Source organism: Neopararhizobium haloflavum (assembly GCF_002750855.1).
Classification (GTDB): domain Bacteria; phylum Pseudomonadota; class Alphaproteobacteria; order Rhizobiales; family Rhizobiaceae; genus Georhizobium; species Georhizobium haloflavum.
Genome location: NZ_NWUC01000005.1, coordinates 114733 through 171009, shown reverse-complemented (window position 1 = coordinate 171009; position 56277 = coordinate 114733). Strand labels below are relative to the sequence as shown.

Sequence of the window (56277 nt, the reverse complement as noted above, 5' to 3'; positions counted from 1 at the left end):
TCTCCTGCGTGGTCCGGTCGAGACGTTCGTTGAAGCCGGTCGAGGCGTCGCGCAGGCTTGCGTCGATACGCTCCGCACCGCCGCCGATGATCGATTCCAGCTCACCGGCGCGCTCGCCGAGTGCGCCGGTGATCTCCAGCGTGGTCTTGTCGAGGCGCTCGTTAAAGCCCGTCGTTGCATCGCGCAGGCTCACATCGATACGCTCCGCACCGCCGCCGATGATCGCTTCCAGTTCGCCGGCGCGGTTGCCGAACGCGCTGTCGAAGCGACCGACGCCGCCACTCAGCGCTTCGTCTATGGCCGAGGTTCCGCGATGCAGGGTCTGGGCGAGGTGGCTCGTCGTTTCGTCGAGCCGGTCGCCGACGCCATCGCTCGCGGTGCGGATGGTCATCTCGATGCGGTCGGCACCGGATGTCATCATCGCTTCGAACTCCCCGGCGCGATTGCCGAAGGCGTTCTCAATCCGCTCGGCACCACCGGAGATCGCGTTCTCGATCGATGCAACGCGTCCCTCGACCGATTCCCCGATCAGGCGGTCGGTCTCTTCCAGCCGGCCGGTGAGGCGGGTCTCCGCCGCGTGAAGGCGGGCGTCGATGCGTTCGGCACTGCCGTCAACCAGGGAGCCGAGCGTATTGGCGCGCTGATCGATCGTCTCTTCGAAGCGGCGCGTGCTGTCGTCGAGCGAGCGGGTCACGCCGTTGGCGCCATCCTGAAGGGCGATCTCTATGCGCATCGCGCCGACAGAAAGGGCGCCTGCCAGGTTGTCAGCCTTTTCCGACAATGCCCGTTCCATGGCGCCGTGGCGCTCGGAGAGGGTATTGCCGATGACCGCGCCTTGCGTCGCCAGGGTCGTTGCGATCCGCGAATGGGCGTCTTCCAGCTTGCCGGCCAGTTCGTCACCACGAATGGAGAGCGTGGCTTCGAGCGCGGTGCTGCTGTCGAACAGCTTTTCGCCGAGTTTCTCGTTGGCGGCTTCGATGCGACCGGCGAGGGCGTCGCCCCGATCGGCCAGCGTCGATTCCAGGCGGCCGCCGCGCTCGTCCAGCGTCACGGAGAGGCGCTCGTGCGCTGCATCAATGCGGCCGGCGAAGGCGTCGCCGCGCTCGCTGAGCGTGCGTTCGATCGCGCCGCTCTTGTCTTCCAACGTGCCGGCAAGGCGTTCATGGGCCAGATCGAGACGGCCGGAAATGCTTTCCTCACGCTCGGCAAGCGCGCGTTCGATCGAAGCGCCACGCTCATCGATGGTGAAGGCGAGGCGTTCATGCGCACCCTCGATGCGGCCCGCGAACGCATCGCCACGCTCGGTGAGGGTCTTGTCGATGGCGCTGCTCTTGTCCTCGATGGTGGCGGACAGGCGTTCGTGAACGGCCTCGATGCGGCCGGCGAATGCATCGCCGCGCTCGGTCAGCGTGCGCTCGATGGCACCGCTCTTCTCGCCGAGCGTTTCGGCGATGCGGGCATGGCCATGTTCGAGATTGGTGGCCAGCGTCTCGTTCTGTTCGCTCAAGGCACCGGCAATCGCCGCGCTTTGGGCCGCCAGCGTGCCGCTCATGCGCTGATGGGCATTGTCGAGCATGCCGGACATGGCCTCGGACCGTTCCCCGAGTGCAGCCGTGATGCGGTCAAGGCTCGACGACAGGATGCCGTCCATGGCTTCGGTGCTGCCGGCGAGGGTCTGGTTGATGCGTGCCAGGCTGTCGGATAGCTTTCCGTCGAGCTGACCGGAGCGGGCATCGAAGGCGGTGGTGAATTCGGCGACACGGTCGTCGAAGGCCGTATTGAGAAAGCCGACGGTTGCCTGCAGCTTCTCCTCGAAGAAGCCGGAACGCAGATCGAGATCGACGATCGCGTCGTCGACGCTGGATTTCAGCGTCTGACGGAAGGTGGCGCCTTTTTCGTCGAGCGAGGCATTGAGCGATCCGATGACGTCGTCGAGACCGCGGGCGATGGCTTCCTCGCCGACCTTGAGGCTCTCGGAGATTTCGCGGGTGCGGGCGATCAGCGTGTCGTTGAGCTGGCGGGCGCGCTCGTTGAGTGCCTCGTTCAGCCGCTCGGTGTTGTTGTCGAGCGTCGAGGCGCGTGTCTCGAACTGGGCGAGCAACGCTTCGCCGCGCATGACGAGCTGATGGTCCAATGCGTCCATTCGCCCGTCGAACTCCTTCGACAGCGTTTCGCTCGAACCGGTCAAGGTCGTCAGCATCGCCTCGGTGCGCGACGTCAGCATCTCGTCGAGCGAGCGGGTGGCGGCGTCGGCATTGGTCGTCAGCGTCGAGACGCGCGTTTCCAGAAGGCGCGCAACGGCATCGCCGGACGTTGCGATGCGGGTGGAGATTTCATCGCCAGCCGACGACAACTCGTCCTTGAGCTGTTCGTGCGCGCCGGAAATGGAAGCGCGGACACGCTCTGCGTGGCTGACGATGGCGTCGCGCTCGGTGCCAAGCTCATGCACGAGCGAGCGGATGCGCATCTCGTTGTCGGAATAGGAACGCTCGAGCGCGTTGACCTCGGAATGGACCAGCGTTTCGAGCTCGGATGCCCGCGCGATGGTGCGCTCGATCCCCTCGTTCATCGCCGAGACTTCGCGGCGCACAGCCTGGCCGACACTGGTGATGCGCTCGGACGCGATGTTCTCGGGTTCGGAGAGGCGCATGGCGATCTCGGCCATGGAACGGGCCGCAGAGCGCATCTCCTGCGCACGCGACATCATCACGCCGAAACCGAAGAACATCATGATCGGGACGATGGTGGCAATCAGGAGCACCACGGCCGACGGCATGGCCATCAGGTCGCCGAGGGAGCGAATCTGCCAGATCGCGGGCGAATAGAGAAGATGCGCGACGGCGAACGCGCCGACGACCCAGCCCGCGGCCATCAGCATGGCCGTGCGCATGTGGCCGCGCGGCCGCGGTGCCTCGAAGCTTTTCAAGACGAACGCGGTCGGACGCCTTGCGTCGTCGTTGGCGGGAGCAAAGGGCGTTGCGGCGGGCGCATGCGCACGCTGCTCGGCTGGCCTGGCTTCGGCTGTCTGTTCGGTCCGCGCGTTCATGCGCTCACCGCGCTCGGCCGGCGAGGCGGCCGGGTTCCTGAAAGCGGCGCCGATTGCTGCGGCGCGCGAGCGTGCCGGTGGTGCCAATGGGGCGCTCTGGCCGACGGCAATGCGGCTTTGCTGGGCCTCGCGATCGGCCTCGGCAAGCTCACGCGCGGCATGCGAGACCTGGGTCTCAAGTTCCTCGAAAGACATTTCATCAAGGATTGCACGCTCGTCCTCGCTGTCGAAATCGATCTTCAGGGCATCCTCCAGGGCCTGGAATGCCTGATCATCGATGGACTCACTGGCCGCCGTTTTCTTCGCCATAATCTTCCAACGCCTCGTTACTCAGCACTTCAAACGATCATCGTCTGCAGCGAACGCATCGTGCATCCTTCAATCCCCGATCCGATCCAACGGTCCCCAGCCCTTCAAAAAACCGGTGGTCGAACAAGGAGGTACACGGGCAGTAAACCCGTATCGTAGTGGCACAAACGCGGCACTGAGACAATTCGTGTCGCATTTCCGTCCACACTGACGTCACGAAGTAAGACGTGGAATTTTAACATTTCGGACGGATAATGCCGCAAATTTTTCTTATTTACCCGGCGTTAACCATGCCGCGAAGTTTTCGTGCAATTGCCACGCCAGCGTTAAAATGCTGGCTGGTTTGCGCGGTGTAACCTGCCCATAACGAAACAGATCAAGATTGAACACGCTCATGCAAGCCTTGCCCATCGCCTTCAACCGGCCCGAATGCCGCCAGCGCGTCGCCGATTGCCGGCGTCCCATTGACCTCGAACATTTCTCGCGCCAGACGATGGGCAACAAGGAACTGGAAGCCGAAGTGCTGCAGCTCTTCATCCGGCAGGTGCGCGAATGCACGCGGGCGATCGAGCGCAGCGGCAGCGACAGGGCGGGGCTTGCTCATATGCTGAAGGGCTCGGCGCGCGGCGTCGGCGCCTTCACGCTCGCCGACCGGGCAGCCGCGCTCGAATCCGAACCGGAGAGCGAAGCGCATGTCGAGGCGCTCGCCCGCGCGGTGGTCGAGGTCGAGAATTTCCTGCTGCGCCTTTCACGCTGATCGGCCTGCCGGCGCCGGCTCCTCGGCCGCTGCTGCTTGACATTCGCGCCTCACTCTTTAACTCGACGCCAGAATGAGAGCCGCGCCGGGCCGAACCCGCGCGGACCGCTACCGGGCGCGGAGTGTTGCTGAATGACCAAGATCACCATCGTCGCAAATGATGGTACCCGCTACGAGCTTGAGGCCGAAAACGGCTCGACGGTGATGGAAAACGCCGTGCGCAATGCCGTTCCGGGTATCGAGGCGGAATGCGGGGGCGCTTGCGCCTGCGCGACCTGCCACGTCTATGTCCACGAAGCGTGGAAGGAAGCCGTTGGCGAGCCGGAGGCGATGGAAGAGGACATGCTCGACTTCGCCTACGACGTGCGCCCGACCTCGCGGCTGTCCTGCCAGATCCGTGTCAGCGACGCGCTGGACGGGCTGATCGTATCCGTGCCCGAGCGGCAGGCCTGAGCGGCGCTTCGCCGTCAAACGGCCGTCGTTCCGGCGGATGGATTTTCTCCCTCCGGCGGGAAGACGGGAATGGTTGACCTTTGATGCCGCCGGCCGCGCGGAGTAAAAGCCGGCACGCACGCACAACATTGCGAGACGGCGCGTCGCCGCGCCTTGAACGCCGGAAGGTTCAGGAATGCGAAATGTGATTGAAACGGATGTCGTCATCATCGGGGCAGGGCCGGTGGGCCTCTTCGCGGTGTTCGAACTCGGGCTCTACGATCTGAGGTGCCATCTGATCGACATTCTCGACCGGCCCGGCGGCCAATGCGCCGAGCTCTATCCCGAAAAGCCCATCTATGACATTCCGGCATGGCCGGAGATCTCCGGCGCCGGGCTGACCGAGCGCCTGATGGAGCAGATCAAGCCGTTTCACCCCGAGTTCCATTTCAATCGCATGGTCCAGAGCCTCAAGAAGCTCGAGGATGGGCGCTTCGAGGTGGAGACGGACGAGAACGAGGTCTTCCACGCCAAGATCGTCGTCATCGCGGCCGGTGGCGGCTCGTTCCAGCCCAAGCGTCCGCCGATTCCCGGGATCGAGGCCTATGAGGACAAAAGCGTCTTTTATTCCGTGCGCCGCATGGAGGAATTCCGTGACCATGACGTCCTGATCGTCGGTGGTGGGGATTCGGCGCTCGACTGGACGCTCAACCTCCAGCCGCTGGCACGCTCGCTGACGCTCGTCCACCGCAGGCCGGAGTTCCGCGCCGCGCCAGACAGCGTCAACAAGATGTTCGCGATGCAGGAAAAGGGCGACCTGAATTTCGAGATCGGCCAGGTGACCGGGCTGTCCGGTGCGGATGGGCAGATCGAGGCCGCGACGGTGAAGGGGCCGGACGGTGAAGTCGAGGTCAAGGCAACGCGCCTGCTGCCGTTCTTCGGACTGACGATGAAACTCGGGCCGATCGCCGACTGGGGCCTCAATCTTCATGAGAACCTGATCACCGTCGATACGGAGAAGTTCCAGACCAGCGTGCCGGGCATCTTCGCCATCGGCGACATCAACTGGTATCCGGGCAAGCTCAAGCTGATCCTGTCGGGCTTCCACGAGGCGGCGCTGATGGCGCATGCCGCCAAGAAGATCGCGCATCCCGAAGCGAAGGTCGTGTTTCAGTACACGACGTCCTCGACCAGCCTGCAGAAGAAGCTCGGCGTCAAATAGACTCTGCCCCGCTCACAAAAAAAGCCCCCGCTGCCTTGCATGTGCGTGCCGCAGCGGGGTGCAGGTGTGCGCATCGAAAACCGGGTGGAAGGAACGCCCCGTCAAACCGAATGCGCCAGGGAGGCCACAGAGAGTCAATCTACGCTCACGCTACCGATTCCATGACTGAAATGGTAAGCGATGACGCGCCGATGCGCCACTCCAAGAAGTCACAGATTGTTTTATCGGGTTTCAGTCTGGGGAAAACCCTGGGCGAGCTGTGCCAGCTCGCGGCTTTTTCTGGAATCGATTGAAGCGCTTCTGTGTGTTTCTTGAAGCAATCTAACAATCGCATCTTACCGTGATTTGAGCTGCTGAAGGCGATATTCGAGAAGGCGGACCATGCGCTTTTCGAAGTTGATCGATTCGACCCGGTCGAATCGCGCCTGATCTTCGTCGTGCTCGATGAGGATTTCATCCGTCACACGGGCGACTTCCGCTTCCATCAGCGCGCAATCGCGCTCCGGCCGCAACTCCTCGATCGTCCGTTCGAGCTGGCGGGCATACTGGCGTGCGATCTCGGCGTGGCGTTCCTCATGCCGCTTGATGTCGCCGGCCAGCGTGTCCCAGATCAGCGCAAGGTCGAAGTCGGCGCGGCGACGCTGGGTCCAGCGCGGCAGGATGATCTTGGTGTCGAGCGTGATGCGCGCGGAGTCGATGCCGCAACGATTGTCGTGCTCGGCATAGGTGACGGAACCGCCGAACTTCATCTCGGTGGCGCCGGGATGGCGCGCGCCGGTGCCCTTGACCATCGGTCCGGCGCTCAGCAGCGCCTCATCGAGATCGGCAGCCGTATCGCCCTTGACCGGGAAGTAGGCAAAGGATTTGGTGATGATGGTTTCAGCCGAGGCCATGCCAGCGGGCGCGGCAAACATCATAGCGAGGCCGACCAGCGCGGTCTTTGCGAAAAACGACATATCAGCCCGCCTCGGTTGCACTGTCGCAGAGCTTGCGCCATAGGCTTGCCCGATGCAACAGCGCCAAAGTCACACTCGCTTGAAAATGCCACGTGCGACCTCACAACGTTGAAACGCGGGCATCGCAAAGCGCCGGGAGTTCGAACAATGCCATCATCCGCACCCGAAGACGTCATGCAATCTGCGGTTGCTTTTCCCGCCGCGCGGGTGTGGATGGTCGGCCATGGCCGGCATCTTGATCTCGGTGCACGCGGTCACCTGATGGGCATCGTCAATGTCACGCCGGATTCCTTCTCCGACGGCGGGCGATTCGATGGGGCCGGCGATGCCGTCGACGCAGCGCTTGCGATGGCGGATGATGGTGCGTCGATCGTCGACATCGGTGGCGAGTCCACGCGCCCCGGCGCGGCGCCTGTGGATGCGGCATGCGAACAGGCGCGCGTGCTGCCTGTCATCGAGGCGCTCGCCGCGCGCAGCGACGTTCTCATCTCCGTCGACACCTACCGGGCCGACACGGCGCGCCTGGCGGTGGAGCGCGGCGCGCACATCATCAACGATGTCTGGGGGCTGACGAGGGACGGCGCCATGGCGTCGCTTGCCGCGCAAACAGGGGCCGGACTGTGCATCATGCATACCGGCCGGGAACGGGAACGGCTGGCCGACGTCATCGCCGACCAGCGGGCGTTCCTCACGCAGTCGCTGGCAATCGCGCGCCGGGCCGGCATCGATCCGGCGCAGATCGTGCTCGATCCGGGGTTCGGGTTCGCCAAGGACCCGGACGAGAACTTCGCGTTGATGGCGCGGCTCGGCGAATTGCACGCACTTGGCCATCCGCTGCTTGTCGGCGCCTCGCGCAAACGCTTCATCGGCCATGCGACGGGGCGTGAGGCAGAGGAGCGGGATGTTGCCACGGCCGCAACGACGGCTTTGATGAGGGCGGCGGGTGCGGCCGTTTTCCGTGTCCACGATGTCGCAAAGAGCCGGGACGCGCTGGCGATCGCCGATGCTATGCTCGCCGCGACTCCCGTTCAGCAGCGGACCTGAGCCATGCCCTATCGCATCCTGCTCAAGAACTGCGCGTTCTTCGCCCGCCATGGCGTGCATGACGAGGAGGAATTCCTCGGCCAGCGCTTTTTCGTCGATGCGGAACTGACGGTCGATCCGGGCGATGCGCTGGCGCTCGATTCGATCGACAAGACGGTGGATTACGGCGTCGCGTTCCAGGAGATCGAGCGTATTGTGACCGGCAAGCGGCGGTTCCTCATCGAGGCGCTGGCGCGGGAAGTGGCGCTGGCGCTGAGCGCCAAGTTCCCGCAGATCGCCCATGCCCGGATCACGATCCGCAAACCGAATGCGCCGGTTCCCGGCGTGCTCGATTACGTCGAGGTGACGGTGGACCATGACGCGCGCGGATAGCGGCCCGCACCGGGTCGCTATCGGGCTTGGCGGCAATATCGGCGACGTGTCCGCGACGATGCGGTCGGCCCTGACGCAGCTTGAAGCGGCCGACGGCATCGCCGTCGTCCGCGTATCGGGTCTTTATCGCACACCGCCGTGGGGAAAGACGGACCAGGCCTTTTTCTACAATGCCTGTGCCATGATCGAGACGAGCGTTGCGCCCGAAGACCTTCTCGGGCTGCTCCTCGACACCGAGCGCGCATTGAAGCGCGACAGACGCAGCGGCGAGCGCTGGGGGCCGCGCACGATCGATCTGGATCTGTTGTGGTACGACGGGGTGACGCTTGCGAGCGAGGACCTCATCCTGCCCCATCCAAGAATTGCCGAGCGGGCCTTCGTCCTCGTGCCGCTCGCCGAGATCGCGCCGGATCTTCAGATTGACGGGCGGGCGGTCGCGGACCTCGCGCGACACGCCGATGACGAGGGGATCGAGCGCATTCAGGATGGCGACTGGTGGCGCGCCTGAGCTTCGCGCTTTCTAGCGGATCGAGCCGACGGCGATCGAATCCAGGTCGCGCTGCAGCGACATGCCGATGACCGGCACCATGGTTTCGCCGACCTTGACTGAGACCGTGACGTTCATTGCGTGATCGTCGGTCAGCCGGGCCACCATGGCGCCTTCGAGTGCCTTTCGCGTGATGCCCATGATGACGCGATCGGGCTCCACACGCCCGGACACGACGTCGAGCCCTTCGCCCGCGGCGCCATCGAGGAAACGTCCCTCGTAGCCGCTTGCGCTCTGACGGATCACGGCGGTCATGGGCTGACTGAAAACGCCGACACGACAGGAGCCATCCAGCGTGACGCCGGCCGAAGCGGCCTGAAGAGGGTTGCCCGTCAGCTGGCAGTTGAACTTGGTGCCCTTGTATTTGCCGGCCACGATCTCGCCAGGTCCGGTCCACACGCCGGCAACGCTCTGGAAGAACGCCCGGTCGTCGGCCAGCGCGTTCGGGGCATTCATGCCCAACATCACCGATGCACTGAGGACGGCGAGGAATATGCGGTGCTTCATGCCCATTGAGCGGTCCTGACTGCGAACTAGGAAGACGCGTCGAGGATCGGCGAGAATGGTTAACAGACGGTTTCAGCCGTACTGCGTCAGCGACGATTTCGCCCGGAATTCTTCTCTTCGTTCGGTGTGTTGTCACCGATGCGCGAAAGTTCACCCAGGAAGTCACCGATGCCGGGCCGCCGGACGGCGTGGAAGGCGAGCGGGCGACACAGATCCATTGCGGCGATGCCGATGCGGGCGGTCATCAGTCCGTTTATGACGCCCTCGCCAAGCCGGGAGGACAGACGCGAAGCGACGCCGTGGCCGACGACCTGCTGAATGAGGCTGTCGCCGACGGCAATGGAACTGGTGACGGCGAGATGGGCGATCACATCGCGGAAAAGCCGGATGAGGCCGACCGCGCCCGGCCGGCCGCCGTAGAGTGTGGCCATGGCGCGGACGAGGCGGACGCTCTCGTAAAGGACGTAGGCAAGGTCCACGACCGCACGAGGCGAGACCGCCGTGACGATGGAAACGCGCTTGGAGGCGTTGAGAATGAGCCGGCGGGCGCGCTGGTCGAGCGGGGCCAGCAGTTCTCGCTCGGCAAAGGAAATGAGATGCGGTGCATCGACGATTTCCTCATCCATGTCGGCGATCGCGGCGCGGCCGCGCGCGGTTTCCGGCGCATCGCGGGTGAGGGTGACAAGCTGCTTGACGACACGGCGGGCTCGCGCCGGCCTTCGGTCCATCCGGGCTGTCTCTGCCTCGTCCTTGAGCTTCTGGACGGCGGAAAGCCGCATCAACGCGATCACCTCGCGCAGGACCGCAACGAGCAGGGACAGCAGGAAGATCGTGACCGTGCCGATCGCCAGATATCCGAGCCAATCGTTGCGGGCGAAGAGATCGCGGATCAACTGATCGGTCCACAGGCCGATGGCGAGCGACAGGAGGACGGAGAATGCGCCGAGTGCAAGCTTGGCGAAGGGAAAGCCCCGCGGCCGCGGCACCGCAGGCGGCGGCGTTAGCGCATCGATATCGCCATCGCCTTCGTGCGCAGGCGGGGGCGGCGCGAACGGGTCGGTCTCATCCAGCGTGATGGTCTCGGCAGGCAGCGCGGCCGGTCGGCGCGCGGTGGCGGGCTGGGCGGGCTCGCTTTGTGAAGACTGCCGATCATCCTCCATGTGGAAGACCGCCGGCCGACGCGGATTGTCACCATTGTGGCGCCGATCATTCATGCCAGATCGTCCCCGAAGAGAAACTGCAGCGCCCGGTCGAGGCGGATGTGAGGCAGCGAGAGCGTCATGCCTTCGGCCGTTCGCTCGATGCGTGGCGGACGGAACCGGACGAAGTTGATGTCGGTCAAAGGCCGGTGTGCAGACCGCGATTCAAGGTCTTTAAAGATCGAATCCGGATCGTCCGGCAAGTCACCGGGAAATATGGCTGTTTTGGTTTCGCCGTCGAAGGTCTGGCCGTCGATCCTCTCGCCTCTGATGGGCGTGCCGACGATGACGGGCAGGGCTTCTCCAGAGCGCTCGACAGTGGCCTCGCGCGTGGCGCGGACGGCGGCCAGCGCCATGACCTCCAGGCCGGCGCCGGAATACTGGATCCGGCCCGCGGCGCGGTCGACGAGCCGTGCGACCATCGCCTCCAGCCTGTCGTGGCTTTCATGGTGAAGGTGGTCTGCCTTCGTGGCGCCGATCAGAACCCGGCCGATGCGCCGGGTGAAGAGCGCGGTCAAAAGCGAGTTTCGCCCTGTTCGAAAGCAGGACAGGATATCGGCGAGCGCCCGTTCGAGATCCTGAACCGCGTCTGGGCCGGCATTCATCGCCTGAAGCACGTCGACCAGCACGATCTGCTTGTCGAGCCTCGCGAAATGCTCGCGGAAGAACGGCTTGACGACGATCTGCTTGTAGCTTTCGAAGCGCCTTTCCATCATCGCCCAGAGCGAGCCCTTCGGGGCAGCGCCTGTCGCCGGCAGATCGGGAAGCGGAGAAAAGGTGAGCGCCGGCGAGCCTTCCAGATCGCCGGGCATGATGAACCGGCCCGGCGGCAGAGTGGATAGCGCCCGCTCGTCGGCCTTGCAGGCCTTGAGATAGGCGGCAAACAGGGCAGCCAGTTCGCGCGCATCGGTTTCGTCGGCCTTCGCGCCCGGATCGATGGCCTGCGCGCGCTCCATCCAGGCGGCTGACAGGTCGGCACGCGCCGACGATCGTGCCAGTTCCACGGCGCGGGCGCTGAACTCGCGAAAATCCTGACCGAGCAATGGCAGGTCGAGCAGCCATTCGCCCGGATAATCGACGATATCGATCGACAGCTTTCCGGCCGACAGCATGCGGTTCCAGCCGCTGGCGGTTTCGAACTCGACCGTCAGACGAAGCTGCGAAATGGCGCGGGTGGAATCAGGCCAGAGGCGTTCCTCGACCAATGCCTTGACGTGGTCCTCGTACTGGAAGCGGGGCACCTCGTCGTCAGGCTGGGGCTCCAGATAGCTGCGCGCGATTCGCCCGCTGTGGTGCGCGTCGAACAGCGGAAGGCGGCCGCCATGCAGGAGATTGTGGACAAGCGCGGTGATGAAGACCGTCTTGCCGGCGCGCGACAGGCCGGTAACGCCAAAGCGGACCGAGGGATGGATCAGCCCGGAGGCGCGATCGGCGATGTTGTCGAGCGCGATGCGCGCTTCGTCGGTCAGGCTGGTCAGCGAACGCGCCAATGATGGGCCTTTCGGACAGGGACGGTCGATGCTCGATATAGGCCGCGCCGGGCGTTGAAAAAACCCCCACGTCGCAGGATCGGATCAAACGTCATCGGGCGTGAGGAAGGCGGCGAGCCGGCATGGCCCCGCGGCGGCCCTTGCGAACGGCCCGTCGATGTCGATGACCGCGAGCGCGGCCGTCGGAAAGCCAGCGCGAAGCGGGCGCATCTGCGCGGCCGGGCCGCGTGCCAGCAGATCCTGCGCCGTCTCTTCCATCATGGGATTGTGGCCGACGATGAGGATCGGCCCCGGATCGCTCTGCTCGGCCAGGATATCGACGTAGGATGCCCCGTCCTCGCCATAGAGCCCGTCGACATATTCAGTTCGCTCGGCTGCGACCTTGAGACGGACGATTTCCCATGTCTGCGTGCAGCGGCGCGCCGGTGAGCAAAGGACGAGGGAGGGTGCAAATCCATTGAGCGCCATGGCGATGGCGATGCGCTCGGCCTCGCGGCGCCCCGTCTCATCGAGCACACGATCGAAATCGCGCATGCCCGGCGCGGCCCAGCCGGATCGCGCGTGGCGCAGCAGAAAGATGCGGGAAATGTTCGCGGTGTCCATGGCGCAAGCGATAGGTCGTCCTGGGTCGGCCCGCAATCGGACATTCGATCACACCGGACGATCGGTCCGGGGCAATCGGGCCTGGTGAGGCATGAAATTTCGCGCTCTGGCTGAAATTTGCGCTGGTGTACGGGGCGGAAAGCGCGCCAAACGCGACGGGTCAGCCGCGCGCATGGCAGTCGTGCAGATGCATGCCTTCATGAGAACATTCGAAAATATATGTCATGTTTTGAGCGGCTTATGCGCATTGGTTCGCACAGCAATGTGAAACCCGTCACAACCAATATCTCTTGCCCGCGCATTGGTCAGTGGATATACACCGCTCGACCGTGCTGTTTCGGGAGATTCGCGGTGGGCGAGAAGATCGATCTATCATCCTACGTCCCCTCCGAGGACGAGGAATTCATGAACGTCAAGCAGCGGGCCTATTTCCGCGCAAAGCTCAATGCCTGGCGCAACGACATCTTGCGCGAGGCGCGCGAGACGCTGGACAATCTGGCAGAAGAAAATGCCAACCACGCCGATATCGCCGACCGAGCGTCGTCGGAAACGGACCGGGCAATCGAACTTCGCGCCAGGGACCGTCAACGCAAGCTGATCTCCAAGATCGACGCCGCCTTGCAGCGCATCGACGAGGGAACCTACGGCTATTGCGAGGAGACGGGCGAGCCGATCAGCCTGAAACGCCTCGACGCGCGGCCGATCGCGACCTTGTCGATCGAGGCGCAGGAACGGCACGAGCGGCGCGAGAAAGTCTACCGCGACGAGTAGGGCGGGCTGCGGGAACGGCCGCCGGGCTCAGGTCAGCGGCGCGTTGCCGTCATGTCGCCGAGCAGCTTGGCCATCTCTTCTTCGAGAGACCCTTCCTTGTCGGACGAAGGTGCGGCTGATTCTGCCGATGGCGCTTCGACGCGCGGCGCGGCGGCTGCCGGCTTCGGCTTCGCACTGACGGCTGCGCCCTGCTGCGGGGTGAGGGCCGGACGGTCAAGCGTGCGCGCCATCTCCGCGTCCAGCACGGCGTCGAAATCCGCCTGATCGAATGGATTGCCGGCTTGGACCCCCGAGGCCTCGGCGCGCTGTGCCGGCTGAAAGCGCTCGGCCGGGAACTGCGCAGGCTCCGGTTCCCCAAGGACGCGGCCACGCGCACCTTCGAGGATGTCGGCGGGATCGGCGATGGCCGGGCCAGCAGCCGCTGTTGGCATAGCCGGCTGCGCAGGCGGCGGAGCGGCAGGCCGGGCGGGCGGCGCATGGCGAACCGTGGCCGTCTCATCGTCATCCGGCTCGGCTGGTCGTACCGGCATCGTATCGTTGGGGCGCACGACCGGCGGCGCGGCCCTTGCGCCCTGGCCGATCCGGCTTTCCACGACGACATCGCTCGGGCCGCCGATCAACAGAAGATGTTCGACATCATCGCGCTTTATAAGGACGAGACGCCGTCTTGCGTCGACGGCAACGGTGTCGAGAACGGCAAGCCGAGGATCCCGCCGGCCTCGCCCGAGGGTGCCGGCGCCGACGCTGCCACGGCGCGCCTTGATGAACCAGAAGACCACGACGAGCCCCAAAAGGGCGATCGCCACGACCAGAATCGCCGTCACCATGGCGCTGCCTCGTTCATCCAGCATGCCGGCAAAAAATCCATCCATCGTTTCATGTCCATTCGCTCGGTATCGATCTAACCAGCCGGAAAACGCCGCGGTAAGCCTCGAACATGGATATTTTGCGGTAATCCAAGAGAATCGTTCTCCGACTGTGAACCGACGGGCCAGGAATGGCTTTGGGGCTTTCCATGGCCGGGTGAATATGGTCCAAACCAAGCGATTGCCGCGATCGCGACGGGGCGGGCGAGCGCAGGCGCATGAGGATTGAGATGGCAGCAGACATCAAGGGGCAGGCCTATCCGACGCCGATCGTCGACCGATCGGCGCAACCGCGACGCGTGGTGAGGCTGATCGTGCTGGCCGCCGTACTGATCGGATGCGCAGCCGCCTTCGTCAGTTTCGGCGATCGGATGAGTCCGGGTTTCGTGCTTGGCCTGCTTGGCGTCCTGGCGCTCATCGGCATCTTCTTCATCGTATCGGCCGTCATCGGCTTCGTTCAGGTGATGCCGTACCAGCAGGCCGACCCGATCAGCCGGAGCGTCATCGACAGCCAGAGCGAAGGCATGCTGATCACCGACCGCAAGGGGCGGGTGGTCTACGCCAACCGTGCCTATGGCCGGCTGACCGGCGCGGAAAAGGCAACGGATGTGCAATCCGTCGAGGCGCTGCTGTCGCGCAACAAGGAGGCGGCAGAGGCGGTCTATCGATTGACCAATCTTCTGCGCGACGGCCAGTCAGGGCAGGAAGAGTTTCGCCTGACGCGGGCCCTCAATCCGCATGCGAACGGCGCGGCCGGGGGGCGTTGGTATCGGCTCGCCGGACGCCCGCTGGCATTCCTGCCTGGCGAGCGGGAAGCGCTGCTGGCCTGGCAGATCACCGATGTGACCCGCGAGCGTGAGGAGCAGGAGCGGTTCTTCAAGGAGCTCCAGCACGCGATCGACTATCTCGACCACGCGCCAGCCGGCTTCTTCTCCGCGGGCAAGACCGGGGAGATCGTCTATATCAACGCGACGCTGGCCGACTGGCTGGCGATCGACCTGACCAAGTTTCGCCCGGGCTCGATGACGACGGCCGATCTGATCGCCGGCGAAGGCATGGCCCTTATCGATTCGGTTCAGGCCGAACCCGGACGCAACCGGACCGCCACGCTCGACCTCGATCTGCGGAAGACGAACGGGCAGAGCGTGCCGGTACGCCTGGTCCATCGGGTGTCGATGACGCGCGACGGGGCACCGGGCGAAAGCCGGACGATCGTCCTGGCACGCGGCGGCTCGGACGGCGGCGACTATTCGGCCGCCGCGGCGGAGATGCGCTTCACCCGCTTTTTCGACAACACGCCGATGGCGATCGCCTCCGTCGATGGCGACGGCAGGATCCTGCGGACCAATGCGCCGTTCCTCAAGGTCTTCTCCGGACTTCTGACCCGCGACGACCTCGACCGCGGCGCGCGCTTCGACGCTGTGCTGCACGAGGGCGACCATGCCGGCTTCGCGCTCGCACTGGCCGACGCGCGCGACGGGCAAGGCGATATCCCGCCTGTCGACACACGCCATCCCTCCGATCCGGAGCGTTATTTCCGGCTTTACGTCAATGCCGTGATCGACCACGGCAAGGATCGTGAGGAAGAGGCGATCATCTACGTCGTCGAGACGACAGAGCAGAAGGCGCTCGAGGCGCAGATGGCCCAGACCCAGAAGATGAATGCCGTGGGGACCCTGGCCGGGGGCATCGCGCACGACTTCAACAACGTTCTGACCGCGATCCTGCTTTCGTCGGACCATCTGCTTTTGTCACTGCGCCCGTCTGATGCGAGTTTCGCCGACCTGATGGAAATCAAGCGCAACGCTAACCGCGCGGCGGTGCTGGTTCGCCAACTGCTGGCCTTCTCGCGCAAGCAGACGATGCGGCCGAGCGTTCTCAACATGACGGATGTGATCGGCGACCTGCGCATGCTGATCGACCGTCTGACGGGAACGCATGTGAAGCTGGATATCGAATACGGGCGCGATCTGTGGCCGGTGATGACCGATCTCGGTCAGTTCGAACAGGTGCTCATCAATCTTGCCGTCAATGCCCGCGATGCGATGCCCGATGGCGGCACGATCACCATCCGCACACGCAACATGGAAAAGGACGCAGTCGCGGCGCTGAACTATCGCGGCCTCGAAGCAGCCGACCATGTGATGATCGAAGTCGCCGACGAGGGAACGGGGATCGCCCCCGACATCCTCGACAAGATCTTCGAGCCCTTCTTCACGACCAAGGATGTCGGCAAGGGCACGGGGCTCGGCCTTTCCATGGTCTATGGAATCATCAAGCAGTCGGGCGGGTACATCTACCCGATTTCCGAAGTGGGTCAGGGAACGACGTTCCGGATCTTCCTTCCGCGTCATGTCGAGACCGAGCAACCGGATGCAGGAACCGACGCCGTCGCCCTGACGGAAGTCAAGGCAAAGCCTGCCGAAACGTCCAAAGCGGCGACGGAGCCGGTGGACCTGACCGGCAGCGCCGTCGTGCTTCTGGTCGAAGACGAGGAAGCCGTGCGGCGCGGGGGCAAGCGCATGCTGGAGACGCGCGGCTATACCGTGCACGAAGCGGCATCCGGCGTGGAAGCGTTGGAGGTGATGGAGGAACTGGAAGGGGCCGTCGACATCGTGGTCTCCGACGTGGTGATGCCGGAGATGGATGGACCGACGCTCTTGCGCGAGTTGCGCAAGGACTATCCCGACCTGAAGTTCGTTTTCGTCTCGGGCTATGCGGAAGAAGCGTTCGCGCGCAATCTGCCGGCCGATGCGACCTTCGGGTTCCTGCCCAAGCCCTTCTCGCTCAAGCAGCTTGCGACGACAGTGCGTGACACGCTCAACGGATGAGGGGCGGGGATCGGGGTCCGCCCGGTTTCGCCACAAAATTGCCGCGAAAGACCCGGTTGACGCCAGCGCAGCGGCCAGTCCAATAGGCCCATCATTCGGAGAGGAATCACCATGACGATATTTTCAGCAAAGCCGCAGCTCGCGGCGATCCTGATGGCAAGCGCCGTGCTCGCCGGTTGCACGACGGACCCCTATACGGGCCAGCGCCAGCTTTCCAACACGGCCGGCGGCGCAGCGCTCGGTGCGGCGGCCGGCGCGGGCCTCGGCCTGCTTGCCGGCGGCGACGATCGCCGCAATGCGCTGATCGGGGCCGGGGTCGGCGCGCTGGCCGGCGGCGCCATCGGTGGCTACATGGACAATCAGGAAGCCAAGCTGCGGGCGCAGCTTCAGGGCACCGGCGTCTCGGTGACCCGCAATGGCGACAACATCATCCTGAACATGCCGTCCAACGTGACCTTCGACACGGACCAAGCCGATGTGCGGGCCAATTTCTACCCGACGCTCAATTCGGTGGTTCTGGTGCTGCGCGAGTTCGACCAGACGCTGGTCGACGTTTATGGCCACACCGACAGCGACGGCTCGGACAGCTACAACCTCGATCTGTCGCAGCGGCGGGCCCGATCGGTTCTGTCGTACCTGACCGGGCAGGGTCTCGACCCGCGCCGCTTCTATGCCCAGGGCTATGGCGAGAGCCAGCCGATCGCCGACAACGCCACCGAGCAGGGTCGCGCGGCAAACCGCCGGGTGGAAATCCGCATCGTCCCGATCCAGCAGAGCTGACGGGCAGCGTGACGCTCCGGCCGGCGCGGCTTCACGCGCCGGCCGATCGATCCTTCGGGCCGACGGCCACGGCGATGCGCGCAGCGAGACGTGCATTGTGCCTGACGAGGGCGACATTGGTGGAAAGGCTCGCGCCACCGGTGATCTCGAAAATCGCCCCAAGCAGGAACGGTGTCACGGCCTTGCCGGCGACGCCCTTCTCTTCGGCGCGGCGCAGCGCTTCGGCGATATGCCGCTCCATCTCTTCACGCGCGATCTCGTTTGCCTCGGGCACCGGATTGGCAACGAGCACGCCGCCCGACAGCCCGAGCTTTGTCCGCGTGCTGCAAAAACGCGCGATGGCATCCGGAGTGTCGAGGCGAAGCGGGCTGCCGAGCCCGCTGTCGCGCGACCAGAAGGCGGGAAAGCGATCGGCGCCGAAGGTGACGACCGGGACGCCGCGCGTTTCCAGCACCTCCAGCGTCTTGGGAATGTCGAGGATCGCCTTGGCACCGGCGCAGACGACCAGGACGGGCGTGCGGGCCAGTTCCTCCAGATCGGCCGATATGTCGAAGCTCGATTCGGCGCCGCGATGCACGCCGCCGATCCCGCCCGTTGCGAAGATGGAGATATCGGCAAGCGCGGCAACGATCATCGTCGCGGCGACGGTGGTCGCGCCGTTGCGGCCCTCGGCGACGGCAAACGCCAGATCGGCGCGAGAGACCTTCAGCACATCCTCGGCGCGTGCGAGAGCCGCGAGTTGGTCGTCGGTGAGGCCGACATGGACGGTCCCGTCCAAAATCGCGATCGTCGCCGGCTCCGCGCCCTCTTCGCGCACGATATCCTCCACGCCGCGCGCCATCGCGAGATTGTCCGGAAACGGCATGCCGTGGGTGATGATGGTGGATTCCAGCGCAACGATGGGCCGGCCCTCGCGCCGGGCGGCCTCAACAGCAGGTGAAAATTGCAAAGGCAGACTGCCGCGCGGTTTTTCATGCATGATCAATGGTCCTCAACAAGGGGGCTCCGTCCAGCGCTACGGCTGGCGGCACTTCAGACAGGAGAGCATCCAGCCGCTCGAGTGATAGATCGGACGGGGCGCAGGTGTCGGCGCCGACGACATGGCTGGCGGCCGCGCATCCGCGGCGCAGAGCCTGCGGCAGCGCCATGCCTGCAATGAGGCCGACGAGGGTGGCAGCCGCAAGCGCGTCTCCCGCACCCGTCACATCGACGACGTGCTGCCGCAAGGGCGGTTCCACCATCCAGGCTTGGTGGCCATCAAAGGCAATGGCGGGCATGGCACCGCGCGTCACGATGCCGGCGCGAAGGCCGCACTGACGGAGGATTGCCGGCCAATCTTGAGGCCTTGCTGCGGCGCGGTCGGCGAGCGCCGCCGCTTCGCGCTCATTCAAGAACAGCACGGACAGCGACGGCAGGACGCCCTCAAGGCGCATGACCTTGGCGGGCGAAATGGCAATGGCGGCGAGCGGGCGACCGAATTCGCCGCATCGGGCGGCAAGGCGCTCGATCGTGCGCGCAGGAAGGTTCGCATCGACCAGCACGTGATCGGCGGAGACGATCGCCTCGCGCATGGAGCGCCGATCGAACTGGCGCGGGCCGAACAGGTCATAGAGCGCCATGTCCGCGAGCGCGACGACGAGGTCGCCGTGCTCGTCAAGGATCGCGGTATAGGTCGGGGTCGCACGATCGAGAAAGGTGATCGGCCGATCGTCGATGCCTGCCGCGGCGGCGGCATCGGAGACCGCTACGCCATGGATATCGCCGCCGCGCGGAGCGACGAGGCAAACGTCCGCGCCGAGACGGGAAAGAGCCCTTGTGGCATTGAACGCGCCGCCGCCGGTTTCTTCACGCCAGGTGCCCGGATTGCTCGCGTGCATTTCGGTCGGGCCGGACAGCGTGGCGCGCCGGTCGACATGCGCGCCGCCGATGACGAGGATCCGCGTCATGGCCGCACATGCAGGGTCGGCTGGAGCGGGAAAGGCGTGACCTCGCGGCAGCCAGATGCGGAACAAAAATCAAACATTCCTACAAAAACCATGATAAAACAGCGTCTTCAACGCAGCTTGCGCCATGAGAACAAATAGAGTACAAAAGGTCCACAGGGCGGGTTTGCCTGTCCGTCGCGGATAACCTAAAGGTGGATCATATGGCACAGAACGCGCTCAGGCTTGTAGAGGACAATTCGGTGGACAAAAGCAAGGCTCTCGACGCCGCGCTCTCGCAGATCGAGCGGGCGTTCGGCAAGGGCTCGATCATGAAGCTCGGTTCCAACGAGCAGGTTGTGGAGATCGAGACCGTGCCGACCGGTTCGCTCGGCCTCGACATCGCGCTTGGGGTTGGCGGCCTGCCCAAGGGCCGGATCATCGAGGTCTACGGACCGGAAAGCTCGGGCAAGACGACACTCGCACTGCATGTGGTGGCCGAGGCGCAGAAGCGCGGCGGCATCGCCGGTTTCATCGACGCCGAACACGCGCTCGACCCGGTTTATGCGCGCAAGCTCGGTGTCGATCTGGAAAACCTTCTGATCTCCCAGCCCGACAACGGCGAACAGGCGCTCGAGATCACCGACACGCTGGTGCGTTCCGGTGCGATCGATGTTCTGGTGGTCGATTCGGTCGCCGCGCTGACACCGCGCGCGGAGATCGAGGGCGAAATGGGCGATTCGCTCCCCGGCCTGCAGGCTCGCCTGATGAGCCAGGCGCTCAGGAAGCTGACCGCCTCGATCTCGCGGTCGAACTGCATGGTGATCTTCATCAACCAGATCCGCATGAAGATCGGTGTGATGTTCGGCTCGCCGGAAACGACGACCGGCGGCAATGCGCTGAAATTCTATTCCTCCGTGCGGCTCGACATCCGCCGCATCGGTTCGGTCAAGGATCGCGACGAGACGATCGGCAACCAGACCCGCGTCAAGGTGGTCAAGAACAAGATGGCGCCGCCGCTCAAGGTGGTCGAGTTCGACATCATGTATGGCGAGGGGGTCTCCAAGACCGGCGAACTGATCGACCTCGGCGTCAAGGCCGGGATCGTCGAGAAGTCCGGTTCCTGGTTCTCCTACAACAGCCAGCGTCTCGGCCAGGGCCGCGAGAACGCGCGGACCTTCCTCAAGGAAAATCCCGAGGTGGGACGCGAGATCGAGACGGCAATCCGCCAGAACGCCGGCCTGATCTCGGATAATTTCTTCGAGGACGATTTTTCCGGAGAATCCGACGACGGCGATGCCGCGAACGGCTGAGCCGCTCGGTTCAGCAAAGGGTTGGCAAGGCATGAAGCGGTGGGCTGGCGCCCGCCGCTTTTTCGTTTCGGGAAGGACGGATCGGGCAACGTGCGGGCCGCGACGTGCACGCATGCTGGACAGCGCGCGGCGCGCCGGATAAAAGCCGGAAAAGACGGGGTTCCAGGCTGCCGGCCACGGCAATGTCGATCCCGACATTCAACTGCTACCGCCGCGCTTTTTGAACGATGGCCGGTTGTCCGCCGGCTTGATCCGGCACCGACGGGCGTGATCGCAACGAAGGCGCGGTGCGGGAAAAAAGGGCGTGCCATGAGCGGCGTAAACGAGATCCGCACGACATTTCTGGACTATTTCGGCAAGAACGGCCACGAGATCGTGCCGTCCAGTCCGCTGGTCCCGCGCAACGATCCGACATTGATGTTCACCAATGCCGGCATGGTGCAGTTCAAGAACGTGTTCACGGGGCTTGAATCGCGCCCCTATTCGACCGCCGTCAGCTCGCAGAAATGCGTGCGCGCCGGCGGCAAGCACAACGACCTGGACAATGTCGGCTACACCGCGCGACACCACACCTTCTTCGAGATGCTCGGGAATTTCTCCTTCGGAGACTATTTCAAGGAGCGGGCGATCGAGCTGGCCTGGAACCTGATCACCAAGGAGTTCGGGATCGACGGCCGCCGGCTGCTGGTGACGGTCTACCATACCGACGACGACGCATTCGACCTTTGGAAGAAGATTGCGGGCCTGCCCGACGAACGCATCATCCGCATCGCGACCAGCGACAATTTCTGGGCGATGGGGGATACCGGACCGTGTGGGCCTTGTTCGGAAATCTTCTACGATCACGGCGAGGACATCTGGGGTGGCCCACCCGGCTCTGCCGAGGAAGACGGCGATCGGTTCATCGAGATCTGGAACCTGGTGTTCATGCAGTTCGAGCAGCTCAGCGCCGAAGAGCGTGTGGAGTTGCCGCGCCCGTCGATCGACACGGGCATGGGCCTGGAGCGCATCGCCGCCGTGCTTCAGGGGGTGCATGACAATTACGACATCGATCTTTTCCGCGCGCTGATTGCAGCCTCCGTCGAAGCGACGGGCGTTGCGGCCGAAGGTGGGCGGCGGGCCAGCCATCGGGTGATCGCCGACCATCTGCGATCCTCTGCCTTCCTGATCGCCGACGGGGTCCTGCCATCCAATGAGGGCAGGGGCTATGTCCTTCGCCGGATCATGCGGCGCGCGATGCGCCATGCGCGGCTCTTGGGCGCCGACGAACCGCTTATGTGGAAGCTGCTGCCAACGCTCGTCTCGCAGATGGGCCGGGCCTATCCGGAGCTTCAGCGCGCCGAAGCGCTGATATCGGAGACGCTCAAGCTTGAGGAAAGCCGCTTCCGCAAGACGCTGGACCGCGGGCTGACGCTGCTCGACGACGCCTCCTCCAGCCTTGGCGAAGGGGACCGGCTGGATGGAGAGACGGCCTTCAAACTCTATGACACCTACGGCTTTCCACTCGACCTGACGGAGGATGCATTGCGCCTTCGCGGTGTCGGCGTCGACACGGACGGCTTCAACGCCGCGATGGCGCGACAGAAGGCCGAGGCGCGCGCCAACTGGTCGGGGTCGGGCGAGGCGGCGACCGAGAAGGTCTGGTTCGAGCTGCGCGATCGCATCGAGGCCACCGATTTCCTCGGCTACGACACCGAGCAGGCCGAGGGCGTCGTGCGCGCGCTGGTCGTCGACGGCGCCTCGGTGGAGGCCGCCGAGAAGGGGAGCCGCGTCGAACTCGTTTCCAACCAGACGCCGTTCTACGGCGAATCGGGCGGGCAGATGGGTGATACCGGCCGGATCACCGGCGAGGGGTTCGCCCTTTCAATCACCGATACCCAGAAGAAGGGCGACGGATTGTTCGTCCACATCGCCGCGGTGGATGAAGGAACCGTCCGCGTCGGTGACGAGATCGTCCTCGACGTCGACCACGCGCGCCGGTCGGGCCTGCGCCAGAACCATTCGGCCACCCATCTCCTGCACGAGGCGCTGCGCGAGGTGCTGGGAACGCATGTGGCGCAGAAGGGATCGCTGGTCGCGCCGGATCGCCTGCGGTTCGACATTTCCCATCCCAAAGCGGTCGAACCGGAAGAGATGGCACGCGTGGAGGAGATGGCCAACGCGATCGTCATACAGAACGCGCCGGTCGTCACGCGTCTGATGGCGGTGGACGACGCGATCGCCGAGGGCGCGATGGCACTTTTCGGCGAGAAGTATGGTGATGAGGTGCGCGTTGTATCGATGGGCACCGGGATCGAGGGCGATAAGCATGGCCGGACCTATTCGATCGAGCTTTGCGGCGGCACGCACGTTTCGGCCACGGGCGATATCGGCCTGATCCGGATTGTCGGCGAATCCGGTGTCAGTGCCGGCGTGCGTCGGCTCGAGGCGCTGACAGGCGCGGCGGCGCGCGCCTATCTGACGGAGCAGGACGAGCGCGTGCGCCAGCTGGCCGGCACCTTGAAGGTGCAGCCGGGCGAGGTCCTGTCGCGCGTCGAAGGTCTGATCGAGGAGCGGCGCCGGCTCGAGCGGGAACTGGCCGATGCCAAACGCAAGCTCGCCTTTGGCGGCGGCGGCGCGTCGGGCGATGGCGACACGCGCGATATCGACGGCGTCAAATATCTCGGCAAGGTGGTGACCGGGGTCGAGGCGAAGGCGCTGAAGGGTCTTGCCGACGACGGCAAGAAGGCGCTCGGGTCGGGCGTGGTCTGCTTCGTCGGCGTCGCCGAGGACGGCAAGGCGAGCGTCGTGGTCGCCGTGACCGACGACCTCAAGGACCGCAAGAGCGCCGTGGACCTGGTGCGCGTGGCATCCCAATCGCTCGGCGGGAAGGGCGGCGGCGGCCGGCCGGATATGGCGCAGGCCGGTGGCCCCGACGGTTCGAAGGCGAAAGACGCGATCGAGGCGGTGGCGCAGGCGCTGGCTGCCTGACATCAGCCGTGCGGCAACACGCCTGCCTGCTCGCCCGGCACGTCCGGGCGGGCGCCGGCGGCTGGCTCTGATCGCTCCAGATAGTCCTTGATGTATAGCTCGCGCGTCAGCGTCATGGCGAGAGCGGTGAGCGGCATGGCAAGGGCAAGCCCCATGAGCCCGAACATGACGCCGAACAGCAGTTGCACGGAAATGACGAGCGCCGGCGGCAGGTGCACCTTTTCCTGCTGGATGAGCGGCGTGATGACGTAGCTTTCCAGGGCCTGGACCGAGAGATAGATCGCCAGAACCCAGAGCATCATCGCGCCGCCTTCGGCCATAGCCAGAAGCAGCGCTGGCAAGAGCGCGAGAACCGGACCGATGTTGGGAATGAATGCCAGCAGGCCGGCGATCAGGCCGAGGATGATGGCAAGCGGCATGCCGATCGCCCACAGGCCAAGGCCCGTAAGGACGCCGACGATGGTCATGGCCATGAACTGGGCGACCAGCCAGTTCTTCAGGGTGTGGGCGCATCGGGTCATGATGTCGGCCGCGCGGGGGCGAATGGAGGGCGCGAAAAGCCTTATGGCGCCTCGACGATAGACATCCGGATCAAGCGCCAGATAGACGCCGACAAAGACGATGATGACCAAATTGCCGAGCGCGCCGAATGTGGTGGAGACGGCGGTGGTCGCCGCAGCGCGTCCCTCACCGGACAACAGACCGGAGGGATTGGCACGCTCGATCAGGTCGTTTGCCCACTCGTAGTGCTCGATCCGCGCGCGCAGCGTCTCGAACGCGGCCGGAATCTCGGCCACGAGGTCATCGACCTGATCGGCAATCGCGCTGGCTGTCGACGTTCCGACCGCTGCAAAGGCGGCAATGACCAGGAGAACGAGGATGGCGATGCCGTAGCCGGTCGCCAGATGCAGAGGGCGGGCGATGAAGTTGCCGCCGCCGTGCAGCAGCGCGCCGACGAGAACGCCGGCGAAGATCACCAGGACCACACTCGGCATCAGCACGAACAGTGCGACCACGAGGATGATCGCGACCGCGATCGAGACCTTCCAGGATGCCATTCTTACCCCAGCGTACCCGTCCAACGCACGGGTAACTGGAGAGCGTTGCTTTCGTTCCCGCGAGATGGCTTGGAACCGACTGTCCTGCCGGGCATTTGCATGTGAGCTAATTCAATAATCCGGGGGCCGTCGCATACCATGACATTGTTGATCATCTACGTGGCGCTGGCGATCGGACTTTCCTTTGTCTGTTCCATTCTGGAAGCGGTGCTGCTTTCGATCACGCCATCCTACGTGGCCTCCCTGGAGCCGACGAAGCCGGAGCTCGCCAAGAAGCTCAAGGCGCTGAAGGACGATGTCGACCGACCGCTCGCCGCCATCTTGAGCCTAAACACGATCGCGCACACCGCCGGCGCGGCGGGAGCGGGGGCTCAGGCGGCGAACGTCTTCGGCGATGCCTCGCTCGGTGTCTTCTCCGCGGTCCTGACGCTGCTCATCCTGGTGCTGTCGGAGATCATACCGAAGACCCTCGGCGCCACCTACTGGCAGGGCCTGGCCCCGATGGCGGCCCGGATCCTGCCGATGCTCATATGGTCCATGTGGCCCCTCGTGAAGATGTCGCAGGGCCTGACGAAGCTACTGGCGCGAGGCGGCGGGCAGTACGAGGTCAGCCGCGACGAGATCGTCGCGATGGCCGACATCGGCCATCGCGAAGGCATCATCGACAAGAGTCATTCACGGATTGTCGCCAATCTCTTCCGCTTCGACCGCCTCACGGTCGAGGACATCATGACGCCGCGCACCGTCGTCTTTTCCCTCGATCAGACGATGCGTGTCGGCGATTTCATCGCAAAGCTGGACGAGGTGCCGTTTTCGCGCATCCCGATCTTCGTCGAATCGATCGACAGCGTCACCGGCTTCGTCCTCAAGAACGACGTCCTGGTCGAAGGGGTAAAGGACCGGGATGATGTGACGCTTGCCGACCTCAGGCGCGACCTTGTGCGCGTACAGGAAGAAACCTCGCTCGACGAACTCTTCGAAACCCTGCTGACGCACGACCGGCACATTGCGCTGGTTGCGGACAAATTCGGCGGCACGGCCGGTGTCGTCACCATCGAGGATGTCGTGGAAACGCTGATCGGGATGGAAATCGTCGACGAGGTCGACACGACCGCCGACCTGCAGCAATTGGCGCGCGAGAACTGGGAAAAGCGCCGGGCGGCGCTGGAGGGTCGCAAGCCGGCGATCCGGCCCGAACATTCGGCTGCCGCGCCGGTCGGTGACGCGACGAACAAAAACGCCCCGCATGCCGAATGACGTGCGGGGCGTAAGATCAGGCCGCGAAGCGCGGTCTGCCTAGAGACCCATCGCCTTGGCGAGGTTCTCGTCGACCTTGTCGAGGAAGCCTGTGGTGGAGAGCCACGGCTGATCGGGGCCGATGAGAAGGGCGAGGTCCTTCGTCATGTGGCCGCTCTCGACAGTCTGGATGCAGACGGTTTCCAGCGTCTGGGCGAACTTGGCCAGTTCGGCATTGTCGTCGAGCTTGGCGCGGTGGGCGAGGCCACGCGTCCAGGCGAAGATCGACGCGATCGAGTTGGTCGAGGTCTCCTCGCCCTTCTGATGCTGGCGATAGTGACGGGTCACCGTGCCGTGCGCCGCTTCGGCCTCGACGGTCTTGCCATCCGGCGTCAGCAGAACGGACGTCATCAGGCCGAGCGAGCCGAAGCCCTGGGCCACCGTGTCGGACTGCACGTCGCCGTCATAGTTCTTGCAGGCCCAGACATAGCCGCCCGACCATTTGAGGCTCGCCGCGACCATGTCGTCGATGAGGCGATGCTCGTACCAGATCTTGGCTTCCTTGAACTTCGCCTCGAACTCGCTTTCGTAGACCTCCTGGAAGATGTCCTTGAAGCGGCCATCATAGACCTTGAGGATCGTGTTCTTGGTCGACAGGTAGACCGGCACCTTGCGCTGCAGGCCGTAGTTCAGGGACGCACGGGCAAAATCGCGGATGGAATCGTCCAGATTGTACATGCCCATGGCGACGCCCGAAGATGGCGCGTCGAAAATCTCGTATTCCTGTTCCTTGCCGTCCTCGCCGACAAACTTCATGAAAAGCTTGCCCTTGCCGGGAAACTTGAAATCGGTGGCGCGGTACTGATCGCCGAACGCGTGACGGCCGACGATGATCGGCTGGGTCCAGCCGGGCACGAGGCGCGGGACGTTCTTGCAGATGATCGGCTCGCGGAAAATGACGCCGCCGAGGATGTTGCGGATGGTGCCGTTCGGCGAGCGCCACATCTTCTTCAGGCCGAATTCCTCGACGCGGCCCTCGTCGGGCGTGATCGTCGCGCATTTGACGCCGACGCCGTGCTTCTTGATCGCATTGGCGGCATCGATGGTGATCTGATCGTCCGTGGCGTCACGGCTTTCCATGCCGAGATCGTAATATTCCAGATCGATATCGAGATAGGGATGGATCAGCTTGTCCTTGATGAACTGCCAGATGATGCGGGTCATCTCGTCGCCGTCGAGCTCGACGACCGGGTTTGCGACCTTGATCTTTGCCATGAAGGAAAAGCCTCTCTTTCTCATATGACGGGATGGGCTGGATGAACTGGCCGGTCCTATAGCACCGGTGATCGGGATGGCAAAGCCGGGGCGGGTGGATATCAGGTGAATTCGCGACTGTCGAAAAGGGCAGACTTTGCGGACCCAGCGTTGCGGTGTATGAGCCGACCAAACAAGGAGCGAGCATGGCGGGTACGGACAGAAAGCGCGACCTGATCGCGGAAGGACCGGCGATCGTTCTCGTCGAGCCGCAGCTTGGCGAGAACATCGGCATGGTGGCGCGCGCGATGGCGAATTTCGGACTGGCCGAGCTCAGGCTCGTCAATCCGCGCGACGGCTGGCCGAGCGAGAAGGCGCGGCAGGCAGCGTCCAAGGCCGATCACGTGATCGACGCCGCACAGGTCTTCGATACGCTGGAGGCAGCGATCGCCGATCTGAATTTCGTCTATGCGACGACGGCGCGCGAGCGCGACGGGTTCAAGCCGGTTGCCGGGCCCGTCGAGGCGGGGCGGACGCTAAGGGCGAAATTCCGGGCGGGAGAGAAGGCCGGCATCCTTTTCGGTCGCGAGCGATGGGGCCTGAAGAACCACGAGGTCGGGCTCGCCGACGAGATCGTCACCTTCCCCGTCAATCCGGCCTTTGCGTCGTTGAACATTGCGCAGGCCGTCCTGCTGATGTCCTATGAATGGATGAATTCGGGCCTTGCGGACCTCAACGACACGGCGTTTTCGCACAATGACATGCGGCCGGCGACGAAGGCAGAAATTTTCGGGCTGTTCGACCATCTTGAAGAGGCGCTCGACGCGCGGGGCTATTTCCGGCCGCAAGACAAGAAACCGAAGATGGTCGACAATCTGCGCGCACTCTTCAGCCGGCGGGATCTTCACAGCGAAGAGATCCACGTTCTGCGTGGTGTGATCAATTCGCTCGATCGCTTCAGCCGGGCGATGCCGCGCGGCAGCGGATCGCCGGATGCAGGCGCAAGCCAGCCTTTGAAGGACGAGCGGCGTGAAGGCTGACCGCGCGCCTCTGCTCGTTTTCGATTCCGGGGTCGGCGGACTGACGGTGCTGCGCGAGATGCGCGTGCTGATGCCGGATCGCACCTTTCTCTATGTCGCGGACGATGCCGGCTTTCCCTATGGGGCGTGGGAAGAAGCGGAACTGACCGCGCGGATGGTCGCGCTTTTCGGCCAGCTGCTCGCGAAGCATCGGCCCGAAATCGTCGTCATCGCCTGCAACACGGCATCGACGCTCGGCCTTGCAGCGCTTCGCAAGGCCTATCCCGACACGCCGTTCGTCGGCACGGTGCCGGCGATCAAGCCGGCGGCAGAGCGCACGCGCTCGGGCCTCGTCTCGGTGCTGGCCACGCCCGGCACGGTCAAGCGGCAATATACGCGGGACCTTATCGCCCAATGGGCGACAAAATGCCATGTGCGCCTTGTCGGCAGTACCGAACTTGCCGGGCTTGCCGAAACCTATATGCGCGAGGGCTTTGTGGAAGAGGACGCCGTCAAGGCGGAGATCGCGCCATGCTTCGTCGAGCAGGCTGGCAAGCGCACAGATATCGTGGTGCTTGCCTGCACGCACTATCCGTTCCTGGTCAACCGCATGCGCAAGACCGCGCCATGGCCTGTCGACTGGCTGGATCCGGCCGAGGCGATCGCGCGGCGGGCGCTCTCGATCCTGCCGGTGGTCGATGACAACGCCGGAGGCGGGGAGGGCGCCGACATCGCGCTGTTCACCTCGGGTGCGCCGGGCAAGTCCATCATCCGGCTCATGAAGGGCTTCGGCCTTGCGGTGCCGATCGAAGAGCGCGTTGCCATGGAACCCTTGGAGGGCTGACCCGTTCTGGCTTCAATCGATAAGGAGTTTCTTATGGACCTCGTCCGCTTCATCATCGCCATCATCCTGCCGCCGCTCGGGGTTCTCATGCAGGTCGGGCTGGGCAAGCATTTCTGGATCAACATCATCCTGACGCTGCTCGGCTACATTCCCGGCATCGTGCATGCGGTCTGGGTCATCGCGAAAAAATAGGCGGCCGCGGAATGGGCGTTATTCGTCCCATGCCTGGACGATGGTCTGGCGCGCAATCTTTCCATCCTTCAGATCCAATGCGGCCATCGATACCACCTTGGTGCCATCCGGATAGGCGCAGTCTTCGGTGAAGGTGAGATGATCGCCCTCGGCGACGCTGGAATGGACGTGATGCGTCATCTGTCTGCTGCACACGTCCTGCCAGAACGATCCGATCGCCTCGCGACCGTGCATCCTGCGCGGCCGGCTCGGCGGATTGTTGCGATCGATGATGGTGAGAACGGCATCATCGGTGTAAAAGCCGGTCAATGCGCCGCCGTCGCTCGCCTCGATTGCCTGCTTGATGGTGATTGGAGTCACAGCACTCGTCGGCCTATCCATCGTCGTCCCTCCATCGCGTGTGGTGTGCATCATGGGTCGCAAGCGGCTTCGGCGCCGCCATGAGGCAGCGCGGACGGGCAGGGGCCGGCGCCGGGATGCTGGTCGCACCGCCGCGCATAAAAGCCGGTATGGCAGAGATCAGGACGATCACCATGGCCAGTGCACCGCGCCGTCGTTGAGCCGGCATTCTACCACGGGCGCGTGCCGGCCGCCTGAAAATTCTCTTTGCGTTGACAAATGCACCGGCTTGGCCTAATCAGCCGCGCAACGCCCGGCGGATTTCGTCGGGCGTTTCATTTGACGTGTCCCGTGGACCGGCATGGCTGTGCCTTGGTCCTGTCAGCGTCCAGCTTTCGGGCTGAATCGCAGAGGAGGGCGCGTTTCCTTCCGGCCCTGCTGAAGAGCAGGGTCACGTTTTTGTTTTGAAAGGAAATGCGATGAGCAAGCGCGAATCGTCCAAGTACAAGATCGACCGCCGCATGGGCGAGAACATCTGGGGTCGTCCGAAGTCCCCGGTGAACCGCCGCGAATACGGCCCCGGCCAGCACGGCCAGCGCCGCAAGGGCAAGCTTTCGGACTTCGGCGTGCAGCTGCGCGCCAAGCAGAAGCTCAAGGGCTATTATGGCGAAATCCGCGAGAAGCAGTTCCGCAAGACCTATGAAGAGGCAAACCGCCGCAAGGGTGACACCTCGGAAAACCTGATCGGTCTTTTGGAGTCGCGTCTGGACGCTATCGTCTACCGCGCGAAGTTCGTGCCGACGGTCTTCGCCGCGCGCCAGTTCGTCAATCACGGCCATGTCAGCGTCAACGGCGTTCGCACGAACATCCCGTCCTATCGCTGCAAGCCGGGCGACGTCATCGAAGTGCGCGAGAAGTCCAAGCAGCTCGTTGCCGTCATCGAGGCGACGCAGCTCGCAGAGCGCGACGTTCCGGACTATCTCGAAGCCGACCACAACAAGATGGTCGCGTCATTCGTGCGCGTTCCCGGTCTCAGCGACGTTCCCTATCCGGTGCAGATGGAACCGAACCTGGTGGTCGAGTTCTACTCGCGCTAAGCGCTCGCGAAAGCGTGACGACACAAGATCTGGCCGCGCGTATGCGCGGCCTTTTCGTTTGTCCATTCGTCATGCATCGTCCGGCGGCGCGGAGGCGATTCGATATCCCGATTTGATCGCCGATCCGTTTTGCGATCTTATACCGCGCGCCTTTACGGAAGCGACCGCACGATACGATAGGCCTCATGGTACCGATATCCGCACATTCGAGCGTAGACCGCCACTATTACAAGGTCATGACGGCGTGTCTGGCGCTGATCGCCATCCTGCTCGGCGCGACACTCGTTGCCTCCGAGCCTTTCGCGCGTTTCCTTCTAAGCGAGGGCGGGCCGATCGAAACGGTGTCGGCGGCCGGCTATATCGTGACGGTCATTTCGCTGTTTCGCGAGGCCGATCTCGGTTTCCTCAAGGAACATTTCCATCTCGTGCTGTTGCCGCTCGCCATGTGCCTGCGGGAAATGGATTTCCATGTCCATTTCACGACGATCAGCATCACCAAGTCGAGCTTCTACGTTTCCGGCGAGGTTCCGCTGATCGAGAAAATCGTCGTGATCTCGATTCTCCTCGTGCTGCTCCTTGCGGTGGTGCAGATGGTGCGCAGGCACGCGCGCGCGTTTCTGCAGAACCTGCGCGAATTCGACGCGACCGCGATTGCAATCATGCTGGCTGGCGCCTGCGCAGTGACGGCCAAGGCGCTTGACGGTATCGGGCGCAAGCTCTCAGGGTTCGGCATCGAGGTGGGCGCCAATGTCGAGGTGGTGTCGCTTGCGGCGGAAGAAGTCCTGGAGCTTGGCATTCCGGTCTTCTTCATGGTCGCCCTTTTCTCGTATTTCGCGCGGGACGACGGCGCGGCAATGCACAAGAGGCGGGGTTGACGATCCGCCCCGACATGGACGGGTTGTCGGCCGAGGTGCCGCCGATCATGCGCGGGGCGCCGGGAGGTGTCTCGTTCAACAAACTTCGCAAGCGGCTATTGCGCCAGGTTCGCCAGGCGATTGACGATTTCGCCATGACCCGCGGCGCCGCGGTTCCGGCGCGTTGGCTAGTCGGCGTTTCCGGCGGCAAGGATTCCTATGCACTCCTGGCGCTGCTTCTCGAGCTTCAATGGCGTGGCCTGCTTGAGGTCGACATCCTCGCGTGCAATCTCGATCAGGGACAGCCGAATTTCCCCAAGCATATCCTGCCCGATTTTCTGACGGCCAACGCAGTGCCGCATCGCATCGAGTACCGCGACACCTATTCGGTTGTGACCGAGAAGGTGCCGGAGAACCGGACCTATTGCGCGCTCTGCTCGCGGCTTCGCCGGGGCAATCTCTACCGGATCGCGCGGGAGGAGGGCTGCGGCGCGCTGGTTCTCGGCCATCACCGGGAAGATATCCTCGAGACGTTCTTCCTGAACCTCTTTCACGGTGGGCGACTGGCAGCAATGCCACCGAAACTGCTCAACGACGACGGTGATCTTCTCGTGCTGCGGCCACTGGCCTATTGCGCGGAGGCCGATCTGGAGAAATTTTCGGCCGGCATGGGGTTTCCCATCATCCCTTGTGATCTTTGCGGTTCGCAGGATGGATTGCAGCGCAACCAGATGAAGGCGATGCTGGCCGATATCGAGCGGCGCATGCCGGGGCGCAAGGACACGATGCTGCGTGCCCTCGCCAACACCCGGCCGTCGCACCTGCTGGATACCGGACTATTCGATTTTGCCTCGATCGTGGCGGCGGCGAAGCCGGGCGTCGATCAATAGGACTTGGCGAACAACCGGCCACCCTCGGCGAACAGAACAAGGGCGAGCGACAGGACCGAGACGGTGAAGAATCCGGCGATCATCGGCACTGCCGTGCCGTTGTAGAGCTGGCCGATCATTGCGCCGATGATCCCGCCGCCAGCGGTCTGCAGGAATCCGAGAACCGACGATGCGGTTCCCGCGACGTGACCGAGCGGCTCCATTGCCAGGGCGTTGAAGTTTGCGCCGATCCAGCCGAACTGGAACATCGCTGCGACGAAGAAGGTCAGGAACAGCCATAGCGGCAAGGTTCCGGCGAGGGAAACGAGCAGCCAGAGGCCGCATACCGCGATGAAACCGAGAAGGGCGGTGTGCGACAGGCGGCGCATGCCGAAGCGCCCGACGAGACGCGAGTTCAGGAACGACGAAAGCGCCATGAAGAGCGCGACGAAGGCGAAGACCGCCGGGAACCAGACGCCGAGACCGTAGATCTCGACATAGATCTGCTGCGCGGAATTGAGGAAGCCGAAGAGCGCGCCGAAGATCGACGCGGTGGCGAATGCGTAGCCGACGGCAGTCCGGTTCGTCAGGACGATCTTGAAGCCTTCGACAATGCGCAACAGGCTGAGCTCGCGACGGTAGTCGGGGTCGAGCGTTTCGGGCAGGCGCGGCACGGCCCAGGCAATGACGGCGAGACCGAAAAGCGCGATGGCGACGAAGATCATGTGCCATTCGCCGAAGATCATGATGATCTGCCCCATGCCCGGTGCGATCACCGGAACGACCATGAACACCATCATGACCATGGACATGATCTCGGCCATCTGCCGGCCGCCATAGATGTCGCGCACCAGCGTGACGGCTATCACCCGCGTCGCGGCGGCGCCAATGCCTTGCGTGAAGCGAAGCGCCAGAAGCAGGCCGAAAGACGGCGCGAATGCCGCGAGGGCGGCGCAAATCACGTAGATCGCCAATCCGGCAAGCAGGGGCTTGCGCCGGCCGAACCGATCGGCCAGCGGTCCGAAGAAGAGCTGCGCGACCCCGAAGCCGAGTACATACGCGGACAGGACCAATTGCCGGCTGTTCTCGTCGGCCACGCCGAGGCTTTCACCAATCTGTTGAAGGCCGGGGAGCATGATGTCGATCGACATGGCGTTGAGAGCCATGAGCGCTGCCACGAAAGCGATGAATTCGTGGCGCCCAAGCGGCGCCATGCGACGCTCGGGCGGAAGATCGGCCGCCGGCGTGCCGGGGCGGGACGTCATGGTGCTCATGGAAACCCTATCATGCTGGCGCGGGCGATCGGCGGGGTGCTCGTGCCCTCGACCGAATACGGCCGTGCGCTTGGACGAGAAGCTAGCTTCGACCACGCTGCGGGCAACCCCGCAATCGGTACGGACATCACAATTGTGCGAATGACGCCATCACCGACGCTTATGGAAACAAAAAGCCCGCCGGAGGGGCCGGCGGGCTTGATCATTCAGCAGGGGTCCGGCTGATCAGGCGGCGCCGCGCACGGCGATGCCCTGTTCGGCCAGATGCGCCTGCAATTCCTGGCTCTGGAACATTTCGCGGATGATGTCGCAGCCGCCGACAAATTCCCCTTTGACATAGAGTTGGGGAATGGTCGGCCAGTTGGAGTAATCCTTGATGCCCTGGCGCAGATCGTCGTCGGCAAGCACGTTGACGCCCTTGTAGTCGACCCCGATGTAGTCGAGAATCTGGACGACCTGACCGGAAAAGCCGCATTGCGGAAACTGCGGCGTGCCCTTCATGAAGACCACGACGTCGTTGCTCTTCACTTCATTATCGATGAAGTCTGCGATGGCGGACATTGGCATACCTTTCGGCCCGCTCGGGCGGGCAATCTGAATGAAAAATCTGTTCCCTAGATAAGGGATCGGACGGGCCGTGTCGAGACTCAGCCCCCCACTGCCGTCGCGATACGGCGCGGTTGAACGGGAACCGCCGCCGCACGAAAGCATTCTACATCAACATATTAGAATGGAGCGGACGATGAGCGACGTTGCTGCCGGTTCGGGTGAGGCTGCCAAGGAGCTGGAGCCCAGTCTCCATCGGGTCATGGGGCCGGGGCTTCTTCTTCTTTTCATCGTCGGCGACGTTCTGGGCACCGGCATCTATGCGCTGACCGGCGAGGTGGCCGCGGAAGTCGGCGGGGTGGTCTGGCTGCCATTCCTCGTTGCCTTCGCCGTCGCGCTCATCACCGCGTTCAGCTATCTCGAACTCGTCACCAAATATCCCAAGGCCGCCGGTGCGGCGCTCTACACCCACAAGGCGTTCGGCGTTCACTTCGTGACGTTCCTCGTCGCCTTCGCCGTCATGAGTTCCGGCATTACGTCGGCGTCGACGGCGGCGCGGGCCTTTGCATCGAACATGTCGGAAGGCTTCGGCCTCGGCATCGAGGGGTTCGGCATCACGTTGATCGCGCTCGGTTTCATGGCGCTCGTCGCGATCATCAATTTTCGCGGCGTTGGCGAGAGCGTCAAAGCCAACGTCGTCCTGACCTGTGTCGAACTGACCGGGCTCCTGATCATCATCATGATCGGCTTCTGGGCTATTGCCGGCGGGCAGGGTGACGTCTCGCGCGCCTTCACCTTCGAGCCGTCCGGCGAGCGCGGCATGTTCTGGTCGGTCATCGCGGCGACAACGCTCGCCTTCTTCGCGATGGTGGGCTTCGAGGATTCGGTCAACATGGCGGAGGAGACCGAGGACCCTTCGCGCATCTTCCCGAAGGTCCTGCTGATCGGCCTGCTGCTGACCGGCGTCATCTATGTCCTGGTGTCGATCTCGGCGATCACCCTGGTGCCGGCCGAAGAGCTCGGCGAGGGCGATACGCCGCTCCTCAAGGTGGTCGAAGCAGGGGCGCCGTGGTTTCCCTTGAGCGTCTTCGGCCTCATCACCATGTTCGCCGTCGCCAATTCCGCGCTCATCAACATGCTCATGGCGAGCCGGCTGGTTTACGGCATGAGCCGCGAAGGCGTCCTGCCGCGGCTTTTCGGCAAGGTCCATCGCGCGCGCCGCACGCCCTATACCGCCATCGTCTTCACCACGCTCCTGGCAGTCGGGCTGATCACCTTCGTCGGTGCTGTTCCCGATCTCGGAGGAACGACGGCCCTCCTGCTGCTCGGCGTTTTCACGATCGTTAACATCGCCGTTCTGGTGCTGCGGCGGGACACGGTCGACCACGAGCACTTCAAGTCGCCGATGGGCATGCCGGTTCTCGGGGCGCTGACCTGCGCGTTCCTGGTCGGCCCCTGGACCGGGCGCGATCCCATTCAGTATGCGATTGCGGGCGTATTGCTCGTCATCGGCGTCGCGCTCTGGTTCGTCACTGTAATGATCATGCGATCGGGCGCGCTGGAAGGCGACGATGACCTTCCGCCCAGCCGCAAGACCGGCCCGGTCAACTGACCGGGCGGCCGATACAGTTCGCTGATCTGGCGATGCGTCAGTCCGGGGCGCTGGTCTGCAGCGCGAGGGCGTGGAGGACGCCGCCCATGTTTCCCTTGAGGGCCTGATAGACCATCTGGTGCTGCTGCACGCGGTTCTTGCCGCGGAAGCTTTCGGAGACGACCTCGGCGGCATAGTGGTCATTGTCGCCGGCAAGGTCGCGGATCGTCACCTTCGCGTCGGGGATCGCATCCTTGATCAGTCGTTCGATGTCACCTGCGCTCATCGGCATGAGGCATCTCCTATATTCATCGCGGGCATGGTCAGGCGGCGTCTGTCGCGGATGTGACCGGCGCATCCATGTAGTTCGGAAACCAGCCTTCGTGCGCATCGCGCAGCCTGTCCAGTGAAATGGCGATTGTGTCGTCGATTTCCAACATCGAACCGCCGACGTGACCAAGACGGCGGAACGGCAGGCCGGCGCCTTCGGCGTTCATGCAGAGGAAATTGGCAAGCTCCGAGGAGACGGTCACGATGTAGCGCGCCTGATCCTCGCCGAACAACAAGGCGTGCGGTGCGTGGCCCGAGGCGACGGCATCGGCAAGAGAGAGCGTCATGCCCTTGCCGCTGGCCAGTGCCATCTCGGCGAGGGCGAGGGCGAGGCCGCCGGAGGAAATGTCATGACAGCTGGTCACCTGCCCGTTGCGGATCGCCGAGCGAACAAAATCGCCATTGCGCTTCTCTATGGCGAGATCGACCTCGGGCGGCGGGCCATCAGCCTGACCGAGGATGTCGCGAAGATAGGCGGACTGGCCGAGATGGGTGCCGTCGCCGCCAAGCAGGATGACGGCGTCACCGTCATTCGCCCCACCGACGCGGGCCGTCATCTGCCAATCGGGGATCAGGCCGACACCGGCGATCGTCGGGGTCGGCAGGATCGCTTCGCCGTTGGTCTCGTTGTAGAGCGAGACATTGCCCGACACGATGGGGAAGCCGAGGACGCGGCACGCTTCGCCGATGCCTTCGACCGCCTTGACGAACTGACCCATGATTTCCGGGCGCTCGGGATTGCCGAAATTGAGGTTGTCGGTGGCAGCCAGCGGCTCGGCGCCGACGGCCGTCAGATTGCGCCAGCATTCGGCGACCGCCTGCTTGCCCCCCTGATAGGCGTCGGCCTCGCAATAGCGCGGCGTGACGTCCGACGAGAAGGCGAGCGCCTTGCTGGGATGGCCCTCGACGCGCACCACACCTGCGTCACCGCCGGGCAGTTGCAGGGAGTTTCCCTGGATCAGCGTGTCGTACTGCTCCCAGACCCACCGGCGCGAGGCGTGATTGGGCGATCCGACGAGGCCGAGAAGCGCCTCCGCGTAATTCTCCGGTTCCGCGATCTGGCTGGCGGCGAGCGGTGAATAGAGGCCCGGCTCGCGCCATGGACGATCATACTCCGGCGCTTCGTCGCCCAGTTCCTTGATCGGCAGATCGGCGACCTCCTCGCCCTGGTGCAGGACGCGGAACCTGAGATCGTCCGTCGTCTTGCCGACGATCGCAAAGTCGAGGCCCCATTTGCGGAAGATCGCTTCGGCTTCCTCTTCCTTCTCCGGCCGGAGCACCATGAGCATGCGCTCCTGGCTCTCGGACAGCATCATCTCATAGGCACTCATGCGCTCTTCGCGCACAGGCACCTTGTCGAGATCGAGCTCTATGCCAAGGTCGCCCTTTGCGCCCATCTCGACGGCCGAGCAGGTCAGTCCGGCCGCGCCCATGTCCTGGATGGCGATGACCGCGCCGGTCTGCATGAGTTCGAGGCAGGCTTCCAACAGGCACTTCTCGGTGAAGGGGTCGCCGACCTGGACCGTGGGACGCTTTTCCTCGATGTCCGCATCGAATTCGGCGGACGCCATCGTCGCGCCGCCAACGCCGTCGCGGCCGGTCTTGGCGCCGAGATAGACCACGGGAAGGCCAACGCCTTCGGCCTTCGAATAGAAGATCGCGTCGGTCCTGGCGAGACCGGCCGCGAAGGCATTGACGAGGCAGTTGCCGTTGTAGCGCGCGTCGAACTCGACTTCGCCGCCGACCGTGGGCACACCGAACGAATTGCCGTAGCCGCCGACACCAGCCACCACGCCGGCGACGAGATGACGGGTCTTGGCGTGATCGGGCTCGCCGAAGCGCAGTGCGTTCATGGCCGCAATCGGCCGCGCGCCCATGGTGAAGACGTCACGCAGTATGCCGCCAACCCCCGTCGCCGCGCCCTGATAGGGCTCGATGTAGGAGGGGTGATTGTGGCTTTCCATCTTGAAGACGACGCAGTCGCCGTCACCGATGTCGACCACGCCGGCGTTCTCGCCGGGGCCCTGAATGACCTGCGGACCGGTGGTGGGCAGGGTGCGCAGCCATTTCTTGGAGCTCTTGTAGGAGCAGTGCTCGTTCCACATGGCCGAGAAGATGCCGAGCTCCGTGAAGGAGGGCTCGCGGCCGATGAGATTCAATATGCGCTGGTATTCGTCGGGCTTGAGGCCGTGCGCCTCGATCAAATCCGGGGTGATTTCGATGCTGTTCTTTATGGTCATCGGTTCTTCGATACTCGATTTTTCCTCGGCGATGGGCTCAGGCCTGCGCACCGCAACTTTGTGAGCCGCTGGCCCAGCGGGCGATGTCGGCTCTCACTCGGGGTCCCACCGGCTGATCGAGCAGCGGCCCGAACAGATCGATGGCGCCGGCTTCGCCCTTGGCCTCGACGACGAGCAGAGGTCGGCCTCCAAAATCGTTCTCGGGTACGAGCAGGAACCGCGGCCGGCCGGAAAATGAGTTCAGCTCATTGGCGAAGCTGAAGCTTGCGAAGGCAGGATCGCCGCTGGCGAACCAGCAACGATGGGCGGGGATGGCGACCTGCTCCATCGTGCGCAGCGCGGCGCTCTTGCCGGATGCCGCGGGTGCCGGGTCGACGGCCGGGCCGGACTGACAGGCAGACAAGAGGCCTGCTGCAAGGATGAAGGCCGGGCGAAGCGCTGCGATCATGCCGCGACCGTATCGAGCGCCGATTCGAAAAGGGCGCGACCATCGACGCCGCCGTGAGCGGCTTCGATCAGGTTTTCAGGGTGCGGCATCAGGCCGAGCACGTTGCCGGCCTCGTTGACGATGCCGGCGATGTCATTGAGCGAGCCGTTCGGGTTGGTGCCCTCGGCATAGCGGAATACGACCTGGCGGTTGTCCTCGATGCGTTTCAGCGTATCGACCTCCGCGAAATAATTGCCATCGTGATGCGCGACTGGGCAGCGGATGACCTGATCCTTCGCGTAGGCACGGGTGAAGGCGGTTTGCGCATTGACGACCTGCAGCTTGACTTCGCGGCAGACAAATTTGAGCGAGGCGTTGCGCATCAGTGCACCCGGCAGAAGCCCGGCTTCCAGCAATATCTGAAAACCGTTGCAAACGCCGATCACGCGGGTGCCGCGCCCGGCGGCGTCGCGCACCGCCTGCATCACCGGCATGCGTGCGGCGATCGCCCCGCAGCGCAGATAGTCGCCATAGGAAAAACCGCCTGGAATGACGATGAGATCGGTATCGGCAGGGATCTCGGTCTCGGTCTGCCAGACGGTCAGCGGCGGCGTGCCGGCAATCTTGGTCAGCGCGGCGATCATGTCGCGGTCGCGGTTCAGGCCGGGGAGAAGGAGGACGGCGGATTTCATCGTCTCATTTCCGGTTCGCGTCGAAGGGTACGGCCCGCTTCTAGCGGAACTCTCCGGCCATGGCGAGAGGCGTTGCGCCGGCTTGCCCGGAAGAATAGGGGTGAGCAACGTTATTGTGGAGGATGCCATGGGCGAGCATGAGGACAGCCGCGTCGAGGCAGGCATGAGCGTCGATTTCCAAGGGCGCATGTCCTATGGCGACTACCTGCGGATCGACACCTTGCTGTCGGCGCAAAAGCCGCTGACCGATCAACCGGACGAACCGCTGTTCATCGTCATCCATCATGTGCAGGAGCTCTGGATCAGCCTGATCCTGCACGAGTTGCGCTTTGCGATGGATGCGCTGAGAGCCGACAAGCCGGGCGTCGCCTTCAAGGCGCTGGCACGGATCGCGCGCATACAGGAGCAGCTGATTTCGGCGTGGGACGTGCTGTCCACCATGACGCCGTCGGATTACCTCACCTTTCGCGCCGCGCTCGGCCAGTCCTCGGGCTTTCAATCGCACCAGTACCGTATGATGGAGATGATGCTGGGTGCCAAGGACGAGCGCATGCTTGCGCCGCATCGTCACGACGCCGCGCACCATGGCGCGCTGCTGAGCGTCTTTCATGCACCGAGCATCTACGATGAGGCAATCGCGCTGCTGGCGCGCCATGGAATCGATGTGCCGCCGGAACTTCTGAGCCGGGACGTGACGCGTCCGCATCGGTTCCACGAAGGATTGAAGACGGCGTGGCTCTCGGTCTATCGCGACACGCACCGCCATTTCGAACTTTACGAACTGGCCGAGAAGCTGGTCGATGTCGAGGACAGGTTTCAGCAATGGCGGTTTCGGCATATGAAGACCGTACAGCGCATCATCGGGCTGAAGACCGGAACGGGCGGTTCTTCCGGCGTCGCCTATCTCAAGACGGCGCTCGACCGCTCGTTCTTTCCCGAACTGTGGGAGCTGAGAACGGACTTATGAGCCGGCCGGTGGATCGAATGGGCATTGAGGTTCGGCCAGCTCGCGCAGATCAATCCGTCTTTCGATGCGATCGAAACGCGCATCATACTGACGGAGCTGGAAGTGCACCCCGCATTGGCGGCGCGCGACACAACGATCACGCGATCTCGACGGCATAGTCCTCAATGACAGTGTTGGCGAGAAGTTGTTCGCACATCGCATTGATCTGCGATTCGGCTTCCGTGCGGTCGTCGGTCTGCAACTCCACGTCGAACACCTTGCCCTGACGGACATGGCCGACGCCGTTGAAGCCGAGAGCGCCGAGCGCGCCCTCGATCGCTTTTCCCTGCGGGTCGAGAACGCCATTCTTGAGCGTGACGGTGACGCGTGCCTTGATCAATGGAAAGACCCTTTGTTCTACTTGACGAGGACCGGGCCGGTGCCGCGCGGCGGCTCGTTCTCATTCATGATACCGAGCCGGCGGGCCACTTCCTGATAGGCCTCGACGAGGCCGCCGAGGTCACGGCGAAAGCGGTCCTTGTCCATCTTGTCGTTGGTCGCGATGTCCCACAGGCGGCAGGAATCCGGCGAGATCTCGTCGGCGACGATGATGCGCATCATGTCGCCCTCGAACAGGCGGCCGCATTCGATCTTGAAATCGACGAGCTGAATGCCGACACCGAGGAAGAGGCCGGTGAGGAAATCGTTGACGCGGATGGCGAGCGCCATGATGTCGTCGATCTCCTGCGGGCTCGCCCAGCCGAAGGCGGTGATGTGTTCCTCGGACACCATCGGATCGTCGAGCTGGTCGGCCTTGTAATAGAACTCGATGATCGAGCGCGGCAGGACGGTGCCTTCCTCTATGCCAAGGCGCTTGGCGAGCGAACCGGCGGCGACGTTTCGGACGACTACCTCCAGCGGGATGATCTCGACTTCCTTGATCAGCTGCTCGCGCATGTTGAGCCGGCGGATGAAGTGGGTGGGGATGCCGATGCGGTTCAAGTGTGTGAAGACGTACTCGGAAATCCGGTTGTTGAGCACACCCTTGCCGTCGATGACGTCGTGCTTTTTCTTGTTGAAAGCCGTGGCGTCGTCCTTGAAGAACTGGATCAATGTGCCGGGCTCGGGCCCTTCATAGAGAATCTTGGCCTTGCCCTCATAGATGCGGCGACGACGGTTCATGACGTTTCTTAACTCTGTGGTTGCCGGCTAGGGGAAGGCGACGGGTGCGTCAGAGCGGCCCTGCCGGATTTTGCGTGCTTGTTCGTGGCGAGTGCTTATCCGATCTGGCCGCAAGACACAATTGGCCGCTCGGGACGCCGCACCGATCTTTTGCCGGCGTTGGCGCAGCGGTGCGGCAAGCTGGCGGGACGACGCCGCTTTTCTTCGCCGCAAATTCCCCGCATAGTCCCGGCGAATCCGAAAGGGAGATGACGCATGGCAGCCAGCATGGACGACCGCCAGAAGGCATTCGAGAACAAATTCGCCCGCGACCAGGATCTGCGCTTTCGCGCGGAGGCGCGCCGCAACAAGCTGCTCGGCCTTTGGGCAGCAGAGCATCTTGGGAAGGTCGGCGGCGAGGCCGATGATTATGCGCGCGAGGTCGTGAAATCCGATTTCGAGGAAGCCGGCGACGAGGACGTTTTCCGCAAGGTCCGGCGCGATCTCGACGCCGCCGGGGTTGCGATTTCCGACGAGGAACTGCGCAAGGTCATGGTGGAAAAGATGGCCGAAGCGATCGATCAGGTTCAGAACAACTGATCGGACGCACGCTGGTCGGCGTCGACGCGCCCGCGTCGGCGCCCGTGCGGGAGAGGAAATATTCATGATGAAACTTGCCGAGCGGCTGCGCAGCGGGGAAACGCTGATGACCGCATGGTCGTCCATGGCATCGCTGCCGGTGGTCGACAGCCTGGCGCGCAGCGGCTTCGATGCGGTGACGCTCGACATGCAACACGGCGCGCACGACGAGGCCAGTGTTCACGACTGTCTGCAGCCTGTGGCGATGGCCGGCAAGGGCGCTGTGGTGCGCATTCCGGTGGGGCGCAACGACATGGCGAGCAGGGCGCTCGATTTTGGCGCGGAGGCCGTCATCGCGCCGATGATCAATTCGCGCGAGGATGCCAAAAGGTTTGCCGCGGCGATGAAGTATCCGCCGCTGGGCGAGCGCTCCTGGGGACCTTTCCGTGCGCTCCAGATCCATGGCGAGGGGGACGCGAAGGCCTATATGCGCTCGGCGAATGACCGGACGCTTGCCTTTGCGATGATCGAGACGAGAGCGGCGCTTTCCGTGCTGGCGGATATTCTCGACGTCAAGGGCATCGACGGTGTGTTTGTCGGGCCGTCGGACTTTTCCATCTCCTGGTCGGGCGGCGGCGACGTCGATCCGCATCTCAACGACTTGCAGCCGGCGCTCGAAGAAGTTGCCGCAAAAGCCCGTGAAAAGGGCAAGCCGTCCGGCATCTTTGTCTTCGACCCGGCACGAGCCGGCACTTATGCGGCGATGGGGTATCAGCTGATGGCCATCACCAACGACGTCGCGTTCCTCAATGCCGGCACGGCAGCTGGTCTTGCCGCGGCGCGAGGCGGCGATGCCGGGAGGAGCGCTGGCGGCGGATACTGAAGACCGGTGGTCAGGACGGCGCCGTCAAGCGGCCCATGAAGCGGGCAAAGACGAGCAGGCCTTCCGGCCATGGTCCATGGCCGGATTCGGCGTTGATGTGGCCGGCGTCCCCGGCGTCGACCAGCAGCGAACCCCAGGCGGCAGCGACATCTTCGGCGACGTCATAGGCGCAAAAGGGATCATTGCGGCTGGCGACGACGATGGACGGGAACGGCAGCGGGTCGCGATCATACGGGCCGAACGTCATCAGATGACGCGGCCGAACCGCTTCATTGGCAACGTCGGGCGGCGCGACGAAGAAGGCGCCGGCAATCTTCTTCCTGAAGAGTGGCAGGGCCTGAACGGTGGTGGCAACGCCCAGCGAATGAGCAACCACGACGATCGGGCGGGTCGCGGTGTTGACCGCCTCGGCCATCTTCTGCGTCCAATCCTCCCGTTCCGGCTTCGACCAGGCGGCCTGCTCGACGCGGCGGGCCGTGCTGAGCTTGTTCTGCCACCTGGTTTGCCAGTGATCGGGGCCGGAGTTGGTGTAGCCGGGGACGATCAGGATATCGGTTTCGGACGCTTTCATGGGGGCGTCATTTAGCGATGTGGCCGGCGCGGCGCAACCTGTACCACGTGGCTCAGCCGAAGACGCGCCGGAAGATCGTGTCCACGTGCTTGGTGTGATAGCCGAGATCGAATTTCTCGCGCAGTTCGTCTTCGCCCAACGCGTCGCGGACTTCCTTGTCGGCCAGAAGTTCGGTGAGAAAATCCTTGCCCTCCTCCCAGACCTTCATGGCATTGCGCTGAACCAGCCGATAGGCGTCTTCGCGCGACGCGCCGGCCTGGGTGAGCGCGAGCAGAACACGCTGGGAATGAACAAGGCCGCGGAACTTGTCGAGGTTCTTCTGCATGGTCTGCGGATAGACGACCAGCTTGTCGACGACGCCGGTGAGGCGGGCCAGCGCGAAATCGAGGGTGACTGTCGCGTCAGGGCCGATCATGCGCTCGACGGATGAGTGCGAGATGTCCCGTTCGTGCCAAAGCGCCACGTTCTCCATGGCCGGAAGCGCATAGGCGCGCACCATGCGGGCAAGTCCCGTCAGGTTTTCGGTCAGCACCGGATTGCGCTTGTGCGGCATGGCCGACGAGCCTTTCTGGCCCGGGGAGAAGTATTCCTCCGCCTCGAGAACCTCGGTGCGCTGGAGGTGGCGGATTTCGATCGCCAGGCGTTCGATCGACGAGGCGATGACGCCAAGCGTTGCGAAGTACATCGCGTGGCGATCACGCGGGATGACCTGCGTGGAGACAGGCTCGGGCTTGAGCCCCATGGCGCTGGCGACATGTTCCTCGACACGCGGATCGATGTTGGCGAAAGTGCCGACAGCGCCTGAAATCGCGCAGGTGGCGATTTCCTCGCGGGCTGCGACGAGGCGGGCCCGGCAGCGTTCGAACTCGGCATAGGCGAGGGCCAGCTTCACGCCGAATGTCGTCGGCTCGGCGTGAATGCCATGCGAGCGGCCGATCGTGACGGTATCCTTGTGCTCCATCGCGCGGCGCTTCAACGCAGCAAGAAGCGCGTCCATGTCGGCCAGGAGAAGGTCGCTCGCCTTGACGAGCTGGACGTTGAAGCAGGTGTCCAGCACGTCCGAGGACGTCATGCCCTGATGGACGAAGCGCGCGTCGGGGCCGACGATTTCCGCCAGATGGGTCAGGAAGGCGATGACGTCGTGCTTGGTAACGGCCTCGATTTCGTCGATGCGGTCGACATCGAACGTGGCATTGCCGCCCTTTTCCCAGATGGTCGCGGCGGCTTCCTTCGGAATAACGCCGAGTTCCGCCATCGCGTCGCAGGCATGCGCCTCGATCTCGAACCAGATGCGGAACTTCTGTTCCGGCGACCAGATATCGACCATTTCGGGGCGGGAGTAACGCGGGATCATCGGCGGGCCTTTTGCAGGATCAGTTGCGGGATGTGCTGCGCTTTAGAGCATCGCTCGATGAATCTCAACGCAACGCCGGCGATTCGGCCATCCGGGCCGATTGCCAGCAACTTGCCGCGACCAGAAAGACGAAGCCGAGCGGCAGCAGATGGCCGAGGCCGATGACGGCGAACTGGTAGATCGCCGAGGCCGAGGTGAAGGCAAGCTGGAAGAACCACAGAACCGTGAACGGATCGCCGTGCCATTCCGCATAGAAATTGCGGTAGACGATCGCGAAGAGACCGGCTGTCACACCGATCGTGAGGACAGAGAGGCATAGGAACGCTGCGGCGAACCGAACTTCGAAACGGCGCGCGGTACCGAGAAACCGCATGAGGAAAATAGCCGGGGGCCAGGCGAATGCGCCGCCGCAGAAATAGAGCAGGAGCAGTGCCGGCCGGTGGCTCGTCAGGCCCTCGACGCGCAGTTGCAGGGACAATGCCAGCGACAGCGCCATGGCGATGCCCCAGAGCGGGGCAAACAGCTGGTCGCGCCCGCGCGGCAGCGACTGCCAGGCGCGATCGCCAAGGCGCCGCATCGCATTCACGCGGCCATCATGCGCGGGCACCCGCGGCAGCCCTGCGGATCGCGTCGATATTGCTGCGGTAGCTCTCAACCGTGCCGCCCTTGAAGACGGCCGAGCCGGCGACGAGTGCATTGGCGCCCGCTTCGGCGACGAGGGGCGCGGTTTCGGCCGTCACGCCGCCGTCGACTTCGAGATCGATCGGACGATCCCCGATCATCGCCTTCAGCCGGCGGCACTTCTCGATGACCGCGGGGATGAACTTCTGGCCACCGAATCCGGGATTGACGCTCATGACGAGGATCAGGTCCAGTTGATCGAGGACATACTCGACGACCGATTCCGGTGTGCCTGGATTGAGCGAGACACCGGCCTTCTTGCCAAGCGCCCGGATTGCCTGAAGCGAACGGTGAAGATGCGGCCCGGCCTCGGCGTGGACGGTGATGATGTCGCACCCGGCCTTGGCGAAGGCTTTCAGGTAGGGATCACACGGGGCGATCATCAAATGGCAGTCAAAAATGGCGTCGGTGTGCGGCCGCAGCGCCTTGATGACGTCCGGGCCATAGGAAATGTTGGGGACGAAATGCCCGTCCATGACATCAAGGTGGATCCAGTCAGCGCCTGCCTCGACCACGTCGCGCACTTCCTGGCCGAGCCTTGCGTAGTCGGCGGCAAGAATGGAGGGGGCGATGCAAAGGGGGCGGGTGGCTGGCATGGCTGATCCTTGGAGCTCTGGTGGTGCAGCCGATAGCACCGCGGGCGTCGCGCGACAACGCCGTTTGCCGGCATCAAGCCTTCGGTGAACCGAACCGCGCCCGCCAGGTCGGCACGCCATCCTGCGCCGCGGCCTCGGCTTGGTAAACGCCGCGTGCGATCGCGCGGGCCATGGTCGCGGCTGCCGCGGCGCACAGGTCGATAAAATCGTCGGCGACCGGCCGCGATCCTGTTCCCGTTGCCAGCGCGAAAACCAGATCACCATCCATGGCGGTGTGCGCTGGCCAGATCGCGCGGGCGAAGCCGTCATGGGCAGAGATCGCCAGTCGCTTTGCCTCCGCCTTGGTCAGCTCGGCGTCCGTCGCAATGACCGCGATCGTGGTGTTGGCGCCGGGGCGGGCGCGGTCGCGCATCTTCAGCCTGACCTGATCGGGGTCGGCCGGCATGGCGGAGGGATAGCCGAGACCGCCGAACTCATCCTGCTTTTCGAAGGGCGCTGCCCAGAAATGCCCTTTCTCGCCGAACGTCGTCGCTCCGAGGGCGTTGACGGCGACGAGGGCGCCGATGGTGGGGCCATTGGCGAGAACCGTGGATGCCGAGCCGAGGCCACCCTTCAGGCCCGCTGTCGTTGCGCCCGTGCCGGCGCCGGCAGTGCCGAGATCGAAGGTGGCGGCACTCTTTGCCGCCGCTGCGTATCCGAGCTCGCGATAGGGCGGATAGCGTCCCCAGTCCTTGTCGCCGCCATTCATCAGGTCGAACAGGATCGCCGCGGGAACGATGGGAATGCGGTGCGGGCCGACGGGAAAACCACGACCCTCTTCACGCAGACGGGCCTGGACGCCCGAAGCGGCGTCGAGGCCGAAGCCCGATCCGCCCGATAGGACAATGGCGTCGACGTGCTGAACAGTATTGTGCGGGGCCAGGAGATCGGTTTCGCGGGTGCCGGGTGCGCCGCCCAGCACCTCGACGGCCGCGGTCGCGGGCTGGTCGCAGAGGAGGGCCGTCACGCCCGATTTCAGCCGGTGGTCCTCGGCGTTACCGACACGCAGGCCTGCGACGTCGGTTATCAGATTGCGCGGTCCCCGTCTCATCGCCGTCAATCCTGGCGCGTCTCGGTATCGGCGGGTGAAACGGGGCGCAGCGATCCGTTACGCGAAACCGTGAGGCGGTACGTGTCGCCGTCAATCGCCTGGTCGCGTCCGAACGCGATGTCGCCAATCGCGGTCTTGAACGTCCGGCTGCGCAACGCTTCGTCCATCTGCATCGATGTCGCGTCCTTTTTGGCCTCAGCCAGGATCTCGGCGGCGGCGAAAAGCGGGAGATGATAGCCGTCGGTCGGACGAACGTCTTCGCTGCCCCGTTCATCCAGGACGGTCTCAATCGCCGCAATCGCCTCCTGCTGCGCGTCCAGGTCTCGCGGGCGCTGCGCCGTTACGGCGTAGACGCCGTCGGGAAGGGGAACCACACCATCGGCGGCCCGCATGGCGTCGCCGCCCATGAAGGTCAGACCAAGGTCGGCAGCAGCGGCATCGCGCGCCATGACCGCGACATCGGAGCGGTCGCCGCCGACGAAGACATGACTGACGCCGGCGCTCGCCAGCCGCCGGACGAGTCCGAACTGCATCTCCTCGGCCGGGCGATAGTTGTCGATGAAGCTTGGCGTTATGCCCATCTCCTCCAGTTCCAGCCGAACGGTCTCCGCCAGATCACGGCCGTAGATCGTGCCGTCCTCGATCAGCGCGAAGGGCTCGTCGGCCCAGCGCTCGGCGATGATGGCGGCGATGCGGCGTGCCTCGGCCTCGGCAGATGGGGCGAGGCGGAAGAGTGGCCAGCCCCGGCTCAGCGCATCCTCCATCACGATGCCGGCGCGAACGCTCACCGTAATGGCCGGTATGGCCGATTCGGCAAGCATCGGCATGGCGGCATCGATGGTCTCGACACAGAAGAGACCGACGACGGCATCGACGCCGGCTTCGATCAGCGAGGATGCGGCCTCGCCCGCTCCCTCGTCATCGCAGGGTTCGGGGGCGGGGACCACCTCGACCGTCAGGTCGGTGCGGCTTTCGGCGAAGGCTTCCAGCGCCGTCGCTGCCTGTTCGCCGAAGATCGACAGCGTGCCATCATCGGGTGCGACGAGGCCCAGACGAAGGCTGTCCTCAGCGCCGGCAGCTCCGGTCATCAAGGGCCACATCAGGGCGGCTGCCGTCAGCTTCTGGCCGGTTCGTGATCTCATGATGTCCCTGATTTTGCTCTCCTCTCCCTTCTAATGCGGGACGTTGCGAAATGGAACCATGAGCGGGCGCCGAACCATCCGCGCGCCGTGGCGGAGCTGCCAGGCAGGCCCGACGCGTTGACCGGATGGACAAGAAAGCGCAAACAACCGGCTTTCAAACGTGCTTTGAAACCTTATCTATTGCGGATCGGAGCTGCGATCCGACGGCTTTGAAAGAGGTGTTGCTTGCTGCACAGACAATCGATCGCGCCGCAGGAGTATCGCGAGGCCATGAGCCGCTATGCCGGCCATGTCCAGGTCGTGACGACCGAATGGAACGGTGTGCGCCGGGGGATGACGGCGACGGCAAGCTGTTCCGTTTCGGATGATCCGCCGACGGTGCTCGTGTGCGTCAATCGGACCAATCCAAAGAACGACCCGTTCTTCGAGAGCGGCTATTTCGCCATCAATACCCTGGCTGACACGCATCGCACCCTGGCCGACGCCTTTTCGGGCCTGACCGGTCTCAGCGAAAAGGAGCGCTTCGATGTCGGTTCGTGGGATACGATCACGACGGGCGCGCCGACGCTCAGCGACGCGCGTGCGGTCTTCGACTGCCGGGTGGTGGAACTAAAGCCCATGTCGACGCACACCATCATTTTCGGGCAGGTTGTCGGCCTGAGGCTTGGCGAGCATCGACCGGCGCTCATCTATCTCGACCGGCACTATCAGGCACTCTGAACGGCCGGCCACGAAGGAGTTGCAATGGCTCAAGCACTGCCGCAATCGATCGACGAAACACTGACGCTGCTGAACGACAACGACTATGTCGCCGGCAGGGATCTGGCGACGGTGGTGTTCCTGTCCTTGAGAATGCACAGGCCGCTCTTTCTGGAGGGCGAGGCCGGCGTCGGCAAGACCGAGATCGCCAAGGTGCTGGCCAAGGGGCTGGACCGTCCGCTGATCCGGCTGCAATGCTATGAGGGGCTGGATGTCGCCTCGGCGGTCTATGAATGGAATTATCCGGCCCAGATGCTGGAAATCCGGATGGCCGAAGCGACCGGCGGCACCGAACGGGGATTGATCGAGAAGGGCATTTTCTCCGACCGCTACCTGATCCGCCGCCCGGTGTTGCAGGCGCTGGAGAGCGAGGCGGGCAGGGCCCCGGTCTTCCTGATCGACGAACTCGACCGCACGGACGAGGCCTTCGAGGCTTTTCTTCTGGAAGTTCTGTCGGATTTCCAGGTCACCATCCCGGAGATCGGGACGATCAAAGCCGAAGAACCGCCGATCGTGATCATCACGACGAACCGGACGCGCGAGATCCACGACGCGCTCAAGCGGCGATGCCTTTACCACTGGGTCGACTATCCGCAGGCAGAGCGTGAACTGGAGATCGTTCGGCGCAAGGTGCCCGGCTGCAACGCCGACCTTTCGCGCGAGGTCGTCGCCTATGTGCAGAGGCTGAGGACCATCGACCTGTTCAAGAACCCTGGCGTGGCGGAGACGATCGACTGGGCGAGCGCGCTGACCGAACTCGACCGCATGGCGCTCGACCCGCAGACCGTTTCGGATACGCTCGGGACGTTGTTAAAGTACCAGGAAGACATTGCCCGCATCGGCTCGGGCGAGGGCCGCAAGCTGCTCGATGCGGTGAAGGCAGATCTCGCCGCGGCGGAATAGGAGCGCCAGGCGATCAGTGGCGCGAACGACGATCACGTGAGCATGGAAACGACGAACGACACGGGCCGCCTGGCCGACAACATCGTCTTCTTTGCGCGCACCTTGCGAAAGGCGGGGATGCGCGTCGGGCCGGCCGCGGTGACCGATGCGATCGAGGCGGTGAAGGTGTCAGGCATCGGCTCGCGCGAGGAATTCTACTGGACCTTGCACTGCGTCCTCGTCAATCGGCGCGAAGATCATGCGATCTTCGACGAGGCGTTCCGCCTGTTCTGGCGATCGCGGGATCTCGTCGAGAAGATGATCGCCATGTTTTCGCCGGTTGCGCTCGATCAGCAGCACCGGGAGAAGCTGAAGGCCGGTGAAACGCGGGTGAGCCAGGCGCTGTTCGAGGGACACGAGAAATCCCGGCCGCCTGAGGAAAAGCCGGAGATAGAGGTGGACGCGCGGTTGTCATCTTCCGGCAACGAAGTCCTGCGCACGACGGATTTCGCGCAGATGACGGCCAGCGAGATCGCTGCGGCCAAGAAGGCACTCGCATCGCTCGTCCTGCCGGTCGACCGGGTGAAGACCCGCCGGTTCCGTCCGACGCACCGCACCGGCCGGGTCGACCCGCGTGCCACGATGCGTGGCGCCATGCGCACAGGCGGACAACTGATCCTGCCGGCCTTTCGCACACGCAGGGAAATTCATCCGCCGCTCGTGGTTCTGGCCGACATTTCCGGCTCCATGAGCCAGTACACGCGCATCTTCCTGCACTTCCTCCATGTGCTGACGGAGCGTCGCCGGCGCGTCCATACCTTCCTTTTCGGCACGCGGCTGACCAATGTGACGCGCCAGATGCGACATCGGGACCCCGACGAAGCGCTGGACGAGTGCACCGCCGCCGTTCGTGACTGGCAGGGCGGAACGCGGATCGCCTCGACGCTTGCCGCATTCAACCGCAACTGGAGCCGGCGGGTGCTGGGACAAGGCGCCATCGTGCTCCTGATCACCGATGGCCTGGAGCGAGATGGCGGCGACGATCTGGAATTCGAGATGGACCGGCTGCATCGTTCGTGCAGGCGGCTCATCTGGCTCAATCCGCTGCTGCGTTTCGACGGATTCGAGGCCAGGGCGCGGGGCGTGCAGGCGATGCTGCCGCATGTCGACGAATTCCGCGCCGTTCACAATCTGGAGGCAATCGAGGGGCTGGCCGAGTCGCTTTCTGCGGGAAGGTCGCGCGACAGCGACCCGCGCCGCTATCTGAGCGGGGGGAGGGCAGCGTGAAAGGAGAGATCATGAGCAACGGCACTGCCATCGATGCCGGCGATCCGCTGGCCATTGCACAAGGCTGGCTCGAGGCCGGACGTCAGGTCGCACTGGCGACCGTGATGGAAACCTGGGGGTCGGCGCCGCGACCGGTCGGCAGCCATCTCGTGATCGACGGAGACGGGAATTTCGAGGGCTCGGTTTCCGGCGGGTGCGTGGAGGGCGCGGTGATCGCAGAGGCGGCCGACGTCATCGACAGCGGCAAGCCGCGCATGCTGGAATTCGGTGTCGCGGACGAAACGGCATGGCAGGTCGGCCTGTCCTGCGGCGGGCGCATTCGCGTCTACGTGGAAAGGATCGACTGATGGATCGCCGGCTGATTTTTGCCTTGAACGAAGCGCGCGGCGCAAGACGTCCCGCGATCCTGATCACGGATATCGCCAGTGGCGACGCGCACATCGTCAACGAAGCTGAATGCGCCGATCCGTCTTTGCGCGAGGCGATCGCGGCTGCATTGCTCAGCGGCAAATCGGGCCTCGTGGAGGCTGCGGACAAGACCTATTTTCTCAATGTGCATGTCCCGCCGGCCCGGTTGGTCGTGATCGGCGCCGTGCATATCAGCCAGACCCTGGCCCCGATGGCGCGGCTCGCCGGCTTCGACGTCACCATCATCGATCCGCGCACGGCCTTCGCGACGGCCGAGCGCTTCGAAGGGACGCGGCTTGTCGCGGACTGGCCGGAAGACGCGCTGCGCACACAGCCTCTCGACATGTTCACGGCCGTCGCCGCCGTGACGCACGATCCGAAGATCGACGACCATGCGCTTCAGGCAGCGCTGACGGCAAACTGCTTTTATGTCGGTGCGCTCGGCAGCCGCAAGACGCACGCCCGGCGCATCGACCGGCTGCGTGAGGCCGGCGTCGGCGACGCGGCCATCGACCGCATCGCGGCACCGATCGGTCTCGACATCGGCGCGGCCAGTCCGGCGGAAATCGCCGTTGCCGTCCTCGCCGAAATCATCGCCGCCTTGCGTAAGAGAACACTTACGCAAAACCTCGGCGAGATGGCGGCCTGACGCCATGCGGTTCGGAGAGATCGCGGCGGAACAGTGCGACGGCGCCATCCTGGCTCACAGCCTCAGCGTGGGCGGTGAGCGGTTCAAGAAGGGACGCGTCCTGACGGCGCGTGATGGCGAAGCCCTGCGCACGGCCGGGATCAAGAGCGTCATCGCGCTCGTCCTCGACCCCGGCGACGAGACCGAGGATGTCGCGGCGGCAAGGCTTGGCGATGCGCTGGCCGGCGCTGGCGTAACCATCGGCGAGGCGGCGACAGGGCGCGTGAACATCCATGCTGCTCACAACGGGCTTTTTCGCGTCGACAAGGACGGGGTCGATGCGCTCAACCGGATCGATCCGGCCATCACCTTTGCCTGCCTGAGGGATCGCGTCCAGGTCCGCGAGGGCGACATGGTCGCGACCATAAAAATCATTCCGTTGGCCGTTTCAGGGGCTGCCCTGGCTGAAGCGACGATGGCGATCGCGCGACCCGGCCTCCTGGAAGTCAAGCCCTTCGCACCACGCCGCGTTGGTCTCGTCGCCACCAAACTGGCTTCGCTGAAGCCGAGCGTGATGGACAAGACCCGCGATCTGCTCCAGGTGCGGCTCGACCAGTCGGGGAGCGAAGTGATCGGCGAAACGCGCGTGGCCCATGACCCCGCCGCCGTGGCCGATGCGCTTCTTGCGCTGAAGTCGCGGTGCGACATGCTGATCGTATTCGGTGCCTCGGCGGTCGCCGATGCACAGGACGTGATACCGGCCGCGATCCTACGCGCGGGGGGAACGGTCGAGGCCGTCGGCATGCCGGTCGACCCCGGCAATCTCCTGGTCCTCGGCGAGCTCGGTGGCGTGCCCGTCATCGGCGCGCCTGGTTGCGCCCGCAGTCCGAAGGAGAACGGATTCGACTGGGTTCTGGCGCGCATTCTTGCAGGCGAGGCGGTGACGGGGGAGGACATCACCGGCATGGGCGTCGGTGGGTTGTTGATGGAAATTCCGACGCGGCCACAACCGCGCAGCGGCCACGGCAAGACCGACAGGCCGATCCGGATCGAGACCATCCTGATGGCGGCGGGGCGCGCGCGCCGCATGGGCGAGGGTGGTCCGCACAAGCTGCTCGCGGAGTTCGATGGCATCCCGCTTGTCCGGCGCGCGGCAATGGCCGCGCTGGAGATGGAGGCGACGCCCGTCAGCGTGGTGACCGGCCACCGCCGCGCCGAGATCTACGAGGCCCTGGCAGGACTGGACTGCAGCGAAGTATTCAATCCCGATTTTGCCGACGGCATGGCATCGTCGCTCCAGGCCGGCATCAGGGCGCTCAAAGACCGCACGGATGGCGCCCTTGTGCTATTGGCCGACATGCCTGCGATCAAACCCGAGCATCTGCGATTGATGGCGGAGGCCTTTCGAGAGGGGGGCGGACGGGCCGTGGTGCGCGCCGTGACCGGAGGCAAGCGCGGGAACCCCGTGATCCTCCCGCGCGCCGCCTTCCCCGCCATCCTCACTCTGGAAGGCGATGTCGGCGCCCGCCAGATCGTCGAAAGCGGCGCTTATCCGATCATCGACGTTGACATCGGTGAAGCGGCGGCGCGGGATGTCGATACGCCGGAGGCCGTACGCGCGGCCGGCGGTGTTCTGAAAGCCTGATGCCGGCCGCTCGCCGGCATCGGCATGTGACCGGTAGTTTCGATGGACATTATCGATATCGAGGATTTCTTCCTGCCGCTCGGACCGGTCTCCATCCGCCGCATGTTCGGTGGAAAGGGAATCTATTTCGAAGGGCGGATCATCGCGATCGAACTTGGCGGCGAGCTTCTCCTGAAAGCCGATGCCGACAGTGGACCCCGCTTCGCCGCAGCGGGCGCCACGCAATGGCAATATCAGGGGAAGTCGAAGCCGGTCAAAATGCCGTACTGGAGCGTTCCCGATTGCGCCCTCGATGATCCGGAGGCACGTCGCGTCTGGCTGGTCGAGGCGCATGAAGCGGCGTTGCGCGGGGCCACCGACGGCCGGCGGCGCCCTTAGGTCGGACGAATATTCATGTTTTGTTCACTACGGCCGCGAGCGGTCGACGCGCTTGAGCGATCGGCACTTTACAATAGAACAAAACCAGAACATAAATGGGTCATAACGGAAAACGGAGTTGACCCATGACGCACATCCTTCGCGATATCCTGGCTTTCACATCGATCTCCATGTTCGTTGCGAGTTTTTCGGTCATGGCAATGGCGCTTTGATTCACAGACCCTGTGGAGGGCGGTGGACAAGTGCAAAGATGACTATTGCCCGGGCCGAGGCTTCTGGACTTGGCGTGCCTTGCCTCCGACAATCCGGCTGGCGATTCTTCCCGGATCGCCGGATCGGAAATGAAGGGCGCTCAGGACAATGGATGCAACCGGCAGCGAAACCGCGCAGGCGCATGACGCGCTGAAGTTCATCCATCTGCGGGTGCATTCCTCCTATTCGCTGCTCGAAGGCGCGCTGCCGATCAAGAAGATCATTGCCCAGACGGTGGCGGACAAGCAGCCGGCGGTCTGCGTTGCCGATACGAACAATCTGTTCGGCGCGCTCGAGTTCTCGGTCAAGGCACAGGAAGCCGGCGTCCAGCCGATCATCGGCTGCCAGCTCGACATCGACATGGAGGACGGCGCGACCGGCGAGAAACGCAATGCGCGCGAGGTGGCGCCCCGACTGCCATCGATCGTGCTGATCGCGGCCAGCGACGAAGGCTATGCACGGCTAGTCGACCTCGTCAGCCGCGCCTATCTGGAGGGTACCGGGGCCGAACCGCCGCATATCCGCCAGTCCTGGCTCGGCGAAGGGGGAACGGACGGGCTGATCGCGCTGACGGGCGCGGCGACCGGGCCAGTCGACAGGGCGCTCTCTGACGGCGACGGGCCGCGGGCGGAGGCGGCTCTTTCGCGGCTCAAGGATCTTTTCGGCGACAGGCTCTACGTCGAGCTGCAACGACCGAAAAACCATGATCGCAAGCGCGAAGAAAAGATGCTGGCGCTCGCCTATGCGCATGCGTTGCCGATCGTTGCGACCAATGAGGCGTTTTTCCTCAAGCCCAGCGATTTCGAGGCGCATGACGCGCTGATGGCGGTCGCGCATAATGCGATGGTCTCCGACGACAACCGTTTCAGGCTGAGCGAAAGCCATTGCCTGCGCAGCCAGGACGAGATGGCGGCGCTTTTCGCGGATCTGCCTGAGGCGCTGGAGAACACGATCGAGATCGCGCTGCGGTGCTCGCATCTTCTCTCGACCGTCAAGCCGATCCTGCCTCGTTTCACGGGGGCGACGGACGACGCGGACGCCGACAACCTTGCCGAAAGCGCAGAGTTGCGCCGTCAGGCGGAAGATGGACTTGCCGATCGCATCGACCGTCTCGGCCTTGCGCCCGGATTTGACGAGGCGGATTACCGCGACCGGCTGAAGCTGGAGCTCGACATCATCGAGAACATGAAGTTTCCCGGCTACTTCCTGATCGTCGCGGACTTCATCAAATGGGCC

At 64.1% G+C, this 56277-nt stretch carries 57 protein-coding genes (2 of these 57 cut by a window edge); 31 read left to right on the top strand and 26 right to left on the bottom strand.

Annotated elements, in window-relative coordinates:
- Positions 1–3355 carry the 5' portion of an apolipoprotein A-IV repeat region-like domain-containing protein gene (locus CN673_RS12575; protein WP_099866675.1) on the bottom strand. Its footprint begins 2855 nt before the window's first position, so the window shows 3355 of its 6210 coding nt (coding positions 1–3355); it begins with the start codon at positions 3353–3355; the stop codon falls past the left edge of the window.
- A 394-nt stretch (positions 3356–3749) separates the two neighbouring features.
- Between CN673_RS12575 and CN673_RS12570 the strand changes: the two genes are divergently transcribed.
- The 3 genes from CN673_RS12570 to CN673_RS12560 all read left to right on the top strand — a co-directional run bounded on the left by CN673_RS12570 (position 3750) and on the right by CN673_RS12560 (position 5766).
- On the top strand, positions 3750–4112 hold the full coding sequence (locus CN673_RS12570; RefSeq protein WP_099866673.1) for an Hpt domain-containing protein: 363 nt from the start codon (positions 3750–3752) through the stop codon (positions 4110–4112).
- A 132-nt stretch (positions 4113–4244) separates the two neighbouring features.
- Positions 4245–4565 (top strand): 2Fe-2S iron-sulfur cluster-binding protein, encoded by a 321-nt coding sequence (locus CN673_RS12565; RefSeq protein ID WP_099866671.1) that lies wholly within the window; start codon positions 4245–4247, stop codon positions 4563–4565.
- Positions 4566–4740: 175 nt separating this feature from the next.
- Positions 4741–5766, top strand: coding sequence for an NAD(P)/FAD-dependent oxidoreductase (locus CN673_RS12560; protein ID WP_099866669.1), 1026 nt, complete (start codon positions 4741–4743; stop codon positions 5764–5766).
- 335 nt (positions 5767–6101) lie between these two features.
- On the opposite strand, the gene CN673_RS12550 is transcribed toward CN673_RS12560, so the two are convergent.
- A complete protein-coding gene (locus CN673_RS12550) occupies positions 6102–6722 on the bottom strand; it encodes a DUF922 domain-containing Zn-dependent protease (protein ID WP_099866666.1) in 621 nt (206 codons plus the stop codon).
- Between the two features lie 174 nt (positions 6723–6896).
- On the opposite strand from CN673_RS12550, the gene folP reads away from it, so the two are divergent.
- From folP to folK, 3 genes are read left to right on the top strand one after another with little or no spacing between them, the layout of a single operon-like run.
- Entirely contained in the window at positions 6897–7766 is an 870-nt protein-coding gene (folP, locus tag CN673_RS12545; RefSeq protein WP_099866886.1) for a dihydropteroate synthase, read from the top strand.
- 3 nt (positions 7767–7769) lie between these two features.
- Positions 7770–8138, top strand: a complete 369-nt coding sequence (gene folB, locus CN673_RS12540) for a dihydroneopterin aldolase (RefSeq protein WP_099866664.1) — start codon at positions 7770–7772, stop codon at positions 8136–8138.
- Positions 8122–8646, top strand: coding sequence for a 2-amino-4-hydroxy-6-hydroxymethyldihydropteridine diphosphokinase (folK, locus tag CN673_RS12535; protein ID WP_099866662.1), 525 nt, complete (start codon positions 8122–8124; stop codon positions 8644–8646). The genes folB and folK overlap by 17 nt, the downstream gene beginning before the upstream one ends.
- A 12-nt stretch (positions 8647–8658) precedes the next feature.
- Here folK and CN673_RS12530 read toward each other — a convergent pair whose 3' ends face one another.
- The 4 genes from CN673_RS12530 to CN673_RS12515 all read right to left on the bottom strand — a co-directional run bounded on the left by CN673_RS12530 (position 8659) and on the right by CN673_RS12515 (position 12484).
- Positions 8659–9150 carry a hypothetical protein gene (locus tag CN673_RS12530; protein ID WP_245409906.1) on the bottom strand — a complete coding sequence of 164 codons (492 nt, stop codon included), beginning with the start codon at positions 9148–9150 and terminating at the stop codon, positions 8659–8661.
- A gap of 128 nt (positions 9151–9278) precedes the next feature.
- Positions 9279–10406, bottom strand: a complete 1128-nt coding sequence (locus tag CN673_RS12525) for a YcjF family protein (protein WP_099866660.1) — start codon at positions 10404–10406, stop codon at positions 9279–9281.
- The gene (locus tag CN673_RS12520; RefSeq protein ID WP_099866658.1) at positions 10403–11881 is read right to left on the bottom strand and encodes a YcjX family GTP-binding protein; all 1479 of its coding nucleotides are present in this window, start codon (positions 11879–11881) and stop codon (positions 10403–10405) included. The genes CN673_RS12525 and CN673_RS12520 overlap by 4 nt, the downstream gene beginning before the upstream one ends.
- Positions 11882–11965: 84 nt before the next feature.
- Positions 11966–12484 carry a SixA phosphatase family protein gene (locus CN673_RS12515; RefSeq protein ID WP_099866657.1) on the bottom strand — a complete coding sequence of 173 codons (519 nt, stop codon included), beginning with the start codon at positions 12482–12484 and terminating at the stop codon, positions 11966–11968.
- Between the two features lie 351 nt (positions 12485–12835).
- On the opposite strand from CN673_RS12515, the gene dksA reads away from it, so the two are divergent.
- Positions 12836–13255 (top strand): RNA polymerase-binding protein DksA, encoded by a 420-nt coding sequence (gene dksA, locus CN673_RS12510; RefSeq protein WP_099866655.1) that lies wholly within the window; start codon positions 12836–12838, stop codon positions 13253–13255.
- Positions 13256–13287: 32 nt separating this feature from the next.
- Here the strand turns inward: dksA and CN673_RS12505 are convergent, their stop codons facing one another.
- Complete coding sequence (locus CN673_RS12505) at positions 13288–14127, bottom strand: flagellar biosynthetic protein FliO (RefSeq protein WP_245409891.1); 840 nt, start codon at positions 14125–14127, stop codon at positions 13288–13290.
- A gap of 224 nt (positions 14128–14351) precedes the next feature.
- Between CN673_RS12505 and cckA the strand changes: the two genes are divergently transcribed.
- Positions 14352–16952 (top strand): cell cycle histidine kinase CckA, encoded by a 2601-nt coding sequence (gene cckA, locus CN673_RS12500; RefSeq protein ID WP_099866653.1) that lies wholly within the window; start codon positions 14352–14354, stop codon positions 16950–16952.
- A gap of 153 nt (positions 16953–17105) precedes the next feature.
- Positions 17106–17732, top strand: a complete 627-nt coding sequence (locus CN673_RS12495; protein WP_370853040.1) for a YiaD family glycine zipper/OmpA-like lipoprotein — start codon at positions 17106–17108, stop codon at positions 17730–17732.
- Between the two features lie 31 nt (positions 17733–17763).
- Here CN673_RS12495 and CN673_RS12490 read toward each other — a convergent pair whose 3' ends face one another.
- The gene (locus CN673_RS12490; RefSeq protein ID WP_099866650.1) at positions 17764–18711 is read right to left on the bottom strand and encodes a pseudouridine-5'-phosphate glycosidase; all 948 of its coding nucleotides are present in this window, start codon (positions 18709–18711) and stop codon (positions 17764–17766) included.
- A complete protein-coding gene (locus tag CN673_RS12485) occupies positions 18704–19678 on the bottom strand; it encodes a carbohydrate kinase family protein (protein ID WP_099866648.1) in 975 nt (324 codons plus the stop codon). The genes CN673_RS12490 and CN673_RS12485 overlap by 8 nt, the downstream gene beginning before the upstream one ends.
- 200 nt (positions 19679–19878) lie before the next feature.
- On the opposite strand from CN673_RS12485, the gene recA reads away from it, so the two are divergent.
- Positions 19879–20967: a recombinase RecA gene (recA, locus tag CN673_RS12480; RefSeq protein WP_099866646.1), complete on the top strand. Its 1089-nt coding sequence runs from the start codon at positions 19879–19881 to the stop codon at positions 20965–20967.
- A gap of 309 nt (positions 20968–21276) precedes the next feature.
- Positions 21277–23937, top strand: coding sequence for an alanine--tRNA ligase (alaS, locus tag CN673_RS12475; protein WP_099866644.1), 2661 nt, complete (start codon positions 21277–21279; stop codon positions 23935–23937).
- A 2-nt stretch (positions 23938–23939) separates the two neighbouring features.
- Here alaS and CN673_RS12470 read toward each other — a convergent pair whose 3' ends face one another.
- Positions 23940–24995 carry an AI-2E family transporter gene (locus CN673_RS12470; RefSeq protein WP_099866643.1) on the bottom strand — a complete coding sequence of 352 codons (1056 nt, stop codon included), beginning with the start codon at positions 24993–24995 and terminating at the stop codon, positions 23940–23942.
- A gap of 138 nt (positions 24996–25133) precedes the next feature.
- On the opposite strand from CN673_RS12470, the gene CN673_RS12465 reads away from it, so the two are divergent.
- Complete coding sequence (locus CN673_RS12465; protein WP_099866641.1) at positions 25134–26252, top strand: CNNM domain-containing protein; 1119 nt, start codon at positions 25134–25136, stop codon at positions 26250–26252.
- Positions 26253–26291: 39 nt separating this feature from the next.
- On the opposite strand, the gene CN673_RS12460 is transcribed toward CN673_RS12465, so the two are convergent.
- Positions 26292–27506, bottom strand: coding sequence for an NADP-dependent isocitrate dehydrogenase (locus CN673_RS12460; RefSeq protein WP_099866883.1), 1215 nt, complete (start codon positions 27504–27506; stop codon positions 26292–26294).
- A 185-nt stretch (positions 27507–27691) separates the two neighbouring features.
- Here CN673_RS12460 and CN673_RS12455 point away from each other — a divergent pair, with 185 nt between their 5' ends.
- From CN673_RS12455 to CN673_RS12445, 3 genes are read left to right on the top strand one after another with little or no spacing between them, the layout of a single operon-like run.
- Positions 27692–28525 carry an RNA methyltransferase gene (locus CN673_RS12455; protein WP_099866639.1) on the top strand — a complete coding sequence of 278 codons (834 nt, stop codon included), beginning with the start codon at positions 27692–27694 and terminating at the stop codon, positions 28523–28525.
- Positions 28515–29348: a glutamate racemase gene (gene murI, locus CN673_RS12450; protein ID WP_099866638.1), complete on the top strand. Its 834-nt coding sequence runs from the start codon at positions 28515–28517 to the stop codon at positions 29346–29348. The genes CN673_RS12455 and murI overlap by 11 nt, the downstream gene beginning before the upstream one ends.
- A gap of 33 nt (positions 29349–29381) precedes the next feature.
- A complete protein-coding gene (locus CN673_RS12445) occupies positions 29382–29540 on the top strand; it encodes a YqaE/Pmp3 family membrane protein (RefSeq protein WP_099866636.1) in 159 nt (52 codons plus the stop codon).
- An 18-nt stretch (positions 29541–29558) separates the two neighbouring features.
- Here the strand turns inward: CN673_RS12445 and CN673_RS12440 are convergent, their stop codons facing one another.
- The gene (locus tag CN673_RS12440; RefSeq protein ID WP_099866635.1) at positions 29559–29921 is read right to left on the bottom strand and encodes a nuclear transport factor 2 family protein; all 363 of its coding nucleotides are present in this window, start codon (positions 29919–29921) and stop codon (positions 29559–29561) included.
- A 437-nt stretch (positions 29922–30358) separates the two neighbouring features.
- On the opposite strand from CN673_RS12440, the gene rpsD reads away from it, so the two are divergent.
- The 3 genes from rpsD (at position 30359) to ttcA (ending at position 32720) form a co-directional block, all read left to right on the top strand.
- Entirely contained in the window at positions 30359–30976 is a 618-nt protein-coding gene (gene rpsD, locus CN673_RS12430) for a 30S ribosomal protein S4 (protein ID WP_099866632.1), read from the top strand.
- Between the two features lie 185 nt (positions 30977–31161).
- Positions 31162–31851 carry a hypothetical protein gene (locus CN673_RS12425; protein ID WP_157928890.1) on the top strand — a complete coding sequence of 230 codons (690 nt, stop codon included), beginning with the start codon at positions 31162–31164 and terminating at the stop codon, positions 31849–31851.
- Between the two features lie 14 nt (positions 31852–31865).
- Positions 31866–32720 carry a tRNA 2-thiocytidine(32) synthetase TtcA gene (ttcA, locus tag CN673_RS12420; protein WP_099866882.1) on the top strand — a complete coding sequence of 285 codons (855 nt, stop codon included), beginning with the start codon at positions 31866–31868 and terminating at the stop codon, positions 32718–32720.
- On the opposite strand, the gene CN673_RS12415 is transcribed toward ttcA, so the two are convergent.
- Positions 32714–33964 carry a multidrug effflux MFS transporter gene (locus CN673_RS12415; protein WP_370853039.1) on the bottom strand — a complete coding sequence of 417 codons (1251 nt, stop codon included), beginning with the start codon at positions 33962–33964 and terminating at the stop codon, positions 32714–32716. The genes ttcA and CN673_RS12415 overlap by 7 nt on opposite strands.
- 21 nt (positions 33965–33985) lie before the next feature.
- Between CN673_RS12415 and CN673_RS12410 the strand changes: the two genes are divergently transcribed.
- Positions 33986–34198: a hypothetical protein gene (locus CN673_RS12410; protein ID WP_099866627.1), complete on the top strand. Its 213-nt coding sequence runs from the start codon at positions 33986–33988 to the stop codon at positions 34196–34198.
- Here CN673_RS12410 and grxD read toward each other — a convergent pair whose 3' ends face one another.
- Complete coding sequence (gene grxD, locus CN673_RS12405; protein ID WP_099866626.1) at positions 34199–34534, bottom strand: Grx4 family monothiol glutaredoxin; 336 nt, start codon at positions 34532–34534, stop codon at positions 34199–34201.
- Positions 34535–34715: 181 nt separating this feature from the next.
- Here grxD and CN673_RS12400 point away from each other — a divergent pair, with 181 nt between their 5' ends.
- Positions 34716–36131: an APC family permease gene (locus CN673_RS12400; protein ID WP_099866881.1), complete on the top strand. Its 1416-nt coding sequence runs from the start codon at positions 34716–34718 to the stop codon at positions 36129–36131.
- Positions 36132–36168: 37 nt separating this feature from the next.
- Here the strand turns inward: CN673_RS12400 and CN673_RS12395 are convergent, their stop codons facing one another.
- From CN673_RS12395 to purQ, 4 genes are read right to left on the bottom strand one after another with little or no spacing between them, the layout of a single operon-like run.
- Positions 36169–36402: a BolA/IbaG family iron-sulfur metabolism protein gene (locus tag CN673_RS12395; protein ID WP_099866624.1), complete on the bottom strand. Its 234-nt coding sequence runs from the start codon at positions 36400–36402 to the stop codon at positions 36169–36171.
- Positions 36403–36433: 31 nt separating this feature from the next.
- Positions 36434–38680, bottom strand: coding sequence for a phosphoribosylformylglycinamidine synthase subunit PurL (purL, locus tag CN673_RS12390; protein ID WP_099866880.1), 2247 nt, complete (start codon positions 38678–38680; stop codon positions 36434–36436).
- A gap of 37 nt (positions 38681–38717) precedes the next feature.
- Positions 38718–39128 (bottom strand): hypothetical protein, encoded by a 411-nt coding sequence (locus CN673_RS12385; RefSeq protein WP_099866623.1) that lies wholly within the window; start codon positions 39126–39128, stop codon positions 38718–38720.
- Positions 39125–39799 (bottom strand): phosphoribosylformylglycinamidine synthase subunit PurQ, encoded by a 675-nt coding sequence (gene purQ, locus CN673_RS12380; protein ID WP_099866621.1) that lies wholly within the window; start codon positions 39797–39799, stop codon positions 39125–39127. The genes CN673_RS12385 and purQ overlap by 4 nt, the downstream gene beginning before the upstream one ends.
- A 127-nt stretch (positions 39800–39926) precedes the next feature.
- On the opposite strand from purQ, the gene kynA reads away from it, so the two are divergent.
- Positions 39927–40766 (top strand): tryptophan 2,3-dioxygenase, encoded by an 840-nt coding sequence (gene kynA, locus CN673_RS12375; RefSeq protein ID WP_099866620.1) that lies wholly within the window; start codon positions 39927–39929, stop codon positions 40764–40766.
- Between the two features lie 136 nt (positions 40767–40902).
- On the opposite strand, the gene purS is transcribed toward kynA, so the two are convergent.
- Positions 40903–41145: a phosphoribosylformylglycinamidine synthase subunit PurS gene (gene purS / locus CN673_RS12370; RefSeq protein WP_099866618.1), complete on the bottom strand. Its 243-nt coding sequence runs from the start codon at positions 41143–41145 to the stop codon at positions 40903–40905.
- 17 nt (positions 41146–41162) lie between these two features.
- A complete protein-coding gene (gene purC, locus CN673_RS12365; protein ID WP_099866617.1) occupies positions 41163–41927 on the bottom strand; it encodes a phosphoribosylaminoimidazolesuccinocarboxamide synthase in 765 nt (254 codons plus the stop codon).
- A 255-nt stretch (positions 41928–42182) separates the two neighbouring features.
- On the opposite strand from purC, the gene CN673_RS12360 reads away from it, so the two are divergent.
- Together CN673_RS12360 and CN673_RS12355 are read left to right on the top strand one after the other, a co-directional pair.
- Positions 42183–42506, top strand: a complete 324-nt coding sequence (locus tag CN673_RS12360) for a DUF1476 domain-containing protein (RefSeq protein WP_245409890.1) — start codon at positions 42183–42185, stop codon at positions 42504–42506.
- A 67-nt stretch (positions 42507–42573) separates the two neighbouring features.
- Positions 42574–43368 carry an HpcH/HpaI aldolase family protein gene (locus CN673_RS12355; protein ID WP_099866615.1) on the top strand — a complete coding sequence of 265 codons (795 nt, stop codon included), beginning with the start codon at positions 42574–42576 and terminating at the stop codon, positions 43366–43368.
- Positions 43369–43378: 10 nt separating this feature from the next.
- Here CN673_RS12355 and CN673_RS12350 read toward each other — a convergent pair whose 3' ends face one another.
- The 6 genes from CN673_RS12350 to CN673_RS12325 form a co-directional block, all read right to left on the bottom strand.
- On the bottom strand, positions 43379–43939 hold the full coding sequence (locus tag CN673_RS12350; RefSeq protein WP_099866613.1) for an RBBP9/YdeN family alpha/beta hydrolase: 561 nt from the start codon (positions 43937–43939) through the stop codon (positions 43379–43381).
- Between the two features lie 52 nt (positions 43940–43991).
- Complete coding sequence (purB, locus tag CN673_RS12345) at positions 43992–45293, bottom strand: adenylosuccinate lyase (RefSeq protein WP_099866611.1); 1302 nt, start codon at positions 45291–45293, stop codon at positions 43992–43994.
- A 64-nt stretch (positions 45294–45357) separates the two neighbouring features.
- Positions 45358–45900 (bottom strand): hypothetical protein, encoded by a 543-nt coding sequence (locus tag CN673_RS12340; protein ID WP_245409889.1) that lies wholly within the window; start codon positions 45898–45900, stop codon positions 45358–45360.
- Positions 45887–46570 carry a ribulose-phosphate 3-epimerase gene (gene rpe, locus CN673_RS12335; RefSeq protein ID WP_099866609.1) on the bottom strand — a complete coding sequence of 228 codons (684 nt, stop codon included), beginning with the start codon at positions 46568–46570 and terminating at the stop codon, positions 45887–45889. The genes CN673_RS12340 and rpe overlap by 14 nt, the downstream gene beginning before the upstream one ends.
- A gap of 73 nt (positions 46571–46643) precedes the next feature.
- Entirely contained in the window at positions 46644–47660 is a 1017-nt protein-coding gene (locus tag CN673_RS12330; protein WP_099866607.1) for a P1 family peptidase, read from the bottom strand.
- Between the two features lie 5 nt (positions 47661–47665).
- On the bottom strand, positions 47666–48802 hold the full coding sequence (locus tag CN673_RS12325; RefSeq protein ID WP_099866605.1) for an ABC transporter substrate-binding protein: 1137 nt from the start codon (positions 48800–48802) through the stop codon (positions 47666–47668).
- Positions 48803–49027: 225 nt separating this feature from the next.
- On the opposite strand from CN673_RS12325, the gene CN673_RS12320 reads away from it, so the two are divergent.
- The 8 genes from CN673_RS12320 to dnaE form a co-directional block, all read left to right on the top strand.
- Complete coding sequence (locus CN673_RS12320; RefSeq protein WP_099866603.1) at positions 49028–49522, top strand: flavin reductase family protein; 495 nt, start codon at positions 49028–49030, stop codon at positions 49520–49522.
- Positions 49523–49546: 24 nt separating this feature from the next.
- Positions 49547–50464, top strand: coding sequence for an AAA family ATPase (locus CN673_RS12315; RefSeq protein ID WP_099866601.1), 918 nt, complete (start codon positions 49547–49549; stop codon positions 50462–50464).
- A gap of 42 nt (positions 50465–50506) precedes the next feature.
- The gene (locus CN673_RS12310) at positions 50507–51730 is read left to right on the top strand and encodes a vWA domain-containing protein (protein ID WP_099866599.1); all 1224 of its coding nucleotides are present in this window, start codon (positions 50507–50509) and stop codon (positions 51728–51730) included.
- A gap of 11 nt (positions 51731–51741) precedes the next feature.
- On the top strand, positions 51742–52077 hold the full coding sequence (locus tag CN673_RS12305) for an XdhC family protein (RefSeq protein WP_099866597.1): 336 nt from the start codon (positions 51742–51744) through the stop codon (positions 52075–52077).
- On the top strand, positions 52077–52787 hold the full coding sequence (locus tag CN673_RS12300; protein ID WP_099866595.1) for an XdhC family protein: 711 nt from the start codon (positions 52077–52079) through the stop codon (positions 52785–52787). Before CN673_RS12305 ends, CN673_RS12300 begins: the two co-directional genes overlap by 1 nt.
- A gap of 4 nt (positions 52788–52791) precedes the next feature.
- Positions 52792–54411, top strand: a complete 1620-nt coding sequence (locus tag CN673_RS12295) for an NTP transferase domain-containing protein (protein WP_099866593.1) — start codon at positions 52792–52794, stop codon at positions 54409–54411.
- Positions 54412–54453: 42 nt separating this feature from the next.
- Positions 54454–54789, top strand: coding sequence for a TfoX/Sxy family protein (locus tag CN673_RS12290; RefSeq protein ID WP_099866591.1), 336 nt, complete (start codon positions 54454–54456; stop codon positions 54787–54789).
- Between the two features lie 360 nt (positions 54790–55149).
- Positions 55150–56277, top strand: the 5' end (the start) of a protein-coding gene (gene dnaE / locus CN673_RS12285) for a DNA polymerase III subunit alpha (RefSeq protein WP_099866589.1). It continues 2364 nt past the right edge of the window; the window shows 1128 of its 3492 coding nt (coding positions 1–1128); its start codon is at positions 55150–55152; the stop codon falls past the right edge of the window.

Coding starts and splice junctions, on each gene's coding strand:
- CN673_RS12415 (WP_370853039.1), bottom strand. CDS start 33,964: ATGACGTCCCGCCCCGGCACGCCGGCGGCCGATCTTCCGCCCGAGCGT.
- CN673_RS12360 (WP_245409890.1), top strand. CDS start 42,183: ATGGCAGCCAGCATGGACGACCGCCAGAAGGCATTCGAGAACAAATTC.
- rpe (WP_099866609.1), bottom strand. CDS start 46,570: ATGCCAGCCACCCGCCCCCTTTGCATCGCCCCCTCCATTCTTGCCGCC.
- purB (WP_099866611.1), bottom strand. CDS start 45,293: ATGATCCCGCGTTACTCCCGCCCCGAAATGGTCGATATCTGGTCGCCG.
- CN673_RS12325 (WP_099866605.1), bottom strand. CDS start 48,802: ATGAGATCACGAACCGGCCAGAAGCTGACGGCAGCCGCCCTGATGTGG.
- CN673_RS12460 (WP_099866883.1), bottom strand. CDS start 27,506: ATGGCAAAGATCAAGGTCGCAAACCCGGTCGTCGAGCTCGACGGCGAC.
- purQ (WP_099866621.1), bottom strand. CDS start 39,799: ATGAAATCCGCCGTCCTCCTTCTCCCCGGCCTGAACCGCGACCGCGAC.
- CN673_RS12310 (WP_099866599.1), top strand. CDS start 50,507: ATGGAAACGACGAACGACACGGGCCGCCTGGCCGACAACATCGTCTTC.
- CN673_RS12470 (WP_099866643.1), bottom strand. CDS start 24,995: ATGGCATCCTGGAAGGTCTCGATCGCGGTCGCGATCATCCTCGTGGTC.
- CN673_RS12330 (WP_099866607.1), bottom strand. CDS start 47,660: ATGAGACGGGGACCGCGCAATCTGATAACCGACGTCGCAGGCCTGCGT.
- rpsD (WP_099866632.1), top strand. CDS start 30,359: ATGAGCAAGCGCGAATCGTCCAAGTACAAGATCGACCGCCGCATGGGC.
- CN673_RS12465 (WP_099866641.1), top strand. CDS start 25,134: ATGACATTGTTGATCATCTACGTGGCGCTGGCGATCGGACTTTCCTTT.
- CN673_RS12305 (WP_099866597.1), top strand. CDS start 51,742: ATGAGCAACGGCACTGCCATCGATGCCGGCGATCCGCTGGCCATTGCA.
- recA (WP_099866646.1), top strand. CDS start 19,879: ATGGCACAGAACGCGCTCAGGCTTGTAGAGGACAATTCGGTGGACAAA.
- ttcA (WP_099866882.1), top strand. CDS start 31,866: ATGGACGGGTTGTCGGCCGAGGTGCCGCCGATCATGCGCGGGGCGCCG.
- CN673_RS12445 (WP_099866636.1), top strand. CDS start 29,382: ATGGACCTCGTCCGCTTCATCATCGCCATCATCCTGCCGCCGCTCGGG.
- CN673_RS12410 (WP_099866627.1), top strand. CDS start 33,986: ATGCTGGCGCGGGCGATCGGCGGGGTGCTCGTGCCCTCGACCGAATAC.
- CN673_RS12290 (WP_099866591.1), top strand. CDS start 54,454: ATGGACATTATCGATATCGAGGATTTCTTCCTGCCGCTCGGACCGGTC.
- CN673_RS12350 (WP_099866613.1), bottom strand. CDS start 43,939: ATGAAAGCGTCCGAAACCGATATCCTGATCGTCCCCGGCTACACCAAC.
- CN673_RS12490 (WP_099866650.1), bottom strand. CDS start 18,711: ATGCATGAAAAACCGCGCGGCAGTCTGCCTTTGCAATTTTCACCTGCT.
- CN673_RS12550 (WP_099866666.1), bottom strand. CDS start 6,722: ATGTCGTTTTTCGCAAAGACCGCGCTGGTCGGCCTCGCTATGATGTTT.
- CN673_RS12440 (WP_099866635.1), bottom strand. CDS start 29,921: ATGGATAGGCCGACGAGTGCTGTGACTCCAATCACCATCAAGCAGGCA.
- CN673_RS12455 (WP_099866639.1), top strand. CDS start 27,692: ATGGCGGGTACGGACAGAAAGCGCGACCTGATCGCGGAAGGACCGGCG.
- CN673_RS12300 (WP_099866595.1), top strand. CDS start 52,077: ATGGATCGCCGGCTGATTTTTGCCTTGAACGAAGCGCGCGGCGCAAGA.
- CN673_RS12485 (WP_099866648.1), bottom strand. CDS start 19,678: ATGACGCGGATCCTCGTCATCGGCGGCGCGCATGTCGACCGGCGCGCC.
- CN673_RS12400 (WP_099866881.1), top strand. CDS start 34,716: ATGAGCGACGTTGCTGCCGGTTCGGGTGAGGCTGCCAAGGAGCTGGAG.
- CN673_RS12565 (WP_099866671.1), top strand. CDS start 4,245: ATGACCAAGATCACCATCGTCGCAAATGATGGTACCCGCTACGAGCTT.
- CN673_RS12385 (WP_099866623.1), bottom strand. CDS start 39,128: ATGATCGCAGCGCTTCGCCCGGCCTTCATCCTTGCAGCAGGCCTCTTG.
- kynA (WP_099866620.1), top strand. CDS start 39,927: ATGGGCGAGCATGAGGACAGCCGCGTCGAGGCAGGCATGAGCGTCGAT.
- CN673_RS12425 (WP_157928890.1), top strand. CDS start 31,162: ATGGTACCGATATCCGCACATTCGAGCGTAGACCGCCACTATTACAAG.
- CN673_RS12495 (WP_370853040.1), top strand. CDS start 17,106: ATGGCAAGCGCCGTGCTCGCCGGTTGCACGACGGACCCCTATACGGGC.
- cckA (WP_099866653.1), top strand. CDS start 14,352: ATGGCAGCAGACATCAAGGGGCAGGCCTATCCGACGCCGATCGTCGAC.
- purL (WP_099866880.1), bottom strand. CDS start 38,680: ATGACCATAAAGAACAGCATCGAAATCACCCCGGATTTGATCGAGGCG.
- CN673_RS12395 (WP_099866624.1), bottom strand. CDS start 36,402: ATGCCGATGAGCGCAGGTGACATCGAACGACTGATCAAGGATGCGATC.
- CN673_RS12525 (WP_099866660.1), bottom strand. CDS start 10,406: ATGAATGATCGGCGCCACAATGGTGACAATCCGCGTCGGCCGGCGGTC.
- CN673_RS12560 (WP_099866669.1), top strand. CDS start 4,741: ATGCGAAATGTGATTGAAACGGATGTCGTCATCATCGGGGCAGGGCCG.
- folK (WP_099866662.1), top strand. CDS start 8,122: ATGACGCGCGCGGATAGCGGCCCGCACCGGGTCGCTATCGGGCTTGGC.
- folP (WP_099866886.1), top strand. CDS start 6,897: ATGCAATCTGCGGTTGCTTTTCCCGCCGCGCGGGTGTGGATGGTCGGC.
- CN673_RS12570 (WP_099866673.1), top strand. CDS start 3,750: ATGCAAGCCTTGCCCATCGCCTTCAACCGGCCCGAATGCCGCCAGCGC.
- purC (WP_099866617.1), bottom strand. CDS start 41,927: ATGAACCGTCGTCGCCGCATCTATGAGGGCAAGGCCAAGATTCTCTAT.
- alaS (WP_099866644.1), top strand. CDS start 21,277: ATGAGCGGCGTAAACGAGATCCGCACGACATTTCTGGACTATTTCGGC.
- CN673_RS12295 (WP_099866593.1), top strand. CDS start 52,792: ATGCGGTTCGGAGAGATCGCGGCGGAACAGTGCGACGGCGCCATCCTG.
- CN673_RS12315 (WP_099866601.1), top strand. CDS start 49,547: ATGGCTCAAGCACTGCCGCAATCGATCGACGAAACACTGACGCTGCTG.
- CN673_RS12355 (WP_099866615.1), top strand. CDS start 42,574: ATGAAACTTGCCGAGCGGCTGCGCAGCGGGGAAACGCTGATGACCGCA.
- CN673_RS12505 (WP_245409891.1), bottom strand. CDS start 14,127: ATGGATGGATTTTTTGCCGGCATGCTGGATGAACGAGGCAGCGCCATG.
- CN673_RS12515 (WP_099866657.1), bottom strand. CDS start 12,484: ATGGACACCGCGAACATTTCCCGCATCTTTCTGCTGCGCCACGCGCGA.
- grxD (WP_099866626.1), bottom strand. CDS start 34,534: ATGTCCGCCATCGCAGACTTCATCGATAATGAAGTGAAGAGCAACGAC.
- folB (WP_099866664.1), top strand. CDS start 7,770: ATGCCCTATCGCATCCTGCTCAAGAACTGCGCGTTCTTCGCCCGCCAT.
- CN673_RS12530 (WP_245409906.1), bottom strand. CDS start 9,150: ATGTTGGGCATGAATGCCCCGAACGCGCTGGCCGACGACCGGGCGTTC.